Here is a 57,671-nt window from a genome sequence, read left to right as displayed (position 1 = left end):
TCACGTCATCAATACGCTCCGCGTCCAGTTGCGGGTAGCGAGCCAGCAGCGCACGCAGCGGCACGGCACCCAGATCGTCAGCGCGAACGCCGGATAACGCCCCGCCGTAGCGGCCAATTGGCGTACGAACACCATCACAAATAAATGCTTCGCGCATCAGGCTTCTCCTGTGACACTGCCGCCAATGCGGTGAGATTTCCCGCGAAAGAGAGCGACGGTTTTCTGTTGCTGATTCTGAATTTCAATGTCGTATACGCCGGTCAGTTTGCCCTGATGCTTCACCCGCGCGGTGGCGGTCAGCCTGTCTCCGGCAAACCCCGGACGCAGAAAGTCAATTGCGCAGCCGGAGGCCACCGCTGCCAGCCCCTGGCTGTTGCAGGCGTAGGCAAACGCGGTGTCGGCCAGGGAGAACAACTGTCCGCCGTGACAGGTTTTATGCCCGTTCAGCATCTGCGGGGTGATGGTCATGGTGACTTTCGCGTAACCCTCGTCCATCTCGATAATGTCGATCCCCAGCGCCTGTGCGCAGGCGTCCTGTTCATACATAGTGCGGGCGTTGTGCCAGGCGTTATGACTCATAGCTACTCTCCAGAAGCGCACGCTGGCGCAGCAGGGAACAGGGGCGATAGCGTTCCTCGCCGTAATGTCGTTGCAGGTTTTCCAGCAGCGCCAGCAGACGCTGCCAGCCAAGGCGTTCCCCCCAGGCGATTGGGCCGCTCGGGTAATTGACGCCAAGCCGCATGGCGGTATCGATATCTTTCTCGCTGGCGACGCCCTTTTGCAGAGCATCCAGCGCCTCGTTGGCAATCATCGCCACCGTACGCCAGACCAGCAGCCCGGGATAATCGGCAATTTGCACGACCCGATGGCCCTGCTGTTGCAGATAAAAGATCGCTTTTTGCGTGGCAGAGTGCGGATTGCTGGCGGCGACGGCGATAACCGCCACATCCCGTTCGATACGGTCCACCACGACGACCGGGCCGTTATGGCGTACCGCCAGCGACTGCGCGGTTTCGCCCCGGGTTTCAATCAGCAGGACCTCATCAATTTGCGTGACACCGTCACTTTTTCGCTGCACGCTCATCGGGCTGTAGCTGTCGCTCACCGGCGCAAGCCACGGCACGTGTGGTTTATCGCCCTGCCAGTCATATACGCCCTTCCCGCTTTTTTTGCCGAGACGCCCGGCCAGCACCAGCTCCTGCTGCACCAGCGACGGCAGAAAACGGCGCTCCTGCCAGAAGGCGTTGAACACCGAGCAGGTGACCGCGAAGTTAACGTCCTGACCGATCATGTCGGTTAGCTCCAGCGGCCCCATCGGGAAGCCGCCGCCTTCGCGCAGCGCAGCGTCAATCACCTCTGGCGCAGCGACCTGCTCTTCCAGCGCGCGCCAGGCTTCGGAATAGAAGGGTCGCGCCACGCGGTTGACGATAAAGCCCGGCGTCGACTGGCAGCGCACCGGCTGTTTTCCCCAGTTCAGCGCCAGCTCGCACAGGGCGTCAGCCACTTCCGTCGAGGTCGCCAGGCCGCTCACCACCTCCACTAGCTTCATCACCGGCGCGGGGTTGAAGAAGTGCAGCCCTGCCACACGCTCGGGATGCGCGATCTCCGCCGCAATGGCGGTAACGGAAATGGACGACGTGTTGCTGGTCAGTAACGTCTGCGGGGGGCAAATGTCCGCCAGCGTCGCAAACAGCGCCTTTTTCACCTCCAGCCGTTCGGACGCGGCCTCAATCACCAGATCCGCCGCGGCAAGCGCGTTAATGTCGGTGACGGGGGTCAGCCGTGCCAGAATGTTGTCGCAGTCGTCTGCGGACACCTTCCCGCGCGCTACCCGCGAAATCAGGCGCTGGTGAATACCGTCGATAGCGCGTGATATGGCCTCGGCGTTGATATCGTAAATCAGGACCTGATGACCATGGCTCGCCGCCACTTCAGCAATCCCCGCGCCCATGGTGCCGCTGCCAATCACAGCGACGGTGTGAAGCGTCGTCACCATCTTATTTCCCCGTAAAGTTTGGCGTGCGCTTCGCCAGAAACGCGCTGACGCCTTCGCGGTAATCATCGCTGCGCCCGGCCAGGCGCTGGTAATCCCGCTCCAGATCGAGCTGGGCATCGAGGGTGTTGGTTTCGGCGGCGTTCATTGCCTGCTTGATCAGCCCCAGGCCAAAGGTCGGCTGCGAGGCAAAGTGCAGCGCAAGCTGCTGCGCCGTGGCGGAGAGTTGTTCATCGTCGACCACCTGCCAGATCATTCCCCACACCAGCGCCTGTTCGGCGCTGAGTTTGTCACCGAGCAGCGCCAGCCCCATCGCCCGGGCGCGTCCGGCGATACGCGGCAGCAGCCAGGTGCCGCCGCAGTCGGGCACTAAACCGAGCTTACTAAACGCCATCACAAAATTGGCCGAGCGCGCGGCGATCACCATGTCGCAACCGAGTGCCAGCGTAGCGCCCGCCCCGGCCGCCACGCCGTTGACCGCGCAAATTACCGGCTTCGGCAGTTTCGCCAGACGGCGAACCAGCGGGTTATAGAAGGTTTCCACCGACATCCCGAGATCCGGCGCCGGGCCGTTAGGGTCCACGTTACGGTCATTCAGGTCCTGTCCCGCGCAGAAACCGCGTCCTGCCCCGGTGATCAGCAGGCAGCGGATAGTCTCGTCACGCTCGGCCTGCTTCAGGCAGTCGGAAAGCTGCCGGTGCATCACGTCGTTAAAGCTGTTCAACCGCTCCGGACGGTTCAGCGTAATGGTCATCACGCCTTGCTCAATCTGACTTAAAATACATTCCACAATTAACGTCCTTTGAAGTCGGGTGTGCGTTTTTGTAGGAAGGCGTCGATGCCCTCGCGGCGGTCCTCGGTGGCTGAGAGCAGCGTGAACAGCTGCCGCTCCTGCGCCAGTCCGGCCTGCAGCGGCACTTCGTAAGACTGACGCAGCGCCTGCTTCGCTGCCTGCAGGGCTAGCGGTGCGTGGCGCGCCATCAGCGCCGCCTGTTTCAGGGCATACTCCAGCGTCAGCGAGGCCGGGAACACATCGCTGACCAGCCCGGCGCGCTGCGCCTGCTCTGCAGAGAGGCTTTCGCCGGTCAGCACCATTTTGCTGGCGAGGGATTTGCCGACACAGCGAATAAGGCGCTGGGTACCGCCCGCGCCCGGCATGATGCCGAGGGTGATCTCCGGCAGCCCGAAACGGGCGTTATCCCCGGCGATCACCACGTCGCAGAGCAGCGCGAGTTCACATCCCGCCCCCAGCGCAAAGCCGTTAACGGCGGCAATTAGCGGTTTATTGAAGGCGTTAATCCGCGCCCACAGCTGCGGACGGATGTCGTTCAGGGTGGCGGAGAGATCGTTTTCCGCCATTTCGTTGAGATCTGCCCCGGCGGCGAAGCAGCGTTCGTTGCCGGCGATCACGCAGGCGGAGATATCGCCATCAACCGCAGCGCTTTCCAGCGCGTCGGCGATTTGCCTTAACAGGGCGTTATTCAGCGCATTACGCGCCGCCGGGCGGTTCAGCGTCAGCTGGAGCACGCGGCCATGACGGGTGACAATCAGTTCGCTCATGCCATCCCCTTCGCATCAAAATCGACCACCACGTCGGCGGTTAACGGCAGCGCCTGACAGCTCAGTACGTAGCCTGCCGCCAGTTCATCCGGCTCCAGGCTGTAGTTGGTTGCCATGTCCACTTTTCCGCGCAGCACCTTGCATTTACAGGTGGCACAGACGCCGCCCTTGCAGGCGTAGGGCAAATCTGCCCCCTGGCGCAGCGCGGCATCAAGAATGCTCTCATCGTCCGCCGTCAGGGTTATCTCGCGGTCGCGTCCATCCTGACGAACGGTGACTTTCTGGCCTTCCGTCTGCACGCTCAGGGTACGTTTGATCGCGGAGCCCGGCGTATTAAAGCGTTCAAGGTGGATGGATTGCTCCGGCATCCCCAGCGCTTTCAGGGCCGCTTCGGCATCATCCATCATTGACGACGGGCCGCAGATAAAGGCTTCGTCATACTGGCGGAAGTTGATCAGGGTTTTTGCCAGCGCCTGCAGCTTTTCGCCGTCGATGCGCCCGTGCAGCAGATCGCTGTCGAGCGTCTCCTGGCTAAAGATGGACACCAGCTGCAGCCGCTGCGGATATTTGTCCTTCAGGTCTGCCAGGGCGCTGCGGAACATCATGGTCTGGCTGCTGCGGTTGCCGTAAATCAGGGTGAAGTGGCTATTGGGTTCGGTGACAAGGGTGGCGGAGATAATCGCCAGCATTGGGGTAATGCCCGACCCGGCGGCAATCGCCAGATAGTGCCCCTGACGTTCGGCCTGCGGCTGGTAGCCAAATTGCCCCTGGGGCACCATCACCTCCAGCGCCATACCCTGCTTGATTTCGTCGCGGGCATAGCGGGAGAAGCGCCCGCCCTCTATGGCTTTCACCGCCACGCTGATTTCACCCGGCGCGGCATGTAGGCAAATCGAGTAGCAGCGGCGCAGTTCATCGCCGCCAAGGGTTGCCTTCAGCGTCAGATGCTGACCGGGACGAAAGCGATACGCGTCCTGCAACGCGTCCGGCACCGCAAAGGTGATGGTGACCGCGTCGCGGGTTTCAGGTTCTACTTTTGCCACTGTTAAGGAGTGAAACGTTGTCATGGCAGCCTCAAATACATTTGAAATAATCGAAAGGCTCACGGCAGGTATTGCAGCGGTAGAGCGCTTTGCAGGCCGTGGATCCAAATTCACTGATAAGCGAGGTGTCGGTGCTCGCACAGCGCGGGCAGCTCACCTCAGCAGGCGCATGGGCATGGCAGCTGTGGCCGACGGGTGGGCTGATGCCATATTCCCGCAGGCGTTCACGGGCATCCGCCGTCATCCAGTCGGTCGTCCACGCAGGTTCAAGCTGGAGCACGACATGCACCGGGGTAAAGCCGCTCGCGGTCATCGCTTCACGGATCGCCCCCAGCAGGTGTTCCGTTGCCGGGCAGCCCGAATAGGTCGGCGTAAAACCAATGACCCAGCCCTCGCCCTGCGCCTTTACGCTGCGCACCATGCCTAAATCGGTGATGGTGAGCACCGGAACTTCGGGGTCCGGGATCTGGCTTAACAGCGCCCAGATTTGCGGGATTTGTGCCGGTGCGATGTCGACGAGGCGTTGCATAGCGCTCTCCTTTACCACTGCTGACCGGGGTAGACGCGCTGGAGATACTGCATCTCCGCCAGCATCGGCCCCAGATGTTCGGTATGCAGGCCACGTTTGCCCCCCGTGCGGTACGCCGCTTCATCGGGGACGCTCAGGGTGGCTTGCTTTAAACCCGCGAACACTTCACGTTCCCACGGCTCGCGCAGGGTGCGCGGATCAACCGCCACGCCGGAGGCGATCAGCGCCAGCTCAACGTCGTCGGCGTCGAACAGCTCCGCCGTAAAGCGCCACAGGCTGTTCACCGCCTGCTGCATTTTTTGCGAGGAGAGCGCCGTGCCGTCGCCCAGACGCACCAGCCAGCCGCGGCTAAAGCGCAGGTGATAGCGCACTTCTTTGATCGCTTTGGCGGCAATGGCGGCCAGCCGGGCGTCGCTGCTGTGGATCAGGCGTTCGTATAGCGCCACGTTCCACGCGTCCATCAGGTACTGGCGGACAAGGGTGTCAGCGAAGCTGCCGTTCGGCTGCTCCACCAGCAGGAGATTGCAAAACTGGCGTTCATCGCGACCAAACGCCAGCGAATCTTCATCGCCCTGGCCTTCCCGCTCGGCGGCGTAGGTCAGAAAGTTGCGCGCCTGACCCAGCAGGTCGAGGCCGATATTCGCCAGCGCGAGGTCAATTTCCAGCTCCGGCGCGTGACCGCACCAGGCGCCAAGACGCTGGGACAACACCAGACCGTTGTCGCCCAAACGCAGGGCGTATGCAGATACGTTATTCATCCCCAACCTCACATATGCTCGATGCCATCAGGGATGGTGTAAAACGTCGGATGGCGATAGACCTTGCTCTCGGCCGGATCGAAAAATTCACCGCTCTCTTCGGGCTGAGAGGCAATAATTTCGCTGGCCTTCACCACCCAGATGGAGCAGCCTTCGCTCCGGCGGGTATAGGCATCGCGGGCGTTTTCCAGCGCCATGCGCTCATCGGCGGCATGCAGGCTGCCCACGTGACGATGGGATAATCCTTGTTTGCTGCGTACGAACACTTCGTACAGCGGCCAGTAGACATTGCTCATGATGTTTCCTCTTACGCTGCGCTGCGCGCGTGTTGTTTTTCTGCGTGCGCCAGGGCGGCTTCGCGCACCCAGGCGCCGTCGTCCCAGGCTTTACGTTTTGCGGCCAGACGCTCGTGGTTACAGATCCCGCGCCCGTTAATCACCTCGTCAAATTCCTGCCAGTCGATCTCACCAAAGCGGTAGTGGCCGCTCTGTTCATCGAAATGCAGATCGGCGTCCGGCACCGTCATGCCCAGCATCTCCACCTGCGGGACGGTGTTATCCACAAAACGCTGGCGCAGTTCATCGTTGCCGAAACGTTTGATTTTCCAGGCCAGGCTGCGGGCGCTGTTTGGGGAGTTATCATCGTTTGGCCCGAACATCATCAGCGCGGGCCACCAGAACCGGTTAATGGCGTCCTGCAACATCTGGCGCTGCGATTCGCTGCCCTGTGCCAGCGCCATGCAGGCTTCAAAGCCCTGACGCTGGTGGAAGCTCTCTTCTTTACAGATTTTCACCATCGCCCGGGCATACGGCCCGTACGAGGTACGGCAGAGCGCCACCTGGTTGACGATGGCCGCGCCGTCCACCAGCCAGCCAATTACTCCGATGTCGGCCCAGCTCAGGGTGGGGTAGTTGAAGATCGAGGAGTATTTCATCTTGCCATCGAGCATCTTCTGGTAGATGTCCTCCCGCGCACAGCCCAGCGTTTCCGCCGCGCTGTAGAGGTACAGCCCGTGCCCGGCTTCGTCCTGCACCTTCGCCAGCAGAATGGCTTTGCGGCGCAACGTCGGCGCGCGGGTGATCCAGTTCCCCTCCGGCAGCATGCCGACGATTTCGGAGTGCGCGTGCTGACCAATCTGGCGGATCAGCGTTTTGCGGTAGGCGTCAGGCATCCAGTCCTGTGGCTCGATGGCTGTCTCCTGCGCTATGCGCTGCTCAAAGCGTTGTTCTTGCGTCACGTCATCACCTTATGATTCGTAAATTTATTTAAAAAGGCAAAATGATGAATCACTTCGTTTCATAAAAGTTACACAAAGGTTAAATATAACCCCAAGATGTGTTTGTTTATTTTGTGACATGGCTCGCAAGGCTTTTCAAATAAGGCCTGTCAGCGGGCGTTTAAAGCGCCTCCTCTCCTTCTGCCAGATCACAATGTTAACAATTCTTTAAAACTCATCTTGATTTTTATGATTCATGATCAAACTATCTATAGTGAAATTACGAAACACTTGGAGATAAGCGATGCAGCAGTTAGCCAGCTTCTTGTCCGGCATCTGGCAGTCTGGCCGGGGCCGTGAGCGCACGATTCATCACGCCATCAGCGGTGAAGCCTTATGGGAAGTCACCAGCGAAGGGCTGGATATGGCGGCCGCGCGCCGCTACGCCATCGAGCGCGGGGGCGAAGCACTTCGCGCGATGACCTTTATTGAACGCGCCGCCATGCTGAAGGCGGTGGCGAAGCACCTCCTGAGCCAGAAAGAGCAGTTTTATGCGTTGTCCGCCCAGACCGGCGCGACCCGTGCCGATGGTTGGGTGGATATTGAGGGTGGGATCGGCACCCTGTTTACCTATGCAGGCCTCGGCAGCCGCGAGCTGCCGGACGATACGCTGTGGCCGGAAGACGAGCTGATCCCGCTCTCTAAAGAGGGCGGATTTGCCGCCCGCCACGTCTTAACGTCAAAATCCGGCGTGGCGGTGCATATCAACGCCTTTAACTTCCCGTGCTGGGGAATGCTGGAAAAACTGGCCCCCACCTGGCTTGCCGGCATGCCCGCCATCATTAAGCCCGCCACCGCCACCGCGCAGGTGACGCAGGCGATGGTGAAAGCGATCGTCGACAGCGGCCTGGTGCCGGACGGTGCAATCAGCGTGATTTGCGGCGGCGCAGGCGATCTGCTGAGCCACCTGGACAGCCAGGACGTGGTGACGTTCACCGGCTCGGCCTCAACAGGGCAAAGCCTGCGCCTTCATCCTAATATTGTGGCGAACTCGATTCCGTTCACCATGGAAGCAGACTCGCTGAACTGCTGCGTGCTGGGTGAAGACGTCACGCCGGAGCAGCCGGAGTTTGCGCTGTTTATTCGCGAAGTGGTGCGTGAGATGACCACCAAAGCCGGGCAGAAATGTACCGCCATCCGCCGAATACTGGTTCCTCAGCGCCAGACGGAGGCCGTCAGCCAGGCGCTGATTGCGCGGCTGGAAAAGGTGGTGATGGGCGACCCGGCGCAGGAAGGGGTAAAAATGGGCGCGCTGGTCAACAGCGATCAGCGTGCCGACGTGCAGGCCAACGTGGATCGCCTGGTGGCCGCGGGCTGCCAGATTCGCCTTGGCGGAAAAGCCGACCTGAACGCCGCCGGAGCATTCTTCCCGCCGACCCTGCTCTTCTGCCCGCAGCCGGATGAAACCCCGGCGGTCCATGCCATCGAAGCCTTTGGCCCTGTCGCCACGCTGATGCCTTATCGCCATGCCGACCACGCAATGGCGCTTGCCCGAGCGGGCGGCGGAAGCCTGGCGGGCACGCTGGTCACGGCAGAACCCGCCACCGCGCGGCAGTTCATTGCCGGCGCGGCGCGCGCCCACGGACGCATTCAGATCCTCAACGAGGCGTCGTCAAAAGAGTCAACCGGGCACGGTTCACCGCTGCCGCAGCTGGTGCACGGCGGTCCGGGTCGTGCGGGCGGCGGCGAAGAGCTTGGCGGCCTGCGCGCCGTGAAGCATTACCTCCAGCGCACCGCGATCCAGGGCAGCCCTTCTATGCTGGCGGCCATTGGTAAACAGTGGGTGCGCGGCGCACAGGTGCAGGAAGACCGCGTACATCCGTTCCGCAAATACTTCGAGGAGCTTCAGCCTGGCGACAGCCTGCTGACGCCGCGCCGTACGTTGACGGAAACTGACATCGTGAATTTTGCCTGTCTGAGCGGGGATCACTTCTACGCGCACATGGACAAAATCGGCGCTGCCGAGTCCATCTTTGGTGAGCGCGTGGTGCATGGCTACTTCCTGATCTCCGCTGCCGCCGGGCTGTTTGTTGATGCGGGCGTCGGCCCGGTCATCGCCAACTACGGCATGGAGAACCTGCGCTTTATCGAGCCGGTGAAGCCGGGCGACACCATTCAGGTGCGTCTGACCTGTAAGCGCAAAACGCTGAAGAAACAGCGCACCCCCGATGAAAAACCGACCGGCGTGGTGGAGTGGTCAGTGGAAATCTACAACCAGCACCAGCAGGCCGTGGCCCTTTACTCCATTCTGACGCTGGTCGCCCGCCAGCACGGCGACGTCTGATCCCTTTCCTTCACCGTCTTTGCTGCCGGGTAACGCGACGTTTACCCGGCCAACGACGGCCTGCCGGGGTGTGACGTCACCCCGCTCTTTTTTAACCTGGCAAACCTGACAAATAACCTGGCAGATGCAGGCAAACGCTTTTCTCAGGCTGCTGTCAGGATAACGCTGACACAACACAATAAACGCAACAAGATGAGGTCTACGATGGGAAGCAATGCTACTTTTTCTGCCCGTAGAACGGCGCTGGCGATGGCCATTGCGCTGTGTTGCGCGTGGCAATCCCCTGTTTTCGCTCACGGCAGCGAGGCGCACATGGTGCCGATGGAAAAAACGCTGAAAGACTTTGGCGCGGATGTGAAGTGGGATGATTACGCCCAAATGTTCACCCTCTCGAAAGACGGTGCGTTTGTGAAGGTTAAGCCGGGCGCGAAAACCGCCATTGTTAACGGCAAGCCGCTGACGCTGCAGGTACCGGTCGTGATGAAGAATAACCAGGCGTTTATCCCGGAGACCTTTATCAACGATGTGTTTCAGTCAGGCCTTGATCAGACGTTCCAGGTAGAAAAGCGCCCTCATCCCCTCAATGCGCTGACAGCGGAGGAGATCAAACAGGCTGTTGAGATTGTGAAAGCCTCTGCCGACTTCAAACCCAATACCCGTTTCACCCAGATTGCGCTGGCCGAGCCGGAGAAAGCCAAAGTCTGGGACTTTGTGCTCAACGGCACGGCGGTGGACGCTCCCCGCCAGGCGAACCTCACCCTGCTGGACGGGAAACAGATCATCGAAAGCCTGGTGGACCTGAAGGATAAGAAGATCCTGCGCTGGGAAACCATCAAAGACGCCCACGGCATGGTCCTGCTGGACGACTTTGCTACCGTGCAGCAGATTATTAACGACAGCGCAGAGTTTGCTGCGGTGCTGAAAAAACGCGGTATCACCGACACGAAGAAGGTGATCACCACCCCGTTGACCGTGGGCTATTTCGACGGGAAAGATGGCCTGAAACAAGAGGACCGCCTGCTGAAAGTGGTGAGCTACCTTGATGTGGGCGATGGCAACTACTGGGCGCACCCTATTGAAAACCTGGTCGCGGTGGTCGATCTCGAACAGAAGAAAATCCAGAAAATTGAGGAAGGCCCGGTGGTCCCCGTACCGCTCACGCCCCGCCCGTATGATGGCCGCGACCGCATTGAAACAGCCAAAAAACCGCTGGAGATCATCGAGCCAGAGGGGAAGAATTACACCATTACCGGCGATATGGTCCACTGGCAGAACTGGGATTTCCACCTGAGCCTGGATTCGCGCGTCGGGCCGATGCTCTCTACCGTTACGTACAACGATAACGGTAAAAAACGTCAGGTGATGTACCAGGGATCGCTGGGCGGGATGATTGTTCCGTACGGCGACCCGGATGTGGGCTGGTACTTCAAAGCCTATCTTGATTCCGGGGACTACGGTATGGGCACCCTGACCTCACCGCTGGTGCGCGGCAAAGACGTGCCCTCTAACGCCGTACTGCTGAACGAGACAATTCCCGACTACACCGGCGCACCGATGGAGATCCCGCGCGCTATCGCCATTTTTGAACGCTATGCCGGGCCGGAGTATAAACATCAGGAGATGGGCCAGCCGAACGTCAGCGCCGAGCGCCGCGAACTGGTGGTGCGCTGGGTAAGCACCGTGGGAAATTACGACTACATCTTCGACTGGGTATTCCACGAAAACGGCACCATCGGCATTGATGCAGGCGCGACGGGGATCGAGGCGGTTAAAGGCGTGCAGGCGAAAACCATGCATGACGCCACCGCCAAAGATGACACCCGATACGGAACGCTGATCGACCACAACATCGTTGGGACCACGCATCAGCACATCTATAACTTCCGTCTGGATTTGGACGTGGACGGAACCAATAACAAGCTGGTGGCGATGGATCCGGAAGTGAAGCCGAATACCGCAGGCGGTCCCCGCACCAGCACCATGCAGGTCAATCAGTACGATATCGACAGTGAACTGCAGGCCGCGCAAAAATTCGACCCGGGCACCATTCGTCTGCTGAGTAACACAACGAAAGAGAACCGCATGGGCAACCCGGTCTCGTATCAGATTATCCCGTACGCGGGCGGCACGCACCCGGTTGCCACCGGCGCGAAGTTTGCCCAGGACGAGTGGATTTACCACCGTCTGAGCTTTATGGATAAGCAGCTGTGGGTAACGCGTTACCATCCCAACGAGATGTACCCGGAAGGCAAATTCCCGAACCGTTCAACCCACGATACCGGCCTGGGGCAGTACAGCAAGGATAACGAGTCGGTGAACGACCAGGATGACGTGGTCTGGATGACCACCGGCACCACCCACGTTGCCCGCGCGGAGGAGTGGCCGATCATGCCGACAGAATGGGTACATACCCTGCTCAAACCGTGGAACTTCTTCGACGAAACGCCGACGCTGGGTAAGAAAAAAGAGCAACAGCAATAACCATCACGCCGGGCGCAACGCCCGGTTTTTTATGCTCATTGATTTGATGAATAATCGAGGCTGCTTATAGTTAAAGATAAACCTCTGGCATGCACGCCCCCCCGGACGGGATCCCACCTTCATGGAAAAAAGACGCAATACGACGCCTGAACTCGCGACATGGCCCACCCACAAATCGATGGTGCGCCACGGTCTGGCAATGAATCTCCCGTGGCTGGCCTTTGTGAACCTGAGCCTGGCGGTCATGCTTCTGCTGCGTAACACTATCGTGGGCCACATGGATACGCTGCTGGGCGCGTCCAGACCGCTGACAACGATGGTCGACACCGCGATGCTGGGCATCATTTTACTTTCGGCCACGCTGGTGGTGATGGCCTGGCGGCATATTGCCGGTATCGGCATCGTGCTGTTTATCTGCAGCCTGCTGTGGTCGTTGTGCAGCTACTGGCTCATCGCGGTTGCCCAACTCCCTCATGCCTGGCCTGTCTATGTGATCCTGATGCTTGCGGGAATGACGGCGCTCTATTTTTACCCGTCAGGGCTGCTGGCATTTCTCCTGCCGCTGTGGATTGCGCTGCCGGTGGCCAGTATTGCGCTCAACCACGGGATTAACCTGCGCTTTGCCGTTATCTGGGGAGTGTTTACGCTCATCCTCGTCTGCGGGCGGTTTATTCTGCACCGCTGGTTTGAAGAGGCCTGGCGGCGGAACCAGCAGAATCAGCGCCTGATCCTGCGTCTGGACGCGCTCGCACATCTTGATGCGTTAACCCAGACCGCGAATCGCCGGGCGATGGAGACCCTGCTGGAGGATGCGACCGAACGCAAAAAGGCCTTCTCGCTGATCATGCTTGATGTCGATTTTTTCAAGCGTTACAACGACACCTACGGCCATCAGGCGGGGGATGCCTGTTTAACGTCCGTAGCCCAGGTGTTGAAGCAGTCGGTGCGCACGCCGAATGACGTGGTGTCCCGCTACGGCGGCGAAGAGTTCGTGGTGATCCTCTTCGATTGCCCGCTACGGGGAGCTGAGCAGGTTGCCCTGCGCATTCAGGAGAAACTGCGTGCCACCGCAATCCCGCATAGCGCCTCAAACGCCAGCGAATACGTTACCGTGAGTATGGGGATCGCAGAGATGGCCGAGGGGCTGGCCGGAACGGAGCTTCTCGCCCGCGCTGACGCCGCGCTGTACCGGGCAAAGGAGGCCGGGCGGGATCGGTGGTCGCTTTAAATGTCGCTTTAAATGAAGCCGGGTGGCGCTGCGCTTACCCGGACTACAAAACCCGCCACCCGGCTTGTTTTTTAATACCGCACGCACACCGACTTCGTTTCGCACCAGCCGTCCAGCCAGTCCGGGCCAAAGTCACGCCCGGTGCCAGACTGTTTCATGCCGCCGAACGGCAGGTTGGCATCGATCAGGGTATGACTGTTTACCCAGACGGTGCCGGCCTGCAGCCTGTCGGTGTATTCCAGCGCCTTGCTGATGTTTTGCGTCCAGACGCTGGCCGTCAGGCCATATTCGGTGTCGTTAGCCAGCCGTAACGCCTCTTCGCCATCCGCGACCCGCACCAGGTTGACCACCGGGCCGAAAACCTCTTCACGGGTGAGTCGCAGCGACGCGTCCGGGTTAACCACCAGCGTCGGTGAAACATAGTATCCCTTCCCGTCCGGGCCGCGGCTGCCGCTGATAAGCTCGGCCTTTCGGGAGGCGGCTTCATCAAGGAAGGTCTGGACCTTATCGCAGTGGGCGCGGGAGACCAGCGGGTTAATAAACGCCTGCGGCGACATGCCCGGCCCGACGCTGAGGGATTTAACCGCCTGCTCAAACCCGCTCACCAGCGTGTCAAACAGCGGCGCTTCGATATAGATGCGCGAGCTTGCCGCACAAACCTGCCCCTGATTAAGGAAGCTGCCGGTCATCAGCCCTTCAATGACCCATGCCGGATCGGCGTCTTTCAGGACGATAGCCGGGTTTTTACCGCCCAGCTCCAGCGTGACGCCCGTCAGCGTCTCTGCAGCCGTACGCGCAATCTGTTTCCCCGTCGCCGTAGAGCCGGTAAAACTCACCTTGGCTATGCGCGGATGCGACGTCAGGGCTGCACCGCAGGTGGCTCCGCTGCCGGTGATGACGTTGAACACGCCATCCGGAATACCCGCCTCACTCGCCAGTTCCGCCACGCGCAGCAGGGTCAGTGGCGTCGTCTCAGAGGGTTTGATAACGATTGAGCAGCCAGCCGCCAGGGCGGGCATCACTTTCCACATGCCGATCATCAGCGGGAAGTTCCAGGGTACGATCCCCGCCACCACCCCGACCGGCTCTTTACGGGTCCACGCCTGATAACGCGCCCCCTGCGGCAGCGGAATAGAGAGATCGAGCGTTTTGCCCGCAATTTTGGTCGTCAGCCCGGCGGTATAACGCATCCAGTTCAAGGTGCAGCCGACCTCAAAGGCGCGGGAGATGTTGATGGATTTCCCCTGCTCCAGCGTTTCAAGCTGCGCCAGCTCCTCGCCGTGCTGCTCGACCAGGTCGGCAAAGTGCAGCAGAATGCGCTCGCGTTCGGCGGGCAGTTTTCCCGCCCAGCTGCGCGAAACAAAGGCGCGCCAGCCAGACATCACTGCGCGATCCACATCGTCCACGCTGGCATCCGCCGTTGAGGCTATCACCTCGCCCGTCGCCGGGTTATAGACGTTCAGGCGTTTTTCGCCGTCAGACGCCACTTCGCGCCCTTCGATCCACAGGCCATGGTGACGGTCGAGAAACTGTTGCACGCACGGCAGAGCGGCTACCTGTGATTCAGACATCGGGTACTCCTTGGTTATTCTTCTCAGGATGTTAATGCAGTCTAAGAGGGGTTTTGCCATCCCGCTTTTGTCTGTATGACATTCGCTTTGCCACCTGTGACAGGCTCCGCAAAACGTGATAATTACCGCTTATATCGCTGTTCCGCATGAGCGTTCTTTCCTATAGTCAGCCTCGAAGGCCAGACAAAATGCAACACAAATGCAACAATGCGAAAACATTGACGGTGCGGCGAGAGAAACCATGGCGTGTGCGAGCGAACAGGAAAAGTATCAGCAATGGCTGGCGCAAATTAACCAGGCGTGCGGCCGGTTTGATGCGCGTCCTTTAGAGGGAGAGTTTATCGGTGAACTGGAAACCAGCTATGCCCGCAGCCTGAAGTTAAGCACCGTCACCGCAGCCGGGGTTAATCTGTTTCGCACCCGTCGGGAAATTGCCCACGGCAACGATGCGTGGTTCTATACCGTGTTTCAGCTCGACGGCAGCGCGGAGATTGAACAGGACGGGCGGCGCTCACGTCTTAAAACGGGCGATATCACCCTGCTGGACGCCTCGCGCCCCTGCTCGATTTACTGGCAGGACAAATCCCGCCAGATTTCTCTGCTCGTGCCGCGTCAGATCATTGAACAGCAGTGCCGCTTTCAGGAAGTGAGCTGCGCGCTCACGCTTTCCCGCAGCCTGCCGACCGTGCAGTTGAGCCATCGTCTGCTTCAGGAGAGTATGGGCAATACCGGGCTGAGTGAGGTCGAGAGCGAAGCGGCGCTGGAAGCGATGGTTTGCCTGCTGCGCCCGGCATTTCAGCAACGCGACGCAGTGCAGCCGCGCAAGGAACGTCAGTTCCAGAACGTGCTTTCCCTGATAGACGACCATATCCAGTCAGACGCGCTGCGCCCGGAGTGGATCGCCACAGAGAGTGGGATGTCGGTACGCAGTTTGTACCGTATGTTCGCCGAGAAAGGGCTGGTGGTGGCGCAGTACATTAAAAACCGTCGACTCGATCTCTGCGCGCAGATGCTGCGTTCAGCCGGCGACGACGAAAAGCTGGCGGGCATTGGCTACAGCTGGGGTTTTGCCGATCACAGCCATTTTTCTACCGCCTTTAAGCAGCGTTTCGGCGTCTCGCCCGGCGAGTACCGTAAACGCTGCCGCTAGTTTTTTTTAGTTCACTCTTTTTTCAGCCACTTACCGTTAATCCCCTTCACGTACTCGCCCGGCTGCGCACGGGCCACCAGCTTTTGCCCGGCCATTTTCGCCACTTCATCCACCGGCAGGTTGTTGCTGTCGGCCAGCTTTTGGTAGCTCTCGGTGCGTGCGGCATTAATGCTTTTCACCAGCGCCAGCGTGTCTGGATCCTGCTTAACCGGCGCCAGGTAGCCGCTCAGGGTTTCCCCCACCCGGCCCTGGGTGCGTGCTTCGTTTAAGGTCAGCGTCGCGGCCTGCACGTTCATTCCCAGCGCCAGTAAAATCAGTAGTAATCGTTTCATGGCATCCTCAGAACAGATCGCTGCGCGTTTTCAGCAGGGTTTCTACGTCTTTATCGACCTTGATGTGGATCTCATGCTCGATTTTGACGTTCATATTGATGGTGATCGGCTCTTTCGGTGCCGCCACTTCAATACGCGGCGTACAGCCCGAGAGCAGCACGGCAACGGCCACGGTGAGTACACCTGCCATCTTTTTCATTGTTGTTCCTCACTTTCCTTGCCGGTCGAACTGCGGATACCCGGTATGGCCGCATGTTGCTCAAACCATGTTTGCAGATTATCCCCGAAGCGCAGGCTGCGCCAGAGGGTAAAAACGTTCTCTTCGTGGGTGTAGTTCAGATTGACCGAACCGCTTTTGCCATCCACCCGGCTGGTTCCCTTGATCGCCGCCTGCAGGGTTAAGACCCCCAGATTATCGACATTGATCTTTGTCCACGACCGGGTGATTTCCATGTAGCGCAGCCAGTTGATGGCGGCCCCTGCGGCCATATTGTCTTTCACAATGGCGTCGGCCGTATCTTTGTCAATACGCAGCGTCATAGGCCCCGGATTGGTCAGCCAGCCGTCTTTGATAATCCAGCGTTCGTTGTCGAGCCAGAATGGCAGCGCTCCGCTGACCGGGCCAGACATCGTAAACTGTTTGGGATTCACCGCGCTAATCAGCTCGCTGGAGGAGATATTGTCCACGCGCAGCAGGGCCGCATCATGTTGCGGCATACGCAGCTGCTGAAGGGTGATTTTGCCGCCGAGCGTTTCTATCTTCACGTTGGTGAGCAGCAGCGGGTTGTCGTCGGTCCAGGGGTAGTCACCCTGTAAATCGGCGGTAATGTTGTGTGCGGACACCAGATTTTGCACTTCGCCAATGCGCAACGTCACCGGCCCCCTCGTGCCCAGCGACCAGGTCCCCTCGCTAAAGCGAAACGGCAGAACAAAATCGACGCCGTTGATCTGGTTGTCGGGCATCCACAGGCTACCGGCTTTTACCACCCCGTGGCCGCCCGCCTCAAAGCCCTGGTCCGCCGCCGCCGAGAAGGCCACCTGCGCGTAAAGTTCGCCGTCGCGCAGCGTCATCTTCCAGTCTGGCGGAAGCAGCGGCTGGAATACCGTGAGGGACTGCTTCGGCCACCAGGCCTGACCGCGCAGACGCTCACCGTCCCAGCGGCCATTGACCTGCACCGGCCCAATGGCGTCGGCGTGAAGATCCCCTTTGAACTGGAACAGGGTCGGGTCAGTCCCGTCGACGCTAAAATTCAGTACCGAGGGCGGCAGCAGGCTTCCGCCTGAAAAGGTGGTTTGTCCCGCTTTCAGCGACAGCGCCCCGCTGAAGGCCGGATGGGCAGGATCGCGCTGCCAGCGCACCGGTTTTTCCAGCACCAGACGCGGCTTGCTGACCAGCATCGTGCCGTACTGGAGCTTATCGAAACCGGTGGAGAGATCGGTCAGCGCAATCACCCGATCGCGCCATTCTCCTTTCCCTGCAACGTCCCATCGTGCGTTCATCGGCGTGAAGTTACCGTTGCCCCAGTAGCGCCACTGCCACAGCCCGCTGTCGGGTAAAAAATCTTGCGCCTGGCCGTCCAGGTGCAGGGTAAAATCGCCCATCTCGTTTTCATGAGCGCGTAATATCGCCTGCAGGCGGCCATCCACGCCCTTTTGCGTCAGCTTAACGCCCGCGAGCGGCCAGCGTATTTCGTCGATATCCAGCGAATCAATCAGGCGTCCGCGCGAGCGAAGCAGCGCGCCGGGGGCGAATTCCAGGATGGGATCTGCCAGGCTTCCGGTCAGTGTCGCCGGAAGTTTGGCGTAGAGGATCAGATCGTTTTGTTTCGCCTCGCCGCTCAGATGCAGCGGCATGTGGCTGTTATCCATGCTAAGCGTGCCGGGACCGAGAGTCAGTACGGCGTTGCCCTTCCCGGCATCACCCTTCGTCAGCACGTTCAGGCGTCCGGTGAAGGTCGCTTTTTCCAGCCCCTGCTGCCAGTTATCAATCTTCAGCCCAACGCGTCCGCTCAGCGGCAGACCTGGCTGTTGCCAGTTCCAACGACCGTCGCTGATGGTCAATTCCCGGGCGGTGACCTGCCAAGGCAGGTCGAGCAGCGGGTCGGGGTTATCCCTCGCCATGACCACCAGTTGCCCCTGATTGTCCGCCCACTCCAGATCGGCATCGACCAGAGACGATAAGTGTGGCACGTTGAAGGTGGCCTGCGCGTGCCCTTTAACCGGTGCGCCGTCCGGCACCAGCGGCAGGGTAAATTCACCCACCAGCGTCACGGGCTGCGGTTGGTCCGGCAGGTGAATGTCGAATTGCTTGATGGTCAGATTCTGGCCGCGAAGCTGCCCCTGAATACTCACCTGCTCGCCTTTATAGGTGAGAGTCTGGCTGGCCGGGGTTAAGGACGCGCGAAGCTCACCCTGCCACTGCTGCCAGGGGGAAAGCGTCAGGCGGTGGATCGTCAGCCAGGTGTTCGGCAGGATCGCCTGCCACTGGGCCAGGGTTTTTGGCGCGACGGTGGACGGGGCGGACTCGGGCAGTTTACTCAGACACGCAGAGTTCAGTTCAAGCGCGCCGACGTCCAGCGCCCAGCGGCTGGGGTGCGACAGCGTGACGTTTTCGATACGGGCAATTTCGCAGTCTTCTACCAGATAGCGGAGATCCGGTATAACGAGGGCGTTGCGGGTCAGACGAGGACTTTTTTCAAAGGCGATGCGCGTCCCTACCGGCAGCCAGATCCCGGCAAGGGTCGGTACCCATTGGGCGAGCGTCATCAGCAGCGTCAGCGGCAAAACGATCAACAGCAGTAGGAGCGCGATCGCGGCTTTGTATTTACCCCTCATGGGCAGTTAATATCCTGATTTAGCGAAAGAATTAAGCCGACATTGCCGATCATTGTCGCATGATTAGCCAGTCAGTTGAAGAGACTGTCATTTTTAAGGATAGATGCTCTATCATTATTCATAGAACTTATTGAATTCAATAAATTTTTATAAATTGTAAGATTATTTTAATCATGCTAACGTGAATGTAAAATCACTGGAGAAAGTCTTATGAAACTCGCGGTATATAGCACAAAGCAGTACGACAAAAAGTATCTGCAACATGTTAACGAGGCTTACGGATTCGATCTTGAATTTTTCGACTTTCTGCTGACTGAGAAAACTGCCAAAACCGCCCACGGCTGTGAAGGCGTCTGTATCTTCGTCAACGATGATGGCAGCCGTCCGGTGCTGGAAGAGCTGAAAAAACAGGGGGTGAAATATATCGCCCTGCGCTGCGCCGGGTTCAATAACGTGGATCTGGATGCGGCGAAAGAGCTGGGTCTGAAGGTCGTTCGCGTACCGGCCTATTCACCGGAAGCGGTGGCGGAACATGCCATCGGCATGATGATGTCGCTGAACCGTCGTATTCACCGTGCTTATCAACGTACCCGTGATGCGAACTTTTCTCTCGAAGGGCTGACCGGTTTTACCATGTACGGCAAAACCGCCGGGATCATCGGCACCGGTAAGATTGGCGTAGCCGCCCTGCGCATTCTGAAAGGCTTTGGTATGCGCCTGCTGGCCTTTGACCCGTACCCAAGCGCTGCCGCACTGGAGCTGGGCGTGGAGTATGTTGATATTCAGACGCTGTTCTCCCAGTCTGACGTGATCTCCCTGCACTGCCCGCTGACGCCAGAAAACTATCACCTGCTAAACCAGACGGCTTTCGACCAGATGAAGGACGGGGTGATGATCATCAACACCAGCCGCGGCGGTTTGATTGATTCACAGGCGGCAATTGAAGCGCTGAAAACCCAGAAGATTGGTGCCTTGGGTATGGACGTCTATGAGAACGAACGTGACCTGTTCTTTGAAGACAAATCCAATGACGTGATTCAGGATGACGTGTTCCGCCGTCTGTCGGCCTGCCATAACGTGCTGTTCACCGGGCATCAGGCCTTCCTTACCGCCGAGGCGCTGATAAGCATTTCAGAAACGACGCTGGGGAATTTGCAGCAGCTGGAGAAAGGCGAAGCCTGTCCGAATGAGATTGCCTGACTTTTCTCTCTAAATATAGATAATAAAAAACCCGCTGATGGCGGGTTTTTTAATGAATAAAGGCGTTATTTAAAGACTTCTGCTACTGCTTCAAAGTTAGGACCATGCTCACGCGCAGCGATAATAACGTAGTATTTTCCACCCTTCTCTTCAGCCAGTGTAGAAAGCTTTTTATGCAGATCGGAAGGTGATGAAATCTGACCGCCGGTTGCGCCCACGGTAACATTCCCTATGTATTGCAGTTTGAAGTGGTGTGCTTCATCTTTAGAAATCAGATCGGCAGCGGATGCACCGAAGCTTGCCATTGTGAAGGCCAGAACAGTCCCTAATAGTGCTTTTTTCATATCATTCCTCCTGTTGATTACTCTACATATTCAACTTATGAATAATCCATGTAAATGATCCGTATCAATAATGTAGATTAGATGGGATTTTTTTCCAGTGTTACAGAATCTCCATTAAGAGCGACATTGCGTTTTTGCTGATCGTCTTTAACGCTGCAACGCGTCGTTTTACCCGCAACCCTTTGTCCTGATACTTTCGACAATCTGCGACTACACATCAACCGTGCGGCCTGTTCCTGCGTGCGCGCAGGATTCTAATGCCTCTGAGGATTGCACCCAATGCTAACTAACTCCATCAAAATATAGATAAGAGACGAGATGAACAGAAGTGAGGATAAGACAATCGCGGCCAGAAAAATCACGGGAAACTCCATGTAATAAATTTCAATCCGTAAGAAATTCTAGATCCTTTTTTTAGTTTGTCACGGAAGTGCAATAAATTATGCTGCACATCGCTGAGATCGGCATGGGTAAATCCATAATTATAACTGGGATTACTCATGACCGTACGTCAACGTGTTATAACATACTGTCAATTTCTCAGGTTTTAAAAAAAGTTATGCAATAACGCACGGTTAACAATTCTCATGCTATTTTAGAAGAAACTCCTTAGACACGTTCACTATGCTAACAACGCTTATTTATCGAAGCCACCTCCAGTCGGGCGCATCATTTCAATCAATAAAAGATATGGTCAGCACGGCCAATACTCACAACGAGAAAGTGGGGATTACTGGCGTTTTGCTTTTCAACGGCACGCATTTTTTGCAGCTTCTGGAAGGTGAAGAGGTTGCAGTGATGCAACTGTACGAAAAGATTCGCCGCGATGTCCTTCATTCTAACATTGTCGAACTTTTACGCGATTATGCCCCTTATCGTCGTTTCGGTGGAGCAGGCATGGAATTAATCGACATCAGGCTGTATGACAAAGATGAGTGTCTTGACAGAGTTCTTCAACATGGAACCACTCAACATAAGTTACTCTATAATGATAGGGCTTTGCGATTTTTTCGCACTTTTATCGATTCAGTGGAAACTGACAGTTACTATCAATTGCCGGATAGTTTCAGCTGGTACTTTTCGCCGCAACATATTGAGATTGAAGAAATTGATAGGGTTTCCATTGATAATATCCAGGTGGTGATAGATCCTCTCGCAGGCCAAATACATTCATTCGTATTAAGTGCCAAAAATGAAAGCCCACTTAGTGAAGCAGATCATTTATCTTTTGATTTGGAATCGAAACATGAATTGTTAAAAACTGCTGGAAAGATAACTACTGCTTCGCAAAGGGTGTCAGTTTCACTCCTGCCCTTGACCTTGACCAGAGTGCCCGGTGCAATTGATATACTCCTTGGTTATATTAAAGAAAGTAGCATTTATCCAGAGCAAATTATTGTCGAATTTTCTGAAAGCGAAATAATTCCAGAGATTGATGAGTTCGCTGACGCCATCAGGAAATTGAAGAGTTGTGGTGTAAGCGTTGCCGTCAAAGACTTTGGAGCAGGCAACGCAGGATTATTACTCCTTTCTAAATTTCAACCTGAAAAACTTAAGATTCATCCTCAATTGATAAAGCATATTCATGAAGATGGTTCTAAACAAGCGATTCTTCAAAGCTTAATCCGCTGCTGCGAGCTATTAGAAATAAGAATTTGCGCGACTGGAATAGAACTTGCCGAAGAGTGGATGTGGCTTGAGTCAGCGGGAATATTTTGTTTTCAGGGGGGGCTTTTTTCACACTACAGCAGACATGAACATTTAACAATTCATTGGCCTGAACTCGTCGAACAGCATATATCTTCGTAGAATTATTGAAATTATCGCTGTAAGCGATCAGATATCTTAAGCAGAGATTATAATGGTTAACTTATCCACAGATTCTGTGGGTAAGTTCTGTACTAAATCGACTAAAAGAGTGTCATCCCTGACAGTTTCTCCGGCCGATAAACGTTTTCACGTTACCGATGAGGTTGCTTCGTCGTGATTACCGGCCAGAGCCGGTCTGCGTCCTATCCTGCTAATTCTAGTCTTCGTTAAGGCCCACAAGGGTTTGAAGATATGGCATCCTTAACTCATCGTCGCGATTGAGTGTCTTGAATCTCATGAGCCAGGTGTTGGCCTCCGAGAGTTCCTTCAATCTACCTTCATCATCAACGTCTTGAGTCATTCGATTCAACATGCTAATGAGAGAGGCGACATTAATCTCCTTTCTCACAAGAGCAAGTCTAAGTGCCGCTTCACCAATGATGGCATAGCCTTTTTCGTCGTCTTGAAATATCACAGTTAAGCCTCCTTGGTACGATTTCATAAACCTCAGAATTAACTCTAGATGCAGAAGGCATTGAATTTAGAAAATTAGTCCTATTCTTATGTTTTGATTCCTTATAACGACAAAATTGAAATCATATATTGCAGCACTGAAAAAGCCCTGGCAGCACAGCTTTACATCTGTTCATACACATTGCTTAAGATTAGAGTAACGTTGAAATTAATATACCCGCATGCTACCCTGTACATCCATACACTATCAGGAGGTGCTTTGGAACAAGATGAAATAGATGGAACTGAAGAATTTAATGCCCTTATAGGCGTTGTTGTTGCGGGGTTACTCGAAAAAAATGATGCCGTTACCTTACAGCTATTAATTGAAGCGCTTTATCAAGTTTGTATGGATTGTGAAGACGAAAAAATCATGATGCAATGTCTTGAAGCGATTCTGACCCTCAAAAAGACATTACATTAGGTTGCATTAGTCAGTAGACATAAATGATACATGACATTGCACTATACTGGTAGGCAATTGCCATTATTACGACTCTTGCTGTTACAATCTGGTCAACGTGATGATGAGTTCTCTCCCGTTGTAATTGAAAGTTTGGTTCAGATTGCTGGACACATTTATACTACGTTGCAGAGCGCTTCGCTTAATCTCATTTAATATTATTTCGTTTACAGAATAAATATTCAAAAACCCCGATACGAAATACATTCCTTGTATGATCCTTGATTGCTCGAAACCCATAGCAAAAAGCACTAAGGCATTTGCGATTCCCTGGGCTTCTTCAAGCGAATTGATTACGATCCTTTCTCCGTCCACTACCCTGACTCCATTATGTTTTTTCCTCTAACAATATAGACTGCCTCGGGAAAAATGTGAGGGCACTATGCTAAGTTTGTATCAAACCCTCATCTGCAGACTATCTTTCGTTCACGTAATGACAGATTGAAGGGAAAGAACCGGGCATTATGCCCGGTTCACTTACGTTAAATTATACCTAATCACTCAATCCACGATTTTCCAGCATCGGCTCTATTCTCGGATCGTGCCCGCGCCACTGACGATAAAGTTCAGCTAAATCCGTACTATTGCCGCGCGACAAAATCGCCTCGCGGAATTTTTGCCCGTTCTCGCGCGTCAAACCCCCCTGCTCGACAAACCACTGATAACCGTCGTCCGCCAGCATTTGCGTCCAGAGATAGGCGTAATACCCCGCCGCATAGCCGCCGCCGAAGATATGGGCGAAATAACTGCTGCGATAGCGTGGCGGGATGGCGGGAAGATCCAGCCCTTCCTTTTTCAGCGCCTCGGCTTCAAACGATTCTACGTTATCAACGGTGTCGCGAATGCTGTGCCAGTTCATGTCCAGCAAGGCAGCGCTGAGCAACTCCGTCATGTCGTAGCCCTTGTTGAACTGGGTGGCGTTCAGCATTTTATCCCGCAGGGCATCCGGCATGGGTTCCTGGGTCTGATAATGACGGGCATAGTGCGCAAACACGCGCGGGTGGCTGGCCCAGTGTTCGTTGATTTGCGACGGAAACTCAACAAAGTCTCGCGGCGTATTGGTGCCAGAAAGCGTAGCGTAGCGCTGGCTGGCAAACAGGCCGTGTAGCGTATGACCAAACTCGTGAAACAGCGTGATGACATCATCCCAGGAGAGAAGTGCCGTCTGGCCGGTAGCGGGTTTTTGGTAGTTGCACACGTTGTAGATCACCGGGCGGGCGGAAGACTCAAAGGATTGTTCGACAAAATTGCCCATCCACGCCCCGCCGCTTTTTGAGTCGCGGGCGAAGAAGTCACCGTAGAACAGCGCCATCCCCTCGCCGGTGTGGTCAAAAATTTCCCATACGCGCACGTCCGGGTGATACACCGGGATGTCAAAACGCTCAACAAAACGAATGCCAAACAGCTCGCTGGCAGCCCAGAACACGCCGTCGTGCAGGACGGTATTGAGCGCAAAGTAAGGTTTGATTTGCGACTCATCGAGCGCGTATTTTGCCGAGCGCACGCGCTCGGCGTAGTAGGCCCAGTCCCATGCTTCAACGGTAAAACCGCCCTGCTCGTCGTCAATCACCTTCTGGATATCAGCCTGTTCACGCGCCGCCCGCCCTCGCGCCGCAGGCACGATCCCCCGCATAAAGGCCAGCGCGGCGGCAGACGTTTTCGCCATCTGGTCAGCGGTGCTCCAGCTTGCGTAATCCTCAAATCCGAGCAGCTGAGCCTGCCGCGCGCGCAGCGACGCAAGACGGCGGATCAGCTCGCGGGTATCGTTTTCATCGCCTTTTTGGGTGCGATCCCATCCGGCCTTGAACAGACGTTCACGCGTCTGGCGATTGCGCAGCGCGGCGAGGGCGGGCTGTTGCGTGGTATTAAGCAGCGGGATCAGCCAGCGATCGCGAAGACCTTTTTCCGTTGCGGCCTGCGCGGCGGTGCCAATCTGGTCCGCGCTCAGGCCATCGAGTTGTTGAACATCGTCCACCACCAGCCCGCCCGCGTTGTCTGCGGCGAGTAAACGCTGGTTAAAGCGGCTGGTCAGCGAGGCGGATTCCGTATTCAGCGTTTTGAGCTCCGCTTTTTCGGCAGCGTTAAGGCGTGCGCCCGCAAGGACAAAGTGCTGCCAGGTCTCTTCCACCAGACGACGGGATTCCGCATCCAGCGCGGCGCGATCCTGCCAGACGCGCTCGACGCGGGAGAAAAGCGTGTCGTTAAGCCAGATATCGTTTGCCAGCTCCGCCAGCTCGGTTGAGAACTGCTCATCCAGCGCCTGCAGATCATCGTTGGTGTGCGCGGAGGTCATGGCAAAAAAGACGCTGCTGACGCGTGATAGCATCGCGCCGCTTTTCTCCAGCGCCAGCACGGTGTTGTCAAAATCCGGTGGGGACGTTTGGGCGATAATAGCGTCGATGTCAGCACGCTTCTGGCGCAGGGCTTCGTCGAATGCCGGGCGATAGTGGCTGTCTTCAATAAGATCGAATCGCGGTGCCTGATACGGCAGCAGGCTGATGTCAAAAAAAGGATTGTTGACCGACATTTTTCACTCCTCAGAACAGTGTATTCCCCCAGAGTAGGCCAGGCCGTCAGCGCCTGCAATGCCATCATACAAATGTAGCCTTAACGGGCCGCCCGCGAGCGTGCTATGGTAGTACAACACAAAAAGCGTTGAGGAACAGTGAGATGATAATTTTAGTTACCGGGGCGACCGCGGGTTTTGGTGAATGCATCACGCGTCGCTTCGTCGCCAACGGCCATAAAGTGATTGCAACAGGCCGCCGTCAGGAGCGCCTGCAGGAGCTAAAGGATGAGCTGGGCGACAGCATCCTGACCGCGCAGCTGGACGTACGTAACCGCGCGGCCATTGAAGAGATGATCGCGAACCTGCCGGCCGAGTGGCGTGCCATTGATGTTCTGGTCAACAATGCCGGTCTGGCGCTGGGCATGGAGCCCGCCCATAAAGCCAGCGTGGAAGACTGGGAAAACATGATCGACACCAACAACAAGGGCCTGGTGTACATGACCCGCGCCGTGCTGCCCGGCATGGTGGAACGCAACAGCGGCCACATTATCAACATCGGCTCTACCGCCGGTAGCTGGCCTTACGCAGGCGGCAACGTCTACGGCGCAACCAAAGCTTTCGTGCGCCAGTTCAGCCTGAACCTGCGCACCGACCTGCACGGCACGGCTATCCGCGTGACGGACGTTGAACCAGGCCTGGTGGGCGGGACGGAATTCTCTAACGTCCGCTTCAAAGGCGATGACGCGAAAGCGGGTAAAACCTACGAAAACGCGAATGCGCTGACCCCGGAAGACGTCACCGAGACGGTCTGGTGGGTGGCGACGCTGCCTAAACACGTCAATATCAACACCGTTGAAATGATGCCGGTCAGCCAGAGTTTTGCCGGACTGAGCGTCCATCGCGGCTAGTTTGCCCTGCCCGGCCTGCGGGCCGGGTCTGTGATGGCGGGCAAAAGAATGGTAGTCTAGTCAGGTTAACTCTCTGAGAAATCACAACACATGGCCGCTGAATCGCAACTCAACCCTACCCAGCCTGTTAACCAGCAAATTTATCGCATTTTACGACGTGATATCGTCCATTGCCTGATCCCGCCTGGCACTCCGCTGTCTGAAAAAGAGGTGTCGGTGCGTTTTGACGTTTCCCGTCAGCCGGTGCGTGAGGCGTTTATCAAGCTGGCTGAAAACGGCCTGATTCAGATCCGCCCCCAGCGCGGCAGCTATGTGAACAAAATTTCGCTTTCGCAGGTCCGTAACGGTTGTTTCGTCCGTCAGGCGATTGAGTGCGCGGTTGTGCGACGGGCGGCAACGCTGATCAACGAAAACCAGTGCTACCTGCTGGAGCAAAACCTGCATCAGCAGCGCATTGCGATTGATCGTAAACAGCTCAATGACTTTTTCCAGCTGGATGACGAGTTTCATCAGAAGCTGGCGCAAATCGCCGACTGTCAGCTGGCGTGGGATACCATCGAAAACATCAAAGCCACCATTGACCGCGTGCGTTACATGAGCCTTGACCATGTTTCGCCGCCGGAAATGCTGCTCCGACAGCACCATGATATTTTTAATGCGCTGGAAAAACGGGATTTGGACGGCGTGGAAAATGCGATGACTCTGCACCTGCAGGAAATAAGTGAATCCGTGCAGCTTATTCGTCAGGAAAATAGCGACTGGTTCAGCGAAGAGTAATATTCGCCGCCCCCTTGCGGTTGCGGCGAGGTCGTTAGCGGACAACTAATACCGGGATGCTGGCGTAGCGCAGAATAGACTCTGCGTTGGAGCCGAGTAAATGGGTTGTGATGCTCGGGTTTTTCGAACCGATAACGATCACGTCATAATCCCCTTCTTTACTCATTTTAATAATTTCATCGCGCACGCTGCCAAAGCGCACTTTGCACTCAATTTTGTCCGGGTCGATATCAAACAAGCGCTTTAACGCCGTCATTTTTTTATCAGACTCGGTGGTCATGTACTCTTCAAACTTTTTAATATCCGCATTGAACCCGCGTAGTAACGAGCGGCCGCTGACGGGCAGGATATTAACCAGGGTGATTGAGGCGCCTTCCGCTTTGGCGAGATTAGCCGCATGACGCACCGCTTTGTCACTCAAATCCATTTCAAACACATCAACAGGCATCAAAATCTTTTTGTACATAAGCCTGACTCCTTAATTCAGATGAAAGGGGTATTTCCTGTAACCAGAGTGCCATTCGCACTATAAACAAACCCTCAACGTTAACGCGGGTAAACTATCAGTTCATGAAAACATTTGTCCGTTTTGTAAATAGCGGTTCAGAAGCGTCAACGCGGGCCGTAACAAAGAAAAAAGTGTGAGTTTGATCAAAAACAAAAACAATCGTTAAAGAGAGGCGTATTTATAGTGCCCGTGAATGGCGCGGTCAGAATAGCGCCGTAACGGATAGGTTAGAGAGGAGAAATTACCATGATGACATATGACCGTAACCGCAACGCAATCACCACCGGCAGCCGCGTAATGATTAACGGCACGGGCCGCACCGGGATTATTAAAGCGATCCACAGCACCGGGCTGGATGCCGCACAGGTGCGTCGCAGCAAAACGGTGGAAGTCGAAGGTTGTGACGGTAAATTTGAACCGATTGAACTGATTCGCCTGGGAATGCACTAACAGGCACAAAGCCATGCCGCCGCGAACGGCGGCATGTAAAGCATTAACCCTGCGCCGCGTATTGCGCCACCGTGGCCTTCGCCCCCTTCTGTAGCAGCATCTGGTACGCGTTCATTACCGCATCGACAAAAACAGCTTCCTGCGGCAGTTCTTTGCCAAAGATCGCCTCGATACCCAACAGCGCTTTCACGCGGCTCTCGCCTTCTGCGCTGCTGTTTACCGCTGACTGGATCGCCGCCAGCTGCGGATCGCTTACCTCGATGGCATTACCCTGCTCGTCCACGCCGCCGACATAGCGCATCCAGCCCGCCACGCCCAATGCAAGCAGCGGGAAAGGCTGCTGATGGACCAGGTGCCAGCGCACGGAATCAAGCATACGCTGCGGGAGTTTCTGACTGCCGTCCATCGCAATTTGCCACGTGCGGTGACGCAGCGCCGGGTTGCTGTAACGCGCGATCAGCAGATCGGCGTAATGGCTTAAATCCACACCCTGCACTTTCAGCGTTGGGGCCTGCTCTTTCAGCATCAGCGCGTGAGCGGCTTTGCGGTAGTTCGCATCTGCCATGCAGTCGTTAATGTGCTGGTAACCCGCCAGATAGCCTAGATAGGCCAGGAACGAGTGGCTGCCGTTAAGCATACGCAGCTTCATCTCTTCAAAAGGAATAACGTCTGATACCAGCTCAGCGCCGGCCTTTTCCCACTGTGGACGCCCGGCGACAAAGTTATCTTCCACCACCCACTGACGGAACGGCTCGCAGGCCACCCCAGCCGGATCGCGAACGCCGGTCAATTGTTCAATTTTATCCAGCGTCTCGGCCGTGACCGCCGGGACGATACGGTCGACCATGGTTGACGGGAAGGTCACATTGGCATCGATCCAGTCTGCCAGTTCAGCGTCCACGGCACGCGCGTAGGCGCAGGTAACGTTGCGCATCACATGACCATTTTCCGGCATGTTATCGCAGGACATGACGCTAAAGGCCGGCAGGCCGGCTGCCTTACGCCGCGCCAGCGCTTCAACCACAACGCCCGGTGCAGATTTTGGCTGATGAGGATTTTGCAGGTCCGCTACGATAAACGGATGATCGAGCATCAGTTGCCCGGTGGCAGGCGAATGGCAGTACCCTTTCTCGGTAATGGTGAGCGAAACAATCGCCACCTGCGGTTCGCACATCGTCGACAGGACAGCTTCCAGCCCATCAACCTGGGCATGCAGCGCCTTTTTCACCACCCCCACGACGCGGGAGGTCCAGGCGTCGGCAGACATTTCCGCCACGGTGTAGAGATGGTCCTGCGCGTTCAGATCGGCGATCTGCTGTTCACCGCCGATCAGGTTCACTTCACAGTATCCCCAGTCGCTGTCGTGTTCTGCGGCAAGAATGTCGGCGTAGACCGCCTGATGTGCGCGATGAAATGCGCCAAAGCCCAGGTGAACAATACGCGCGTTGAGGCGTTCACGATCGTACTGAGGCAGCGTGGCCTTCGCCTGTAATAACCGATTTTCCATGATTGTGACTCGTTAAATTAGAAAGCTAAGAACCGCTGCCGCTCCGGCAAGAGCGACAGCGCCTGCTGACTACACCAACTAGAATGGCAGTAGCGAGAAAAAAAGGACTGCCATCAACCATACTGATACGTCGATTTCAGATATTGATTTATATTAACTTTTTGCCATGTGGTGTGACATGAACAATAAGTTGTGTGACATATCCCATAACATATAAACCATTAACGCCGGGTGGAGAGTGCCCCGTATGCCGCACGCTCTTTCTGAGGCACTTCGGCAGCATCTTCAGCGTCGCTCAAATCACGGTCGCGCACTTCAGGCATCAGGAGTGCAGAGACCAGCCCAATCAGCGAGTAAACCACCAGCATCGCCACAATAGGCCACCATGAGCCGGTCATGTTGCAGAAGATCCCTGCCAGCACCGGACCAAAGCCCACCGCGACCAGGCCGCCGGCTTCCTTCGAAATCGCCATGCGAGTAAAGCGGTTTCGCGAGCCAAACATTTCCGCCATGGTGATGTTCTCCAGGGCAAACAGCCCCAGCACCGCCACGTTGTGAATCACGATGATGGAGAGCATCAGCACGCCCGGGGCATAACTCTTGTCAACGATGATCGACAGCATCGGGTACGCCAGAACGATCGCCGAGATGTTGAGAATGATGTAAGGCAACCGGCGTCCCACCTTGTCCGATAGCCAGCCCAGCAGCGGAATGGAGATAAACCCGAGGATTGAACTGATCATCAGCGCATCGGTTGGAATGGCTTTATCAAACAGCAGCGTCTGCACCAGATAGCCCGCAAGGAACGTCTGGATCAGGCCTGAGTTGCCCGCCTGACCGAAACGCAGCCCGGTGGCCAGCCAGAACGATTTACTTCTGAACATCGCGCCCAGAGAGGTGTCCTGTACGGCCTGCGGTGCGGCAGCTTCTGCATCGTTCACTTTCTCGAATACCGGGCTTTCCTTGAGGTTCATTCGCAGCCAGATGGCAAAGATCATCACCACGACGCTGGCAAGGAACGGCACGCGCCAGCCCCAGGCAACCAGCTCTTCGCGGTCAAGCGCAAAGAACATCACCGCCCAAATCGCCGTCGCGCTCAGCGTGCCGCAGTTTGTGCCCATGGCCACCAGGGAGGAGATAATGCCGCGCTTTCCTTTCGGCGCGTACTCCGCCAGCATGGTCCCTGCCCCGGAGATTTCCGCCCCGGCGCCCAGGCCCTGAATGATACGCAGCGTGACCAGCAGCACCGGCGCGAAAATGCCAATCTGCGCGTAGGTCGGTAATACGCCAATTAAGGTGGTACAGATCCCCATCATGGTGATGGTGATAAACAGCACCTTTTTACGTCCGATGCTGTCGCCCATTCTGCCGAAGATAAAGGCGCCGACGATACGCGCGATATAGCCCGCGCCGTAGGTGCCCATTGCGAGGATCAGCGCCATCGCGGCGGACTGTTCCGGGAAGAAGATTTCATGGAACACCAGTGCGGCGCCAAGCGAGTAGAGCTGGAAATCCATAAACTCCAGCGCGGTGCCCAGCCAGCCGGAGACGGCGGCTTTTACCAGGTCGGACGTGGATCGTTGAGGTTGTGCTTGAGTCATAATGGCTATCTCTAAAAGGTAAGATGCGTACCACTCAGAGCCTGTCTGCGCAGGCTCTTAACCGCGTGAATTATTATTGGCCGAACGTGAGCAAGACTTTGCAGCACTGCCGCTGGTCTTTTTCAAACAGTTCGATTGCGTCTGTAACGTGGTGATAGTCAAAGGTATGGGTAACCAGTTTTTCAGGGTCAATGAGCCCTCTTTCCAGCCAGTCGATCACGACCGGGAATTTATTGGCATTCAGGCGCGAGGAAAATATCGACAGCTCTTTGCCGGTGATGCCCTGCTGAACAATCTGGCTCGGGTCGCTGGAAAAGCCCATCAGGACAATACGCGCCGCCGGAGAGGCCAGCGTAATGGCCTCCTGTAAAATCGACGGATGGCAGGCGGCATCAATAATTAACGTAGGTTTAATGCCCTTCTCTTCCAGCACAGCCTCCAGAGACTGTTCGCCATTATTGATGACCCAGTCCGCGCCGCTGCGTTGCGCCATCGCCAGCCGCTCGTCAATACGATCGACCACGATGATCTGTTTCACCTTATACACGCCCTTCAGCGCCTGAACGGTGACCAGCCCCATCGGACCTGCGCCGTAGATCAGCGCCACGTCCTGCTCACCAGGGTTTGCCTGCCCGGTGACGTTGGCCGCGATGGTAAACGGCTCGACCATCACCGCATGTTTATCAGGGATGGCATCCGGGATTGGCCATGCGTTTTTGGCGGGCACCACGGCATATTCGCTAAAGCCGCCGTCGCGGTGAACGCCCAGCACCACCAGCGAGGTGCAGACGTTAGGTTTGCCCACCGAGCACGGGTAGCAGTGGCCGCAGCTGATAACCGGGTCAACCGACACGCGCTGGCCAAGACGGGACGCTTCCACGTGCTCGCCGATGGCGTCGATCACGCCAAAAAACTCGTGACCAATCACGCGCGGATATTTGGCGAACGGGTTATGCCCACGGTAGATGTGGCTGTCTGAGCCGCAAATGCCCGCCAGGGAGATTTTGACGCGCACTTCGCCTGCGGCAGGTACCGGGATCGGGCGCTCTTCAATCACCAGCGCGTCGGGCTGTTGGATCACTATGCTTTTCATCGTTCGCTCCTCGTTTACCAGTTCCACAGCGTGCCGTCTTCAAGACGCGCAACCGGCAGGTACGCCGGATCGTACGGGTATTTCGCTGCCAGCTTCTCGTCGAACTCAATGCCCAGCCCCGGCTTGTCGCCCGGATGCATGTAGCCGTTATCGAAGCGCCAGCTGTGCGGGAAGACTTCCAGCATCTGCTCGGAGTAGCCCATATATTCCTGTACGCCGAAGTTTGGCACCCACAGGTCGAAATGCAGCGCTGCGGCGTGACAAATCGGCGAGAGATCCGACGGGCCGTGCGAGCCGGTACGCACCTGGTAGAGCGAAGCAAAGTCCGCAATGCGACGCATCCCGGTGATCCCGCCCGCATGGGTAATGGTGGTCCGGATGTAGTCGATCAGCTGCTCTTCGATAAGCTGCTTGCAGTCCCAGATGCTGTTAAACACTTCGCCCACCGCAATCGGCGTGACCGTGTGCTGGCGGATCAGGCGGAAGCACTCCTGGTTCTCGGCAGGCGTCGGGTCTTCCATCCAGAACATGCGGTACGCTTCAATGCTTTTGCCAAAACGCGCCGCTTCAATCGGTGTGAGGCGGTGATGCATGTCGTGCAACAGATGCTCATTGAAGCCAAACCGGTTGCGCACGGCGTCAAACAGCTTCGGCGTGAAGTCGAGGTATTTCTCCGTGGACCACAGCTGCTCTTCCGGCCAGTCGCCTTTGGTGGCGGGTTCGTACGCCAGCCCCTTTCCTTTAGACATACCGTAGGTGGTTTTCATTCCCGGCACGCCGCACTGCACGCGGATCGCCTTGAAGCCCATCTCTTTATGTCGGGCGTAATCTTCCAGCACGTCGTCGATGGTATGGCCCGTGGTGTGGCAGTAAACCATTACCCCTTCGCGCGATGCGCCGCCAAGAAGCTGGTACAACGGCATGTTGGCCGCTTTGGCTTTGATATCCCACAGCGCCATATCCACGGCCGAGATGGCAGACATGGTGACCGGCCCCCGACGCCAGTAAGCGCCTTTATAGAAGAACTGCCAGATATCTTCGATGCGGTGCGCATCGCGGCCAATCAGCTGGGGGCAAAGATGATCTTTCAGGTAAGAGGCAACGGACAGCTCGCGTCCATTCAGCGTGGCATCGCCCAGGCCAACGATCCCCTCATCGGTGGTAATTTTTAGGGTGACGAAATTACGCCCTGGGCAGGTAACAAAAACTTCAGCCCCGACAATCTTCATAATCCGGTTCCTTACATCGTTCGTTGTGATGCAGGAAATTTACGCAACTACACTACTACCATACAAGTATAATGATCATAAAATCAGCGAGCGATCACAAAAACAGGGCGCTAGCTGCGCCCCCAACCGGCGACGATGATCAGCATGCCGCACAGGGCAATCAGCGCGCCTGACCAGTCATACAGGCTTAATTTAACGCCATCCACCACGCGCAGCCACAACAGCGCGGTACACACGTAGACCCCACCGTAAGCGGCATACACGCGCCCGCTGGCGGCGGGATGCAGGGTGAGCAGCCAGACAAACAGCGCCAGCGCAATGCCCGCCGGGATCAACAGCGCTATCGATCCCCCCTTCTTCAGCCAAAGCCAGGGCAAGAAGCAGCCGATGATTTCACACAGCGCGGTGGCAAAAAAAAGCAGTGTCGTTTTGAGCATTTTTATCGTTCTGTGATGTTTGATTTAACCATCATACGCGATAATTAAATGACGTTTTCCATACCTGCTGTGCGGGTATGTCGCCATTTTGGTTTGGTGTAGAATTCGAACGGGTTATACTGCCTGTCTGCACCGCTATTCAAGGAACACGCTATGACTACTTTAAGCAAACGCCTTTGTCTGACCGCCCTGCTGGCGCTGTCAACGTGCGCAATGATCAACACAGCCTCCGCTGAAACCAGCAAACTCATCATTGAGTCTGGTGATAGCGCACAAAGCCGTCAGAACGCCGCCATGGACAAGGAACAATGGAATGACACCCGCAGTCTTCGTCAGAAGGTGAATAAACGCGCCGAGAAAGAGTGGGATAAAGAAGATGTTGCGTTTGATGCGCGTGATAAATGCCAGCAAAGCGCCAACACCAACGCCTACTGGGAGCCAAACACCCTGCGCTGTCTGGATCGCCGCACTGGCCGTGTGGTTGCACCCTAATGGCGGCAAGATATGACATCACGCTCCGCCCGCTGGAGCGTGAAGATCTGCGCTTTGTCCATCAGCTCGATAACAACGCGAGCGTGATGCGTTACTGGTTTGAAGAGCCTTACGAGGCGTTTGTCGAGCTGTCGGATCTGTACGACAAGCACATCCACGATCAAAGCGAGCGCCGTTTTGTCGTTGAGTGCGAAGGCGAGAAAGCCGGGCTGGTCGAGCTGGTTGAGATTAACCACGTTCACCGCCGGGCGGAATTTCAGATCATCATTTCCCCTGAACATCAGGGAAAAGGTCTCGCCTCCCGGGCGGCAAAGCTGGCCATGGATTACGGATTTAACGTCCTTAACCTCTACAAGCTGTATCTCATTGTTGATAAAGAGAACGAAAAGGCGATCCACATCTACCGCAAGCTTGGCTTTATGGTGGAAGGCGAGCTGATTCATGAGTTCTTTATTAACGGTGAATACCGCAACACCATCCGCATGTGTATCTTCCAGCATCAGCATCTGGCGGAACATAAAGCTTCAGGCTCGACCCTTCTGAAACCGACCGCGCAGTAGCCTGCGCGGTTGTTCACTCAGTAATACTCAATCGTGTTTTTGATGGTGTATTTGTGCTCAACGGCGTTTTTTCCGCTGTCATTGGCAATCACCAGCTCGCAACTCACCGGATTATTGCGGCTGTCGTAGTCGCAGCTCTGCGTTACTTTACCCAGCGGCTTGTCATTGAGCAGGCTTACCGCCGTATAATCCATTCTTTTGCGCAGATCCTTCGACGGCGTCGACTGCACCGACAGATGTTGATCGCCCGATACGGTCGTTTTGCCCAGCGGGTAGCCATCCGCATCGTAACGATACTTCACTTCCATCTCTTTGCCGTGGGCCGCGACAACAAATCCGTTATCGTCGGTGTCCCAGGTCACGCCTGCGGAAGGCAGCTCCGCCAGCTGGCATTTTCCCTGCAGCTTGACCTTCTGCTGCTGGGTCTCGGCATCGACGTAATAGTTTGCATCGAGCACCAGCGCCACGCCGGTATTGGCCTCCAGATCGTGCAGCTCCAGGGTATCGAAGCAGCCTTCTTCCGACATCGTTCCGGTGACCCTTTTCGTCACCTCACCCTTGTCGTTGAACAAGGTCTGGGTAAAGTCTTTCACCGGGCCGCGCAGGGGATCAAAATCAAATTCATTTGAAAAACTCGCCATCTCCGGCGTAAAACTGAGCGGTGCGGAGTGGTCGTCACACCCTGCCAGCGCTGTCGCCAGAAGGGTTATCGCTACATATTTCTTCACATCATTTACCGATACAGAGAGATTATTCCCAATCATATTAGCAAATACAGTTGTTTACACGATCCCTGCTAAAATTAATCTACACACAGAGAAAAGGAGCTACAGATGAAACGGTTAACCTGGACTACCGCCCTGCTGCTGTTAAGTGCTTCACCGGCCGTACTGGCTGCACCGGATTCTTGCGAGCGCGTGAAAAGCGATATTCAGCAGAAAATCATTAACAACGGCGTGCCGGAATCAGGCTTTACGCTCAACATCGTTCCGAACGATCAGGCCGACCAGCCCGATGCACAGGTTGTTGGGCATTGTGCCAACGATACCTTTAAAATTTTGTACACCCGCACAAGCAGCGGTAACTATCCCGTAAGTGGCGCGGGTACGCAGGAAAATGCACCGAGCGAGCCTCAGTAATTTTCTGCTTATCAATACCCTTTCCCTTGACGAGGATTAATATTTAATACCCCCAAATAAGTAACATTCACCCCATCATTAGCCCGGTTGTAATCACGGGTGAAAATAATAGTTAATTACAATGATGGGGTGAGTCATGTCTGATGTTGAACATCACGGCGGAATTAGCCGCCGAACTCTGGTGAAATCTACGGCAATAGGATCGCTGGCGCTTGCCGCCGGTGGGCTATCGCTGCCATTTGGTCTGAAGCGTGCCGCCGCCGCGGTACAAAACGCCGTCACGCCTGCTGACGATAAGGTCGTCTGGGGGGCCTGCTCGGTTAACTGCGGAAGCCGCTGCGCTCTGCGCCTGCACGTTCGCGACGACGAAGTGTACTGGGTCGAAACGGATAACACCGGCGACGACGTGTATGGTAATCACCAGGTTCGCGCCTGTCTGCGCGGGCGTTCGATCCGTCGTCGAATCAATCACCCCGATCGTCTGAATTACCCGATGAAGCGCGTCGGTAAGCGCGGTGAAGGCAAGTTTGAGCGCATCAGCTGGGACGAAGCGCTGAATACCATCACCGACAGCCTCAAACACGTCGTGGAAAAGTACGGCAACGAAGCGGTCTACATTAACTACTCCTCCGGGATTGTCGGCGGCAATATTACCCGCTCCTCCCCTTACGCCTCGCTGGTGGCGCGCTTGATGAACTGCTACGGCGGTTTTCTCAGCCACTATGGCACGTACAGCACGGCGCAAATCGCCTGCGCGATGCCGTACACCTACGGCAGTAACGACGGCAACAGCACCTCGGACATTGAGAACACCAAACTGGTGGTCATGTTCGGCAACAATCCGGCCGAAACGCGCATGAGCGGCGGCGGGATCACGTACTATCTTGAGCAGGCCCGCGAGCGTTCAAACGCCCGCATGATCGTGATTGACCCGCGTTACACCGACACCGCCGCCGGACGCGAAGATGAGTGGATCCCCATTCGTCCAGGTACCGACGCCGCGCTGGTGGCCGGTCTTGCGTGGGTATTAATTAATGAAAACCTCGTCGACCAGCCCTTCCTCGATAACTATTGCGTCGGCTACGATGAAAAAACGCTGCCGGAAGGCGCGCCTGCCAACGGCCATTACAAAGCCTATATTCTCGGTCAGGGCGACGATAAAACGGCGAAAACGCCTGAGTGGGCGTCGCGCATTACCGGCATTCCTGCGGACCGTATCATTAAGCTTGCCCGGGAAATTGGCGCGGCGAAACCAGCCTATATTTGCCAGGGCTGGGGGCCACAGCGTCAGGCTAACGGCGAGCTGACGTCACGCGCGATCGCGATGCTGCCGATTTTGACCGGTAACGTCGGCATTAACGGCGGCAACAGCGGTGCCCGTGAATCAACTTACACCATCACCATCGAACGTATGCCGTTGCCGGATAACCCGGTAAAGACGCAGATCTCCTGCTTTAGCTGGACGGATGCGATTGCCCGAGGCCCGGAGATGACCGCCCTGCGCGACGGCGTGCGCGGCAAAGATAAGCTGGATGTTCCGATCAAATTCATCTGGAACTATGCCGGCAATACCATCATCAACCAGCACTCGGACATCAACAAAACCCACGACATTTTGCAGGATGAAAGTAAATGCGAAACGATCGTGGTCATCGACAACTTTATGACCTCGTCCGCGAAGTACGCGGATATTCTCCTCCCCGACCTGATGACCGTAGAGCAGGAAGATATTATTCCTAACGACTATGCAGGCAACATGGGGTATCTGATTTTCCTTCAGCCCGTCACCGCACCGAAGTTTGAGCGCAAGCCTATCTACTGGATCATGAGTGAAGTGGCGAAACGCCTCGGGCCGGATATTCATCAACGCTTTACCGAAGGCCGCACCCAGGAGCAGTGGCTGCAGTATCTGTATGCGAAAATGCTCGAAAAAGATCCGCTGCTGCCGTCCTACGACGCGCTGAAAAATATGGGGATCTACAAACGCAAAGATCCGGCGGGACACTTTGTGGCCTATAAAAAATTCCGCGAAGATCCGCAGGCAAACCCGCTCAAAACGCCGTCAGGAAAAATCGAAATTTACTCCAGCGCGCTGGCAACTATCGCCAGTACATGGGAGCTGGGCAAGGATGAAACCATCAGCCCGCTTCCGGTGTATGCCTCGACGTTTGAGGGGTGGGACGCCCCTGAGCGCAGCACCTACCCGCTTCAGCTGTTCGGCTTCCACTTCAAGGCGCGCACCCACTCCAGCTACGGCAACGTGGATATCCTGCAGGCCGCCTGCCGTCAGGAGGTGTGGCTGAACCCTGTCGATGCCCGCCAGCGCGGCATTAAGAACGGCGACATGGTTCGCGTGTTCAACGCGCGCGGCGAGTTGCGCATTCCGGCCAAGGTCACGCCAAGGATCATGCCGGGCGTGAGCGCTATGGGCCAGGGGGCCTGGCATGATGCCAACATGAACGGCGATCGCGTTGACCATGGTTCGTGCATCAACACCTTGACCACGCACCGCCCGTCGCCGCTGGCAAAAGGCAACCCGCAGCACACCAATCTGGTGCAGATCGAGAAGGCGTAAGGAGTAACCGATGACAACCCAGTATGGATTTTTTATTGATTCGAGTCGGTGCACCGGGTGCAAAACCTGCGAGCTGGCCTGTAAGGACTACAAAAACCTCACCCCGGACGTCAGCTTCCGCCGTATCTACGAATACGCGGGCGGCGACTGGCAGGAGGATAACGGCGTCTGGCACCAGAATGTGTTTGCCTACTATCTGTCGATTGCCTGTAACCACTGCGAAGATCCGGCCTGTACCAAGGTCTGCCCGAGCGGCGCGATGCACAAGCGTGAGGACGGTTTTGTGGTGGTGGACGAAGATGTCTGTATCGGCTGCCGCTACTGCCACATGGCCTGCCCGTACGGCGCACCGCAGTACAACGCTGCCAGAGGGCACATGACCAAGTGCGACGGTTGCCATACCCGCGTGGCGGACGGCAAAAAGCCGATCTGCGTTGAATCCTGCCCGCTGCGCGCGCTGGACTTTGGCCCGATTGAGGAGCTGCGTAAAAAGCACGGCCAGCTGGCGGCGGTTGCGCCGCTGCCGTCCGCGCACTTCACGAAGCCGAGCATTGTGATAAAACCTAACGCCAACAGCCGCCCGACCGGGGATACCACGGGCTATCTGGCAAACCCGAAGGAGGTGTGAGATGGGAAGTGGATGGCATGAATGGCCGCTGGTGATCTTCACCGTGTTCGGGCAGTGCGTGGTCGGGGCGTTGATCGTCTGCGGTTTGACCTGGTTTATGGAAAAAGACGAGGCGGTGAAGGCGCGGATTGTCCGCAGCATGTTCTTTCTCTGGGTGGTGATGGGGATCGGCTTTATAGCCTCAGTGCTCCATCTTGGCTCCCCCCTTCGCGCTTTTAACTCTTTGAACCGCATCGGTGCCTCGGGTCTGAGCAACGAGATTGCCGCCGGTTCAGTATTCTTTGCGGTGGGCGGTTTCTGGTGGCTGATATCGGTGACAGGTAAAATGCCGCCTGCGCTCGGCAAGGTATGGATGATCGTGAGTCAGATCCTGGGCGTGGTGTTCGTCTGGGCGATGACCCGCGTCTATCAGATTGAAACTGTCCCCACCTGGTACACGAGCTACACCACGCTGGCCTTTTTCCTGACCGCTGCGCTGGGTGGCCCTCTGCTGGCGGCGCTGTTACTACGCGCTGCCGGAGCACCGTTTAAAGGCACTGTTTTCGCCTCGGTGAGCGTGCTCGCGCTGGTGGCGAGCGTCGCGGTTATCGTCATGCAGACCGCTGATGTAGCGATGATTCACAGCTCCGTTCAGCAGGCAAGCGCCCTGCTGCCGGACTATGGTTTGCTGCAAACCACACGTATTGTGCTGGTCGCAGCCGGGTTAGGCTGCTGGCTCTGCCCGCTGGTTCGTCGTCAGACGCCGCGAACCTTCGGTCTTTTTGCAGGCGTCATCCTGGTTGTTCTCGGCGAGTTGCTGGGTCGTGGGTTATTCTATGGTCTGCACATGACCGTCGGTATGGCGATTGCGGGTTAATAAGCGTGCGGGGCAACCCGCACGAGAAAGGAATGCTGTAATGAATGAAGTTTCTGAGAACGACGCGTTCGCGTTTAGCGCCCGAGTATTAGGCGCACTGTTTTATTTTGCTCCGAACAGCGAGCAGATTGCGCCGCTGGTGGAGGCCATCGCTGCAGGTGACTGGTACCAGGCCTGGCCGCTGGATCAGGAGACCCTGCTGCCCATCGCCGACGCGTTTAATACGCCTGCGGATGAGTCACTCCCTGAAGCCTGGCAACGCCTGTTCGTCGGCCCGTACGCACTGCCCGCGCCACCGTGGGGCTCCGTCTGGCTGGATCGTGAATCTGTGCTGTTTGGCGATTCCACTCTCGTGCTGCGCCAGTGGATGCGCGATAACAACATCCATTTTGAGATGCAGCAAAACGAACCGGAAGACCACTTCGGCACGTTGCTGCTGCTGGCCGCATGGCTTGTTGAAAATGGCCGCGAGGCGGAACGCGATCAGCTTCTCGCCTGGCACCTGCTGCCGTGGAGCTCGCGCTTTTTGTCCGAGTTTGTTGAAAATGCAGGACATCCTTTCTATATCGCGCTGGGTAAACTCGCGCAGCTGACCCTGGCAGACTGGCAGTCAAGGTTGCTTATTCCGGTGGCGGATAAGCCGCTTTACCGCTAATAAACACCAGGCTTGCTTGATGTGGAGTAAGCCTGGTTCATCATAGCGTCGCTGACATTTCTACGCTTGTCATACACTGAGTTACAGATCTTTTCAGTCAGGTTAAACGCCGTATCAGACGTTCCTGATACTTATCGCGTTTCTTCCAACACCCTTTTAAATGCTACAATTTTCGCAAGTATCCTTTGCTGAAAAAATGACTTATGGCTCTTGATAAATTTGAACGACCAAAACTACAACTCCCTGACGGTGCAGATAAATTGTTGTTGCACTCGTGCTGCGCCCCCTGTTCCGGGGAGGTCATGGAGGCCATTCAGGCGTCGGGCATTGATTACACCATTTACTTCTACAATCCGAATATACATCCGCAGAAAGAGTATCTCATCCGAAAGGAGGAGAATATTCGCTTCGCCGAGAAACATGGCGTCCCTTTTGTCGATGCAGATTATGACACTGACAACTGGTTTGAACGCGCGAAAGGCATGGAGTGGGAGCCGGAGCGCGGCGTTCGATGCACCATGTGTTTTGATATGCGTTTTGAGCGCACGGCTCTCTATGCGGCGGAACATGGTTTCAGCGTAATAAGTAGCTCGCTTGGGATTTCCCGCTGGAAGAATATGCAACAGATCAATGACTGCGGACAACGTGCTGCTGCCCGTTACCCGGGAATGGTGTACTGGGATTATAACTGGCGTAAGCAAGGCGGATCATCGCGCATGATTGAGATCAGCAAGCGCGAACAGTTTTACCAGCAGGAGTATTGTGGTTGCGTCTATTCACTGCGTGATACCAACATGCACCGTAAATCGCAGGGCAGACCATTGATTAAACTCGGACAACTCTATTACGGAAAAGAGGACGAAGGGAAATAAGCTCTGCCCACACTAAGCTGAAAAAGCCCCTTTTTTCAGCTTTACGTTCTGTTGCTGTATGAACTCCTCTCAAAACCAAAAAAAAGATGAAAAACAAAATCCTCGTAAGTGCCTGCCTGATGGGTTTCCGGGTTCGTTATAACGGAAGTGATAAAGCAAGGGTGATCGCTCAGTTATCTCAGTGGCAACAGGAACAACGCTTAGTGATCCACTGTCCTGAACTGGCCGCCGGGCTGCCTGTTCCTCGTCCACCAGCTGAAATTCAGTTAGCGGACGGTCACGATGTCATGCACGGCCACGGCAGAATAGTTGAGAATACCGGACAGGATGTTACCGAACACTATCAGCTCGCTGCGTGGCTGGCCCTGCGGGCAGCCCAGGAATCAGGATGTTGCGCCGCATTGTTAACTGACGGCAGTCCGACGTGCGGGAGCCAGACTATCTATGACGGTTCGTTTAACAATACCCGCAAACCCGGTATGGGAGTCGCGGCATCACTGCTTTCCGAACACGGTATCGCGGTATTCTCTGAAGCTCAGGTGGCAGAGCTGGTGCAGTGGATTGAAGAAAGAGACGGACACACCTCCTGAATTGAGCTATTCCGCTTCGTGCCGGAAGCGGACATTTTTGAAGCCAGCCGTGTCATTACGCGTATGCTTTATTTATTACTCCTCTCGCTTCAATTTTCAGAATAATATCCTCAGCGTTTCGCCCTGCCCGGAAAATGGTTAACGCCACGCATAAGCTAAGTCTTAAAAAGTTTTTACAGGCGCGCATAACAAAAGGCGTAACTGCCCGCTCAGGATATTCACTGTCATTATTAGACAGAGTTAAGTAATCAGAATTTTACATGAAGCGCCTATATTTATTATTGTTTGTTGCGATCCTGATGACGATGGTTTATACATAATCCCCGTAAGCCTGCATTGGGTTTACGCGAGGCAAATGAACGCCTTGCGGCAGGCGGGCAACCTATCAGCACACATAGCTTTTCCTTTACTATTTATAGGGTTACATCTTTATAAGCTTGTAATTCACTCAATGTGGTCATTTATCCCGCGCAATGTAGGTATGGCCTGATATTAATTGTTAATTTTTTGTTTTTCTTTTTAATGACGCGCATATTCATCCCCGGGTCGTGCCGGAACAACGCCAGAGTCTAAAAAATGAATGAACCCTTGGGGATATTTAAGAATTTTACACATCAGCGCACGCGGATATTCCTCACCGTTGCTTTTTTCTCATCAGTAATAAATATTCTGATGCTTACGCCTTCCATCTATATGTTGCAGGTATACGATCGGGCATTGCCCTCCGGGAATACGGCAACCCTGTTTATGCTGACGCTGCTGGTGGTATTTATGTTTGCCATTATGGCACTCATGGATTATGTCAGGGGCATCGTCATTATCAGGTTAGGTAATCAGTTTGATAACGCCCTTTCGCCAGCACTCTACACCGCTGCATGCGAAAAAAATCGGGTGAAGCGCAGCCCGAACGCCGGCCAGGCCATCAGCGATCTGACGACCTTACGCCAGTTTATTACCGGCCCGGCGCTATTTGCGATTTTTGATTCAGTCTGGTTTCCCGTCTATGTCGGCGTCATTTTTCTGTTTAACACCTGGCTTGGCCTGTTTTCGCTTGCAGGGGCTTTTCTTCTGTTGGGCCTGGCGTTTATTAACGAAAAAATGACCCGTACGCTGTTAAACGAAGCGGGTAGCCATGCGCTATTTTCTAACCATCAGGCAAACAGCACCCTACAAAATGCCGAGATCCTGCTGGCGCTGGGGATGACGGATAACGTTAAAACCCGCTGGTGGCGGGCGCATCAACAGTTCCTGTATTGCCAGGGCGCAGCGAGCGAACGGGCTGCGCTGATGTCTGCCATCACCAAAACGGTGCGCATGGCGCTGCAGTCCCTGATGCTGGGACTGGGCTGCTGGCTGGCGATTCTGGGTGACATTTCACCGGGAATGATGATTGCAGGCTCCATTTTACTGGGTAGAGCGCTGGCTCCGGTTGAACAACTCATCGGCGTGGCGCGGGGATATCGGTCTGCCCGACAGGCCTGGGAACGCGTGTCTTGTCTGATCCGCGACTACCCTCCGGTGCAGGAGAGTGTGTGCCTGCCTGCGGCCCAGGGCGTTCTTACGGTGGAGAACCTGACCGTCAGCGCACCCGGAAATGCGCAGCAACCCCTTCTGCACGCTATCAATCTACAGGTACAACCCGGAGAAGTGCTGGGTATTGTGGGGGCCAGTGCATCGGGAAAATCCTGTCTTGCCAGAGTGTTATGCGGCGTCTGGCCTGCCGGTGAAGGCGATGTCAGGCTGGATGGCGCTGATATTTACCACTGGCAGAAGCAACACGCCGGGCCGGGGATAGGCTATCTGCCGCAGGACGTGTCGCTGTTCACCGGCACCATCGCCGAGAATATTGCGCGTTTTGGCGAGATCGATTCACCTCTGCTCATCGCCACCGCAAAGCTGGCAGGTGTACATGAGATGATTTTGCGCATGCCCGACGGCTACAACACCCTGATTGGCGAACAGGGTACGACCCTTTCGGGCGGGCAAAAGCAGCGCATTGGCCTGGCGCGGGCGCTCTATGGCAATCCCGCGCTGGTGATACTGGATGAGCCTAACGCCAGCCTTGATGAACAGGGTGAGCTGGCCTTGCAGCAGGTCATCCGCCAGCTCAGTCAGCAGAAAAAAACGGTGGTGATCATCTCGCATCGGCCTGGGATCCTCCCCCTCACCAGCCACCTTCTGGTTCTGGAAGGCGGAAAGCAAAAGCTTTACGGCCCGACATCACAGCTCTTACAGCACGCAGCCCGACCGGCGAATCAGCCGAAAACCGCGCCCGCAGGACAAGGAAAAGCCCATGCATAACCGCGAAGCGCTGTTGACGCCAGCCGTTAACGTTAACCCGTTTGTCCGCCTTGGCTGGACAGTATTACTGGCCGGTCTGGGCACTTTCCTGCTCTGGGCTGCCCTGGCACCGCTGGACAAAGGCGTGGTTGCCTCCGGAACGGTGATGGTTGACGGATACCGTAAGGCCATTCAGGCCCCTACTGGCGGCGTGGTGAAGCACATTGCCGTCAAAGAGGGCCAGACGGTACACAAGGGCGATCTTCTGGTGCTGCTGAGCCAGCGATCGACGCTTGCGCAACTGAGCGCCGCCCGCCTGCAATACCTGACGGCCCTTATCGCGCAAAGCCGCCTCCAGGCAGAACTGGCCGGTGTCAGCGAGCTGCAACTACCGCCTGAAGCGCAACAAGAGGCGCTGAAAGAGGTCATCCGACCCATTATTGTTCAGCAACGCCAGCTCATGGCGGCAAGGAAGGAGGCGCTGGAAAGCGCGCAGCAAAACGACGCGCAGGCCATCGCCGGGCTGGAGCGCCAGCGCGATGCGCTTGTCCGAACTGCCGAGACCAAAGCAAGCGGGCTCGCGCTGCTTAATCGTCAACTGAAAGACCTGAAGCCGCTGATGGCCGAGGGCTATTTCCCCCGTAACCGCTATCTCGACATTCAGGTGCAATCTGCATCGCGGGCAGGCGATTTGGGCGAAACCCGCAGCCGAATCGTGGAGTCAGGCAATCAGATCGCACAGCTTCAACGCAGCATGCAGCAGCGCCTGGCCGACAACCGGAAAGAGATTGAAACCCAGCTTGACCAGCTGCGCCTGCAAATCAGCGAAAGTAAAAAACAGCTGACGCTGTCGGATGTCGATCTCTCGCAGACCCGGGTCGTTGCCCCGCAGGATGGGGTTGTCATGAACCTCGCGCTTGCCAGCGAAAGCGCCGTTGTGAGCGCCGGGGAGCAGCTGCTGGAGCTGGTGCCGCAATCCTCTTCTCTGATTGTCGACTCACAGCTCGATGTCTCGCTCATCGATAAAGTCCACCAGGGTATGCCCGTCTCCCTGATGTTCACCGCTTTTAATCAGCAAAAGACGCCTAAAATTCCGGCCCAGGTGTCGCTGGTATCAGCGGACCGTCAGACCGACCCCGCCACACAAAAACCTTATTACAAAATTCAGATTACGGTTTCACCCGATGGCATGAAAACACTGGAAAAAGAAGACGTTAAACCCGGCATGCCCGTCGAGGTATTTATCAAAGCCGGGGAACGCTCGCTGTTGAGCTATCTGATGAAACCGATCCTGGATCGTGCGTCACAGTCTTTTATAGAGGAATAATGGTGTTCACTGGCAAATTAAAACGCGCTTTAGCGCTTATCGCGCTGCTTACGCCGTTTTCAACAGGCGCGTTAACCCTTTCGCAGGGCTGGTTTATGGCGCTGGACAACGATCCCCAGTATCTGGCTGCGGTTAAGGATCAGCTTGCCGGAGAAGAGTACATCCCCATAGGCCGGGCAGGTTTGCTGCCAAAACTGAGCGTCAGCTACCAGCGCGCGCCGCGTAACTGGCAACGACAGCAGTATCAGCAGTCAAATTTTTTGGGCGAGCGCACAGAGGTGGTTCAACACCAACAGTACGACAGCTATTCCGGATCGCTGACCCTGGTTCAGCCGTTATTTGATTACGACGCTTATGCCAGCTATCGCATCGGCATCATCAAAAAAATGCAGTCTGACGAACGCTACCGAAGCAGTCTGGTTGATCTGCAAAACCGTTACATCACGGCCTGGCTGGACGTTGCCGAGGCGTCCCAGCGGTTGCAGCTTGCGGCGTTGCATCGTCAGGGACTCGAAGAGCAGCAAAAGCAGACACAGCGCCAGTTTGAGTCCGGTGAAGGTTCAATTACCGACGTCACCGAGACCCGGTCGGCGCTCAGTCTGGCGGTTGCTGATGAGGTAGAAGCGCGCGATGCGCTGGATACAGCCACCGTTGCGCTTTCGGCGATCGTGGGTATCAGCCTGCCTGACACCGCCGCGCTGCCCACCCTCAGCGAAAAGCCGCTGGAGCTGCCGCTGGCATCCACCCGCTATCAGTACTGGGAGCAAAAGGCCGCCCTGCATAATCCCGAGATCCTATCTGCCGGGCAGAGTGTCGAGGAAAAACGCTATGAGATCGAGCGTAGCCGAGCGGGTGCCCTGCCCCGGGTTCAGCTTTACGCGTTGCATTCGGAGAATGACTCAAGCAACGACAACACCATTAATCAAAAATACCGTACCGACAGCGTTGGCCTGCGCGTCAGCATGGATCTGTTTTCCGGTGGAGGCGTGTCAGCGTCTGTCCGGCAGGCTGCTGCCCGCTATGAGCAGGCCAAATACCTTCACGACGCGCAGCGCCTGAAAACCTACAGCGAAATTAAAAAATCCTTGAATAAATGCCTGCATGCGCCAGAACGGATTGCGGCCTATACCTCGGCGGTGGAGGCCGCAAGACGACAGATTGACGCCACTAAAAAAAGTATTCAGGCGGGCCAGCGCATGAATATCGATTTACTTAACGCCGAACAGGCGTTCTATAAAACCAACGTTGAGCTTACTGCTGAAAAACATGCTGTCATAAAAGCATGGGTCAGTTTGCTCGCGCAGTCGGGCGAAATAAACAATGACAACGTCATGTTACTGGACACCTATTTCGCTCAATAATTGTAAAATAAAACAGAGGGACAGACCATGCCTGTATTTGATTATCAGGGTGAGAAAAACACGCAGCTTATTAAGGATGCGCTGACCATAGAGAGTATTAATTTTGGTGCGGCGACGTATCCTGATTATACCTATAGCGAAGAGAATGGCTGGAAAGTGTTAGACGGTAAAACGCTCAACTATTCAGGTTGTGCTAACCCTTATGGCGCGTTTTATGGCGAAAGCCTTCTGGAATCCAGCGCCGAGTGCAACATGATGGGGAAATATGATGCCAACGGTAAGCTCGTCAATATCGGTATCAGCTTCTGGGGAACGGGCACCTATGCCAGCGCACCGTCGATTCTGCATACGATTAACACAGTGATGGATACCGTAAGCGATGGCTTATCGGCGGTGATCGACGGCTATGCGGATAACTATGTGCTCAACGCCTATAAAAACCTCATGAGTTCAGTGGCCGCATTTGCGACAGCGAATGGACTGACGGGTGACGACGTAATTATTACCGGGCATAGCCTTGGCGGACTGGCGGTTAACAGCATGGCAACCCTTTCCGCACAGGGTCAATGGGGCGGTTTTTATGAGGAGTCGAGCTACGTCGCTTTCGCTTCTCCTACCCAAAACCTGGCCGATGATAAAGTCCTGAATATCGGCTACGAGAACGACCCGGTATTTCGCGTTTTAACAGGCCACAGTTTATCCCTGGACAGCTTGTTTAATCATGACACCCCGCTTGAGACCTGTACCAATAATATTGTTTCATTCAATGATTATTATGCAGGCCTGACCGATGATTTACAGATCTTCTCCATCGCAAATATGGCGGCATGGGCCGGACATTCCGGTCAGGGGTATACCGACGGCGCGTTACGCATTATGAATTCTGAAATCTATGATTTAACGCATCAGAATTCAAATATCATCGTATCCAATCTTTCTGAGGAATACCGCTCGACAACCTGGGTGTCCGATTTGAATAAATCCACCACGCATGTTGGGTCAACCTTTATTGTTGGCACGGAAACAAACGATTTATTACAAGGGGGTAAAGGTAACGACTATCTCTGCGGTGGCGGTGGTGATGATAGCTTAAAAGATCACAGTGGCTATAACGTTATTTATGGCGGCGCGGGCAGCAATTCCTACGTCACGGAATGTAATGTCGCCGATTTCACCTTCAGCCACGACGCTGAGGGAACGCTGTACTTTAAGTATTCTACCGGGGATATTACCCGAGCAGAAGATATCCAGTACGTTAATGCTGACTACACCTTATTCAGCCTGTTTGGTATTCACTTCAATCAGAACGCGACATGGGAAGTAACGGATTATGGGTTAGAAGGCAACAGCGGCTCCCTCGCCTATGCCAACAGCTATTATGCTGACACGCAGAACAGTTTCACCGTTTCTACCGCCAGCAATGATAGCTGGTTCTATTCAGGGGCCAATGACAGCGATATCAGCGTTATCGGTAACAATAACAACGTGGTTTCAGGCTATGCCGACGACGCGATTCACCTGAACGGCAGCGATAATACGCTTCTTTTCTATGGTGATTTCGGCCACGACACTGTCTACAACCTCTCAACCACCGACAGCCTGGTCTTCATGGCTAACGAAAGTATTGCCGATAATGACAGCTATCTTAACCACCTTTCGTTTGAAGGCGATAGCGCCCTGCTGACGTATGGTGACAGCAGCGTCACGCTGGTAGGGGTTAATAGCGATATGCTTTCACAGATGCATATTGCTGTGGCATAAGTCCCATCCCCACGGGATCGCCTGTGGGGATATTTCCCTTTCTGTTCATCCTGCTTTTTGTCTCCATCCTTATCTGTTCATGTAACTGACCGATTTTTAAAACGTCAACCGCCTCACGTCCCGGCATTAGTTGAGGTGACATTCTCAGGGTACGAATTAAGCACTATCCTGGTCAGCCCGTGATGCCGCTTTGCTAGTCTGACTGTTGAGGCAGGTCGCAAACCGGAGGTATTCCTTGCTGATTAAATTTAAAAAAGCGCGCACGCACCGGGAGGATCGGCGGCTTGCACTGTGGCTGGCGACCTCTGCAGGGGTGCTGAACGCCATTGCGCTGGGGGCGTTTGGCTTTTTTCCGTCACATATGACCGGCAACACGTCACAGCTCTCCAGCGAAGTCTCCTCGACGGATCTGGACGATATCCTTTTCTTCGGCACGCTGATTCTGGCGTTTGTCACGGGCGCGATAGTGGCGCGCATGATTGTCCTGTGGGGCGTTATCCATAATGTCAGGCTGGTATTTAGCCAGGTTCTGCTGGTGGAAGGGATATTACTGACCGGGGTAGCCTTATATGAAATCTATTTTCACGCCTTCTCCACCAACCGGGAAATTATTATTTTCCTCTGCGGGTTAATGGGGATTCATAATTCCACCTCTACTCAGCTTTCCGGTGGACGCGTCCGATCCACGCACATTACCGGGACGCTGACCGATGCGGGGATATCGCTGGCCTCAGTGGTGGTCGCCATGATGCGTCGGGATTATTCCAAAGATACGGCGGCGCAGAAAAGCCAGCTGAAAACCCATTTAACTACCCTTTTCTCCTTTATCACGGGCGGTATTGCAGGGCTGATCCTGTTCCGCTGGTTAGGATTTACCGCAATGCTGGCGCTGGGGCTGATGCTGGTGCTCATTGCTGCTTTTTCCATCGTTAGCACCTCCCTTCGCGTACGTCGGGTGCGTGCCAATATACGTAGGGCGAGGCAATAAAGTTACAGCGTCACTTTTATAAGATCGCTTTCAGATAATTCTGCCCGCCGCATACGAACCCTTACCCCGTAAGGCTTAACCCATGATCTCACTAGTTTCATAGGGTTACTGATTTTCCCCCTTCGCTGGAACCCGTCCCAAACGCTTGCTATAGCTCTTATACCCCTGCCGAAACATGGCATAACAACAGGCAACCCAGGTTGCTATAACGCATGCGCACAGGGAGACACACCGCAATGCACCCATTACTTAAACGTTCGCTGCTTTTTGTCGGCGCGATTATCGTGGTTCTCGCCCTCCTCACATGGGGTATTGGGCTGGAGACGATCAAGGCGCGGCAGGTTGACCTGGTCTATCTCGGGCAACAACATCTCATTTTAGTGTTCTCGTCCATGTTCTTTGCCCTGCTGGTCGGTATTCCCAGTGGGATCTTGCTCAGCCGCCCGGCTGCGCGAGGCGTGGCGGAATACGTGATGCAAATATTTAACGTCGGTAACACGCTGCCACCGCTGGCGGTTCTCGCGCTGGCAATGGTCGTGATTGGTATCGGCGATACCCCCGCGATCATCGCGCTGTTTCTCGCGTCGCTGCTGCCCATTGTCCGCAATACCTATGCCGGGCTGTGCTCCGTTCCGGCGTCATTGCTGGAAGCCGCCAACGGGATCGGGATGACCAAATGGCAGCGTTTGCGCCAGGTTGAAATCCCTAACGCCTGGCCCGTGATGCTCTCCGGCATCCGCATCGCCACCGCTATTAACGTCGGTACGGCACCGCTGGCCTTCCTGATTGGTGCCAGCAGCTACGGCGAGCTGATTTTTCCGGGGATCTACCTCAACGACTTCCCGACGCTGATTCTGGGTGCCGCGGCCACCGCCCTGTTCGCCCTGATTCTGGATACGTTGCTGGCGGCGCTGGGCCGCCTGATGAGCCCGCATCTCGCTCGATAATTATAACAAGGAGCTTTTATGAGACTGTATTCCGGCCTGACGGCGTTTTGCGCCGCCGCGCTCTTTACCAGCCAGACGTTCGCCGCCCCGCTAATCCTGGCGACCAAGAGCTTTACCGAGCAGCACATTTTGTCGGCCATGACCGTGCAGTATCTGCAAAAGAAGGGTTTTCAGGTTCAGCCGCAAACCAATATCGCCACGGTGATCTCCCGCAATGCGATGATCAATAAACAGATTGATATGACCTGGGAATATACCGGTACGTCGTTGATCATCTTTAACCACATCAATAAACGTATGTCGCCGCAGGAGTCTTACGAAACGGTAAAACGCCTGGATGCGAAGCACGGTCTGGTGTGGCTCAAGCCTGCTGATATGAACAACACCTATGCTTTCGCGATGCAGCGCAAACGCGCCGAGGCGGAACATATCACCACCATGTCACAGATGGTGGCGAAGATTGAGCACATCCGCAAAACCGATCCTGATAATAACTGGCTGCTGGGTCTCGACCTTGAATTTGCCGGGCGCAGCGACGGCATGAAACCGCTGCAGGCGGCGTACAACATGCCGCTGGATCGCCCGCAAATCCGCCAGATGGACCCCGGTCTGGTCTATAACGCGGTGCGCGATGGCTTTGTCGATGCCGGGCTGATTTACACCACCGACGGGCGCGTAAAAGGCTTCGATCTCAAAGTGCTGGAAGATGATAAAGGCTTCTTCCCAAGCTACGCGGTTACACCGGTCGTGCGCAAAGACACGCTGGACGCTAACCCTGGTCTGGAAGAGGCGCTGGACACCCTCTCGGCCCAGCTCAATAACGACGTTATCACCGAGTTGAATAAAAAGGTCGATATCGATCATCAGTCACCGCAGCAGGTCGCCCGTGATTTCCTGCGTAGCAAGAATCTGCTGTAAGGAGACGCTATGGATACGGTTCACTATATTTTAGACAACTGGGATTACCTGTTAATGCTGACGCTGCAGCACCTGTGGCTGGTCGCGCTGGCCGTCGGCCTTGCCATTATTATCGGCGTTCCGCTGGGGATTTTGATTGTTCGCCACAAATGGCTGGCAACGCCGGTGCTGGGCATTGCCACCATTGTGCTCACCATCCCGTCCATTGCCCTCTTCGGCCTGATGATCCCCCTCTTCTCGCTTGTCGGCCAGGGTATCGGCGCGCTGCCCGCCGTTACAGCGGTATTCCTCTACTCCCTGCTGCCGATTGTGCGAAATACCCATACGGCGCTCGACAGCCTGCCGCCGGGCCTGCGTGAGGCGGGTCGCGGAATTGGCATGACCTTCGGGCAGCGCCTGCGCTGGGTGGAAATCCCGATGGCGTTACCGGTGATTTTTGGCGGGATCCGTACCGCCGTCGTAATGAACATCGGCGTGATGGCCATCGCCGCGGTGATTGGCGCGGGCGGTCTGGGTCTGCTGCTGCTTAACGGCATTGGCGGGAGCGATATTCGTATGCTGATTGCCGGCGCATTGATGATTTGTCTTTTAGCGATTGTGCTCGACTGGTTACTCCATCGACTGCAGATCGTCCTGACTCCGAAGGGGATTCGATAATGATAAAACTGGAAAACCTCACCAAACAATTTTCACAGAAGCACGGCCAGACCGTTAAAGCCGTGGATAACGTTAATCTGAACGTCCCGGAAGGGGAAATGTGCGTCCTGCTCGGCCCGTCTGGCTGCGGTAAAACCACCACGCTCAAGATGATTAACCGCCTTATCACCCCGAGCAGCGGTAAAATCCTGGTAAACGGCAAGGACACCAGCGAGATGGATACCGTGACCCTGCGTCGCAATATTGGCTATGTTATTCAGCAGATTGGCCTGTTCCCGAACATGACCATCGAAGAGAACATCACCGTTGTGCCGCGCATGCTGGGCTGGGACAAAGCACGCTGCAAATCGCGCGCTGCAGAGCTGATGGACATGGTTGCCATGGATCCGCACAAGTTCCTTAACCGCTACCCGCGTGAAATGTCGGGCGGCCAGCAGCAGCGTATCGGCGTGATCCGCGCCCTGGCAGCCGATCCTCCGGTACTGCTGATGGATGAACCTTTCGGTGCGGTCGACCCGATTAACCGCGAAGTGATCCAGAACCAGTTCCTCGAGATGCAGCGTAAGCTGAAAAAGACGGTCATGCTGGTCAGCCACGACATTGACGAGGCGCTGAAGCTTGGCGACCGTATTGCCGTGTTCCGCCAGGGACGCATTGTTCAGTGCGCCAGCCCTGACGAACTGCTGGCGAAACCGGCGAATGAATTTGTCGGCTCGTTTGTCGGGCAGGACCGTACCCTGAAGCGCCTGCTGCTGGTGTCAGCCGGGGATGTTACCGACCAGCAACCGACACTCACCGTGCGTCCGTCTACCTCGCTTTCGGAGGCGTTTGCCACCATGGATGACAACGATATCCGTGCCATTACCGTTGTCGACGAGCTGGGCAAGCCGCTGGGGTTCGTTAAGCGCCGTGAAGCCCGTAACGCCAGCGGTGCCTGCGGCGATATCATCCATCCGTTCCGCATGACCGGTAAAGCGGAAGATAACCTGCGCGTGGTGCTGTCCCGTCTGTATGAAAGTAACACCAGCTGGATGCCTATCGTCGACGAAGAGGGGCGCTATAACGGCGAGATTTCGCAAGATTACATCGCGGAATACCTCAGTTCAGGGCGCACGCGCCGGGCCTTGAATATCCATAGCGACAGTTAACCTTTCTGGCCGGGCGTTGCCCGGCTTTTTCGCACGCATACCTTTTGCTAACCCCGCGATTTCCCGCCACAATATTGTATCTTTCCCGTTTACGCGTGACCCATGCAACGTCTACATGCCTATCCCGACATCCGCGCGATGTTTCGCCGCCTGCTGATCGCCACCCTGACAGGCGTACTGGCCGCGCTGGCCGTGGCCCTGTTTCGGCATTCTATGTATCTGCTGGAGTGGCTGTTTCTCAGTAACAACAGCGGCAGCCTGGTGAACGCCGCCGCCGCATTATCGCCCTGGCGACGGGCATTAACGCCTGCACTCGGCGGGCTGGCCGCCGGACTATTGCTGTGGGGATGGCAACGCTTTACGGCACAGCGCCCGCACGCGCCCACGGATTATATGGAAGCGCTGGAGACCGGCGATGGGCAGTTTGACTATGGGGCCAGCCTGGTGAAGTCGCTCGCCTCGCTGCTGGTGGTTGCCAGCGGCAGCGCCATTGGCCGGGAAGGTGCGATGATCCTGCTCGCCGCCCTCGCCGCCTCCTTCTTTGCCCAGCGCTTCACGCCAAAATCAGAGTGGAAGCTGTGGATCGCCTGCGGAGCCGCCGCCGGGATGGCAAGTGCCTACCACGCGCCGTTGGCGGGCAGTCTGTTTATTGCAGAAATCCTCTTCGGGACGCTGATGCTGGCCTCCCTCGGGCCGGTGGTCATCGCCGCCGTGGTGGCATTGCTCACCACTCGTCTGTTAAGCCCCGGAGCCAACACGCTCTATGAGGTGCATCTTAGCCAGGCGCTCAGCGCAGCGGATTACTCTCTGATTGTCGGGATGGGGCTGATCGCGGGCGTCTGCGGTCCGCTGCTGATGTGGCTCATGACCTACAGCCACGCCCTGTTTCTGCGGCTGAAGCTGACGCCACCGTTACAGCTGGCGCTTGGCGGGCTGATCGTCGGGTTATTGTCGATTATCACGCCTAAAGTGTGGGGCAATGGTTACAGCGTGGTGCAGGCTTTTCTTCTCGCGCCGCCGCTGCTGTCGGTGATTGCGGGGGTGTTTCTCTGCAAGCTGCTGGCGGTGCTGGCCAGTAGCGGCTCAGGCGCGCCGGGCGGGGTATTTACGCCCACGCTGTTTATCGGCATGGGGACGGGCATGCTGTTTGCGCAGATTTTTGCGCTGTGGTTACCGGGCTCAGAAACGGCGATTTTACTGGGGCTGGCGGGAATGGCGACCTTGCTCGCGGCGACCACGCATGCGCCAATCATGTCGGCATTAATGGTATGCGAAATGACCGGGCAGTATGTCTTACTGCCCGGCCTGCTGGTTGCGTGCGTGGTCGCGTCGGTGCTTTCGCGGACGTTACGCCACGACTCTATCTACGGACAACATACCGCCGAGAGCAGAGAGGTCGACGTATTGCGCTAACTCGCGCTGCTCGGCACGCGGCAGGTAAGGCAGTTCGCCCACCAGCGGCCCGGGTAATTTTTTGCTGAGCACGTCAATGATTTCAGCGTAATGCGCCAGCCCCGGGTTAATGCGGTTCGCCACCCAGCCAATCAGCGGCAGGCCGTCGTTAGCGATAGCCTGCGCCGTGAGCAGCGCATGGTTGATGCACCCTTCCTGGATCCCCACCACCATCACCACCGGCAGTTGTTCCTGCACCACCCACTCCGAGAGCGGACGCAAATCGTTCATCAGGCTGCGCCAGCCGCCGGTGCCTTCAACCACCACGTGATCCACTTGCGCGCTGAGGTTCGCCAGCCCATCGGATAACAACGTGTAATTGATCAGGCCACTGTGCGCCACGCTGCTTTCATCTTCGCTTAACGCAATCGGATTGACCGCATGATAAGGCAGCTCCAGGGATGAGACGCTTTGCAGGACCAGAGCATCTTTATTGCGCAGCCCCTCTGGCGTCTCTTTACTGCCTTTTGCGACCGGCTTGTAGCCTGCAACGCGTTTATTGCTCGCCGCCAGGGCCTGCAATAGCGCGCGGGATACAACAGTCTTCCCGACAGAAGTATCAGTACCAGTTACAAAGAAACGCTTAAGCATGACTCACTCCACCCCTTGGGTATGCTTTGAAAATATAAACCAGGTAAATAATTCAGTGCAGGAAGTCTACGGGATGCCTGCGCTACCCGGCTTGAGATAGCGCAATTTTTCGTACATCTCTGGAAAAGAGTTAACCCTGAAGCAAACGGATCAGTAAAGAACCGTTATACATTGCATCTTTGACCAGCGCCGCGCCGGCCATAGTGCCCTGGTTAGAAAACTGGGTGCTTTCAACCACGATATTCTTGCTGTACGCGGGCAGAGATTGCTGATTGATGCAGGCGGATATCGTCGGAAAGAGAATATCGGGTGCCTGGCTCAGCGGCGAACCAATCAGAATTTTTTGTGGATTAAAGAGATTGACCATGATGGCGAGGATCCGGCCCACGTTATTCCCCACGCCGGTAATGATGTCCTTCGCCAGCAGATCGCCCTGCTGCGCGGCGGCGCACAGGGAATCGACGGTTAAGGGCTGGCCGTGAAGCGAGGAACTCATCGACTGGCTCAGACGCACCTGCGCCAGCTCCAGCACGCTTTCTACGCTGGCAATGGTTTCCAGGCAGCCGTGGTTGCCGCAATAGCAGCGCTTACCGTACGGGTCGACCTGAGTATGACCAATTTCAACCAGGCTACTGCTTCCGGCATGCAGCAAGCGTCCGTCGGTAATCACGCCGGCCCCGACGTTATGATCGATAACCACCTGAATCACGTCCCGCGCGCCGCGCGAGGCACCAAACAAGGCCTCCGCCATCGTCCAGGCGCTGATGTCGTGCTGAATATAGACGGGCACCCCGGTATGGCTCTCCAGCACATCGCCAAGGGGCATCTCTTTCACGCCGTCGTAAAACGGCATGCGATGCACAATGCCATTTTCCGTATCAATGATGCCGGGCAGAGTGATGGCGATCGCCGTCAGGCGCTCGAGGCGCTGCTGATGGCGTATAAAAAATTGGTCGATATGAGTGAGAATGGCGTCAAGGAGCGGCTGTTCGGCATCAAGCGGCAGATCCAGACGGTCTTCCACCACCAGCTTGCTGCTTAAATCGCGCAGGGCAAGGAAGATTTCACCGCGGCTTATGCGCATCGAGAGGTAATGCCAGGCCTCGGTTTCGACAATCAGCCCTACCGCCGGACGTCCACGGCTGCCCGGCTCCTGGATTTCTGTCTCCTGAACAAGATGGGCTTCCAGCATTTCGCGAACAATTTTCGTGATACTGGCAGGCGCCAGTTGAGCCAGGCGCGAAAGATCGATGCGCGAAACCGGTCCGAGCTGATCAATCAGGCGATACACCGCGCCAGCGTTGGTCTGCTTAATCTGATCAATATGCCCTGGCTGACTATCAGCAACCACCTCGTACTCCCTTATTTTCGAGCTTCGAAATAAACTGTGGGCTATGGTGAAGCACTTCAATGGCCGCCGTCAAATTTTTACTTAGCCATGTGATTTACAGCACATTTCTGCCCACTTTTCCCTGTATTTATCGCC

56 protein-coding genes (2 of these 56 running past the window's edge) are annotated in these 57,671 nt (G+C 55.9%); 29 read left to right on the top strand and 27 right to left on the bottom strand.

What is annotated here, in order from left to right:
* The 10 genes in view from pcaF to paaA are tightly spaced (at most 11 nt apart) and all read right to left on the bottom strand, a layout consistent with a single transcriptional unit that may run on beyond the window.
* Positions 1-157: the start of a 3-oxoadipyl-CoA thiolase gene (gene pcaF, locus FFS28_RS01415; RefSeq protein ID WP_088207338.1), read on the bottom strand. It extends 1,049 nt beyond the left edge of the window; 157 of the gene's 1,206 nt are visible here — the first part of the coding sequence; its start codon is at positions 155-157; its stop codon lies off the left edge, out of view.
* Positions 157-579, bottom strand: a complete 423-nt coding sequence (paaI, locus tag FFS28_RS01410) for a hydroxyphenylacetyl-CoA thioesterase PaaI (protein ID WP_006175071.1) — start codon at positions 577-579, stop codon at positions 157-159. The genes pcaF and paaI overlap by 1 nt, the downstream gene beginning before the upstream one ends.
* Entirely contained in the window at positions 569-1,996 is a 1,428-nt protein-coding gene (gene paaH, locus FFS28_RS01405; protein ID WP_137848538.1) for a 3-hydroxyacyl-CoA dehydrogenase PaaH, read from the bottom strand. The genes paaI and paaH overlap by 11 nt, the downstream gene beginning before the upstream one ends.
* 1 nt (position 1,997) lies before the next feature.
* Complete coding sequence (gene paaG, locus FFS28_RS01400; RefSeq protein WP_137848537.1) at positions 1,998-2,786, bottom strand: 2-(1,2-epoxy-1,2-dihydrophenyl)acetyl-CoA isomerase PaaG; 789 nt, start codon at positions 2,784-2,786, stop codon at positions 1,998-2,000.
* The gene (gene paaF / locus FFS28_RS01395; RefSeq protein ID WP_006175068.1) at positions 2,786-3,553 is read right to left on the bottom strand and encodes a 2,3-dehydroadipyl-CoA hydratase PaaF; all 768 of its coding nucleotides are present in this window, start codon (positions 3,551-3,553) and stop codon (positions 2,786-2,788) included. Before paaF ends, paaG begins: the two co-directional genes overlap by 1 nt.
* Entirely contained in the window at positions 3,550-4,620 is a 1,071-nt protein-coding gene (gene paaE / locus FFS28_RS01390; protein ID WP_137848536.1) for a 1,2-phenylacetyl-CoA epoxidase subunit PaaE, read from the bottom strand. The genes paaF and paaE overlap by 4 nt, the downstream gene beginning before the upstream one ends.
* Positions 4,621-4,627: 7 nt before the next feature.
* Positions 4,628-5,125 carry a 1,2-phenylacetyl-CoA epoxidase subunit PaaD gene (gene paaD, locus FFS28_RS01385; RefSeq protein WP_137848535.1) on the bottom strand — a complete coding sequence of 166 codons (498 nt, stop codon included), beginning with the start codon at positions 5,123-5,125 and terminating at the stop codon, positions 4,628-4,630.
* 11 nt (positions 5,126-5,136) lie between these two features.
* Positions 5,137-5,883, bottom strand: a complete 747-nt coding sequence (gene paaC / locus FFS28_RS01380; RefSeq protein ID WP_102890804.1) for a 1,2-phenylacetyl-CoA epoxidase subunit PaaC — start codon at positions 5,881-5,883, stop codon at positions 5,137-5,139.
* Positions 5,884-5,891: 8 nt separating this feature from the next.
* A complete protein-coding gene (gene paaB / locus FFS28_RS01375; protein ID WP_137848534.1) occupies positions 5,892-6,179 on the bottom strand; it encodes a 1,2-phenylacetyl-CoA epoxidase subunit PaaB in 288 nt (95 codons plus the stop codon).
* A gap of 11 nt (positions 6,180-6,190) precedes the next feature.
* The gene (gene paaA / locus FFS28_RS01370) at positions 6,191-7,120 is read right to left on the bottom strand and encodes a 1,2-phenylacetyl-CoA epoxidase subunit PaaA (RefSeq protein WP_006175063.1); all 930 of its coding nucleotides are present in this window, start codon (positions 7,118-7,120) and stop codon (positions 6,191-6,193) included.
* Positions 7,121-7,403: 283 nt separating this feature from the next.
* Here paaA and paaZ point away from each other — a divergent pair, with 283 nt between their 5' ends.
* The 3 genes from paaZ to FFS28_RS01355 all read left to right on the top strand — a co-directional run bounded on the left by paaZ (position 7,404) and on the right by FFS28_RS01355 (position 13,152).
* A complete protein-coding gene (paaZ, locus tag FFS28_RS01365) occupies positions 7,404-9,443 on the top strand; it encodes a phenylacetic acid degradation bifunctional protein PaaZ (RefSeq protein ID WP_137848533.1) in 2,040 nt (679 codons plus the stop codon).
* Between the two features lie 204 nt (positions 9,444-9,647).
* The gene (gene tynA / locus FFS28_RS01360) at positions 9,648-11,924 is read left to right on the top strand and encodes a primary-amine oxidase (protein WP_137848532.1); all 2,277 of its coding nucleotides are present in this window, start codon (positions 9,648-9,650) and stop codon (positions 11,922-11,924) included.
* Between the two features lie 121 nt (positions 11,925-12,045).
* Positions 12,046-13,152: a GGDEF domain-containing protein gene (locus FFS28_RS01355; RefSeq protein WP_137848531.1), complete on the top strand. Its 1,107-nt coding sequence runs from the start codon at positions 12,046-12,048 to the stop codon at positions 13,150-13,152.
* Between the two features lie 71 nt (positions 13,153-13,223).
* Here the strand turns inward: FFS28_RS01355 and FFS28_RS01350 are convergent, their stop codons facing one another.
* Entirely contained in the window at positions 13,224-14,723 is a 1,500-nt protein-coding gene (locus tag FFS28_RS01350) for an aldehyde dehydrogenase family protein (protein WP_137848530.1), read from the bottom strand.
* 241 nt (positions 14,724-14,964) lie between these two features.
* On the opposite strand from FFS28_RS01350, the gene feaR reads away from it, so the two are divergent.
* Positions 14,965-15,873 (top strand): transcriptional regulator FeaR, encoded by a 909-nt coding sequence (gene feaR / locus FFS28_RS01345; RefSeq protein ID WP_042320537.1) that lies wholly within the window; start codon positions 14,965-14,967, stop codon positions 15,871-15,873.
* An 11-nt stretch (positions 15,874-15,884) separates the two neighbouring features.
* On the opposite strand, the gene FFS28_RS01340 is transcribed toward feaR, so the two are convergent.
* The 3 genes from FFS28_RS01340 to FFS28_RS01330 are packed head-to-tail and all read right to left on the bottom strand — an operon-like array spanning position 15,885 to position 19,040.
* Complete coding sequence (locus FFS28_RS01340) at positions 15,885-16,205, bottom strand: YdbL family probable chaperone protein (RefSeq protein ID WP_006175057.1); 321 nt, start codon at positions 16,203-16,205, stop codon at positions 15,885-15,887.
* Between the two features lie 7 nt (positions 16,206-16,212).
* Positions 16,213-16,404, bottom strand: coding sequence for a YnbE family lipoprotein (locus FFS28_RS01335; RefSeq protein WP_006175056.1), 192 nt, complete (start codon positions 16,402-16,404; stop codon positions 16,213-16,215).
* Complete coding sequence (locus FFS28_RS01330) at positions 16,401-19,040, bottom strand: YdbH family protein (protein ID WP_137848529.1); 2,640 nt, start codon at positions 19,038-19,040, stop codon at positions 16,401-16,403. Before FFS28_RS01330 ends, FFS28_RS01335 begins: the two co-directional genes overlap by 4 nt.
* A gap of 210 nt (positions 19,041-19,250) precedes the next feature.
* On the opposite strand from FFS28_RS01330, the gene FFS28_RS01325 reads away from it, so the two are divergent.
* The gene (locus FFS28_RS01325) at positions 19,251-20,240 is read left to right on the top strand and encodes a 2-hydroxyacid dehydrogenase (protein ID WP_006175054.1); all 990 of its coding nucleotides are present in this window, start codon (positions 19,251-19,253) and stop codon (positions 20,238-20,240) included.
* Positions 20,241-20,305: 65 nt separating this feature from the next.
* On the opposite strand, the gene FFS28_RS01320 is transcribed toward FFS28_RS01325, so the two are convergent.
* Positions 20,306-20,584, bottom strand: coding sequence for a YdgH/BhsA/McbA family protein (locus tag FFS28_RS01320; protein WP_137848528.1), 279 nt, complete (start codon positions 20,582-20,584; stop codon positions 20,306-20,308).
* Positions 20,585-21,208: 624 nt separating this feature from the next.
* Between FFS28_RS01320 and FFS28_RS01315 the strand changes: the two genes are divergently transcribed.
* Entirely contained in the window at positions 21,209-22,393 is a 1,185-nt protein-coding gene (locus tag FFS28_RS01315) for a diguanylate phosphodiesterase (protein WP_137848527.1), read from the top strand.
* 217 nt (positions 22,394-22,610) lie between these two features.
* Here the strand turns inward: FFS28_RS01315 and FFS28_RS01310 are convergent, their stop codons facing one another.
* Complete coding sequence (locus tag FFS28_RS01310) at positions 22,611-22,868, bottom strand: hypothetical protein (protein ID WP_137848526.1); 258 nt, start codon at positions 22,866-22,868, stop codon at positions 22,611-22,613.
* A gap of 258 nt (positions 22,869-23,126) precedes the next feature.
* On the opposite strand from FFS28_RS01310, the gene FFS28_RS01305 reads away from it, so the two are divergent.
* Positions 23,127-23,330, top strand: a complete 204-nt coding sequence (locus tag FFS28_RS01305; RefSeq protein ID WP_137848525.1) for a hypothetical protein — start codon at positions 23,127-23,129, stop codon at positions 23,328-23,330.
* 532 nt (positions 23,331-23,862) lie between these two features.
* Here the strand turns inward: FFS28_RS01305 and dcp are convergent.
* The gene (gene dcp, locus FFS28_RS01300; RefSeq protein WP_137848524.1) at positions 23,863-25,896 is read right to left on the bottom strand and encodes a peptidyl-dipeptidase Dcp; all 2,034 of its coding nucleotides are present in this window, start codon (positions 25,894-25,896) and stop codon (positions 23,863-23,865) included.
* A gap of 143 nt (positions 25,897-26,039) precedes the next feature.
* Between dcp and ydfG the strand changes: the two genes are divergently transcribed.
* Together ydfG and FFS28_RS01290 are read left to right on the top strand one after the other, a co-directional pair.
* Entirely contained in the window at positions 26,040-26,786 is a 747-nt protein-coding gene (ydfG, locus tag FFS28_RS01295) for a bifunctional NADP-dependent 3-hydroxy acid dehydrogenase/3-hydroxypropionate dehydrogenase YdfG (RefSeq protein ID WP_006175045.1), read from the top strand.
* Between the two features lie 90 nt (positions 26,787-26,876).
* Entirely contained in the window at positions 26,877-27,563 is a 687-nt protein-coding gene (locus FFS28_RS01290; protein ID WP_006175044.1) for a GntR family transcriptional regulator, read from the top strand.
* Positions 27,564-27,597: 34 nt separating this feature from the next.
* Here FFS28_RS01290 and FFS28_RS01285 read toward each other — a convergent pair whose 3' ends face one another.
* Positions 27,598-28,029, bottom strand: coding sequence for a universal stress protein (locus FFS28_RS01285; RefSeq protein WP_088207368.1), 432 nt, complete (start codon positions 28,027-28,029; stop codon positions 27,598-27,600).
* Between the two features lie 288 nt (positions 28,030-28,317).
* On the opposite strand from FFS28_RS01285, the gene ydfZ reads away from it, so the two are divergent.
* Positions 28,318-28,521: a putative selenium delivery protein YdfZ gene (ydfZ, locus tag FFS28_RS01280; RefSeq protein WP_006175042.1), complete on the top strand. Its 204-nt coding sequence runs from the start codon at positions 28,318-28,320 to the stop codon at positions 28,519-28,521.
* Positions 28,522-28,564: 43 nt separating this feature from the next.
* Here the strand turns inward: ydfZ and FFS28_RS01275 are convergent, their stop codons facing one another.
* The 5 genes from FFS28_RS01275 to FFS28_RS01255 form a co-directional block, all read right to left on the bottom strand.
* Entirely contained in the window at positions 28,565-30,028 is a 1,464-nt protein-coding gene (locus FFS28_RS01275) for a mannitol dehydrogenase family protein (RefSeq protein WP_088207369.1), read from the bottom strand.
* A gap of 221 nt (positions 30,029-30,249) precedes the next feature.
* The gene (locus FFS28_RS01270) at positions 30,250-31,629 is read right to left on the bottom strand and encodes an MFS transporter (protein WP_006175040.1); all 1,380 of its coding nucleotides are present in this window, start codon (positions 31,627-31,629) and stop codon (positions 30,250-30,252) included.
* A gap of 73 nt (positions 31,630-31,702) precedes the next feature.
* Positions 31,703-32,722 (bottom strand): Zn-dependent oxidoreductase, encoded by a 1,020-nt coding sequence (locus FFS28_RS01265; RefSeq protein ID WP_137848523.1) that lies wholly within the window; start codon positions 32,720-32,722, stop codon positions 31,703-31,705.
* 14 nt (positions 32,723-32,736) lie between these two features.
* Positions 32,737-33,951 (bottom strand): starvation-sensing protein RspA, encoded by a 1,215-nt coding sequence (gene rspA, locus FFS28_RS01260; RefSeq protein ID WP_006175038.1) that lies wholly within the window; start codon positions 33,949-33,951, stop codon positions 32,737-32,739.
* A 110-nt stretch (positions 33,952-34,061) separates the two neighbouring features.
* Complete coding sequence (locus FFS28_RS01255) at positions 34,062-34,388, bottom strand: YnfA family protein (RefSeq protein ID WP_088207371.1); 327 nt, start codon at positions 34,386-34,388, stop codon at positions 34,062-34,064.
* Between the two features lie 153 nt (positions 34,389-34,541).
* Between FFS28_RS01255 and FFS28_RS01250 the strand changes: the two genes are divergently transcribed.
* Entirely contained in the window at positions 34,542-34,880 is a 339-nt protein-coding gene (locus FFS28_RS01250) for a DUF1283 family protein (RefSeq protein ID WP_006175036.1), read from the top strand.
* Positions 34,880-35,440, top strand: a complete 561-nt coding sequence (speG, locus tag FFS28_RS01245; RefSeq protein WP_006175035.1) for a spermidine N1-acetyltransferase — start codon at positions 34,880-34,882, stop codon at positions 35,438-35,440. Before FFS28_RS01250 ends, speG begins: the two co-directional genes overlap by 1 nt.
* A gap of 17 nt (positions 35,441-35,457) precedes the next feature.
* On the opposite strand, the gene FFS28_RS01240 is transcribed toward speG, so the two are convergent.
* Positions 35,458-36,204: a YnfC family lipoprotein gene (locus tag FFS28_RS01240; RefSeq protein ID WP_474210599.1), complete on the bottom strand. Its 747-nt coding sequence runs from the start codon at positions 36,202-36,204 to the stop codon at positions 35,458-35,460.
* Between the two features lie 69 nt (positions 36,205-36,273).
* Here FFS28_RS01240 and FFS28_RS01235 point away from each other — a divergent pair, with 69 nt between their 5' ends.
* The 17 genes from FFS28_RS01235 to clcB all read left to right on the top strand — a co-directional run bounded on the left by FFS28_RS01235 (position 36,274) and on the right by clcB (position 55,555).
* Positions 36,274-36,579, top strand: coding sequence for a DUF1161 domain-containing protein (locus FFS28_RS01235; protein WP_058608885.1), 306 nt, complete (start codon positions 36,274-36,276; stop codon positions 36,577-36,579).
* A gap of 136 nt (positions 36,580-36,715) precedes the next feature.
* Positions 36,716-39,154 (top strand): selenate/tellurate reductase subunit YnfE, encoded by a 2,439-nt coding sequence (gene ynfE, locus FFS28_RS01230; protein ID WP_137848521.1) that lies wholly within the window; start codon positions 36,716-36,718, stop codon positions 39,152-39,154.
* Between the two features lie 10 nt (positions 39,155-39,164).
* Complete coding sequence (locus FFS28_RS01225) at positions 39,165-39,782, top strand: DMSO/selenate family reductase complex B subunit (RefSeq protein ID WP_137848520.1); 618 nt, start codon at positions 39,165-39,167, stop codon at positions 39,780-39,782.
* Position 39,783: 1 nt separating this feature from the next.
* The gene (locus tag FFS28_RS01220) at positions 39,784-40,638 is read left to right on the top strand and encodes a dimethyl sulfoxide reductase anchor subunit family protein (RefSeq protein ID WP_137848519.1); all 855 of its coding nucleotides are present in this window, start codon (positions 39,784-39,786) and stop codon (positions 40,636-40,638) included.
* A 40-nt stretch (positions 40,639-40,678) separates the two neighbouring features.
* On the top strand, positions 40,679-41,293 hold the full coding sequence (gene dmsD, locus FFS28_RS01215; RefSeq protein WP_137848518.1) for a Tat proofreading chaperone DmsD: 615 nt from the start codon (positions 40,679-40,681) through the stop codon (positions 41,291-41,293).
* A gap of 203 nt (positions 41,294-41,496) precedes the next feature.
* The gene (locus FFS28_RS01210; protein ID WP_006175027.1) at positions 41,497-42,165 is read left to right on the top strand and encodes an epoxyqueuosine reductase QueH; all 669 of its coding nucleotides are present in this window, start codon (positions 41,497-41,499) and stop codon (positions 42,163-42,165) included.
* Between the two features lie 86 nt (positions 42,166-42,251).
* On the top strand, positions 42,252-42,755 hold the full coding sequence (locus FFS28_RS01205) for a 2-thiouracil desulfurase family protein (RefSeq protein WP_058608889.1): 504 nt from the start codon (positions 42,252-42,254) through the stop codon (positions 42,753-42,755).
* Positions 42,756-43,331: 576 nt separating this feature from the next.
* A complete protein-coding gene (locus tag FFS28_RS01200; RefSeq protein WP_137848517.1) occupies positions 43,332-45,056 on the top strand; it encodes a type I secretion system permease/ATPase in 1,725 nt (574 codons plus the stop codon).
* A complete protein-coding gene (locus FFS28_RS01195; protein ID WP_137848516.1) occupies positions 45,049-46,362 on the top strand; it encodes an HlyD family type I secretion periplasmic adaptor subunit in 1,314 nt (437 codons plus the stop codon). Before FFS28_RS01200 ends, FFS28_RS01195 begins: the two co-directional genes overlap by 8 nt.
* Entirely contained in the window at positions 46,362-47,723 is a 1,362-nt protein-coding gene (locus FFS28_RS01190) for a TolC family outer membrane protein (RefSeq protein WP_101737796.1), read from the top strand. The genes FFS28_RS01195 and FFS28_RS01190 overlap by 1 nt, the downstream gene beginning before the upstream one ends.
* A gap of 27 nt (positions 47,724-47,750) precedes the next feature.
* A complete protein-coding gene (locus tag FFS28_RS01185; RefSeq protein ID WP_137848515.1) occupies positions 47,751-49,484 on the top strand; it encodes a polyurethane esterase in 1,734 nt (577 codons plus the stop codon).
* Between the two features lie 235 nt (positions 49,485-49,719).
* The gene (locus FFS28_RS01180; protein WP_137848514.1) at positions 49,720-50,472 is read left to right on the top strand and encodes a YoaK family protein; all 753 of its coding nucleotides are present in this window, start codon (positions 49,720-49,722) and stop codon (positions 50,470-50,472) included.
* Positions 50,473-50,708: 236 nt separating this feature from the next.
* Complete coding sequence (gene osmY, locus FFS28_RS01175; RefSeq protein WP_006175019.1) at positions 50,709-51,419, top strand: osmoprotectant ABC transporter permease OsmY; 711 nt, start codon at positions 50,709-50,711, stop codon at positions 51,417-51,419.
* Positions 51,420-51,437: 18 nt separating this feature from the next.
* Positions 51,438-52,337, top strand: coding sequence for an osmoprotectant ABC transporter substrate-binding protein OsmX (gene osmX / locus FFS28_RS01170; protein ID WP_137848513.1), 900 nt, complete (start codon positions 51,438-51,440; stop codon positions 52,335-52,337).
* A 9-nt stretch (positions 52,338-52,346) separates the two neighbouring features.
* A complete protein-coding gene (gene osmW, locus FFS28_RS01165) occupies positions 52,347-52,994 on the top strand; it encodes an osmoprotectant ABC transporter permease OsmW (protein WP_137848512.1) in 648 nt (215 codons plus the stop codon).
* Complete coding sequence (osmV, locus tag FFS28_RS01160; protein WP_006175016.1) at positions 52,994-54,142, top strand: osmoprotectant ABC transporter ATP-binding protein OsmV; 1,149 nt, start codon at positions 52,994-52,996, stop codon at positions 54,140-54,142. Before osmW ends, osmV begins: the two co-directional genes overlap by 1 nt.
* Before the next feature lie 102 nt (positions 54,143-54,244).
* Positions 54,245-55,555 carry a voltage-gated ClC-type chloride channel ClcB gene (clcB, locus tag FFS28_RS01155; protein ID WP_058608896.1) on the top strand — a complete coding sequence of 437 codons (1,311 nt, stop codon included), beginning with the start codon at positions 54,245-54,247 and terminating at the stop codon, positions 55,553-55,555.
* Here clcB and bioD read toward each other — a convergent pair.
* From bioD to ynfL, 3 genes are all read right to left on the bottom strand, one after another.
* On the bottom strand, positions 55,490-56,185 hold the full coding sequence (gene bioD / locus FFS28_RS01150; RefSeq protein ID WP_006175014.1) for a dethiobiotin synthase: 696 nt from the start codon (positions 56,183-56,185) through the stop codon (positions 55,490-55,492). The genes clcB and bioD overlap by 66 nt on opposite strands.
* A gap of 130 nt (positions 56,186-56,315) precedes the next feature.
* On the bottom strand, positions 56,316-57,536 hold the full coding sequence (gene mlc, locus FFS28_RS01145) for a sugar metabolism global transcriptional regulator Mlc (RefSeq protein WP_042319713.1): 1,221 nt from the start codon (positions 57,534-57,536) through the stop codon (positions 56,316-56,318).
* A 127-nt stretch (positions 57,537-57,663) separates the two neighbouring features.
* Positions 57,664-57,671, bottom strand: the 3' end of a protein-coding gene (ynfL, locus tag FFS28_RS01140) for a multidrug efflux transcriptional activator YnfL/SxtR(Kp) (protein WP_137848511.1). The gene runs 892 nt beyond the window's last position; only the last 8 of its 900 coding nucleotides appear in the window; its start codon lies off the right edge, out of view; it ends in the stop codon at positions 57,664-57,666.

It is taken from the genome of Enterobacter sp. 2VL (genome assembly GCF_005503595.1).
GTDB classification, from domain to species: domain Bacteria; phylum Pseudomonadota; class Gammaproteobacteria; order Enterobacterales; family Enterobacteriaceae; genus Enterobacter; species Enterobacter cancerogenus.
This window is presented reverse-complemented; position numbering and strand designations above follow the sequence as displayed.

Coding starts and splice junctions, on each gene's coding strand:
- paaI (WP_006175071.1), bottom strand. CDS start 579: ATGAGTCATAACGCCTGGCACAACGCCCGCACTATGTATGAACAGGAC.
- paaH (WP_137848538.1), bottom strand. CDS start 1,996: ATGGTGACGACGCTTCACACCGTCGCTGTGATTGGCAGCGGCACCATG.
- paaF (WP_006175068.1), bottom strand. CDS start 3,553: ATGAGCGAACTGATTGTCACCCGTCATGGCCGCGTGCTCCAGCTGACG.
- paaE (WP_137848536.1), bottom strand. CDS start 4,620: ATGACAACGTTTCACTCCTTAACAGTGGCAAAAGTAGAACCTGAAACC.
- paaD (WP_137848535.1), bottom strand. CDS start 5,125: ATGCAACGCCTCGTCGACATCGCACCGGCACAAATCCCGCAAATCTGG.
- paaC (WP_102890804.1), bottom strand. CDS start 5,883: ATGAATAACGTATCTGCATACGCCCTGCGTTTGGGCGACAACGGTCTG.
- paaB (WP_137848534.1), bottom strand. CDS start 6,179: ATGAGCAATGTCTACTGGCCGCTGTACGAAGTGTTCGTACGCAGCAAA.
- paaZ (WP_137848533.1), top strand. CDS start 7,404: ATGCAGCAGTTAGCCAGCTTCTTGTCCGGCATCTGGCAGTCTGGCCGG.
- tynA (WP_137848532.1), top strand. CDS start 9,648: ATGGGAAGCAATGCTACTTTTTCTGCCCGTAGAACGGCGCTGGCGATG.
- FFS28_RS01355 (WP_137848531.1), top strand. CDS start 12,046: ATGGAAAAAAGACGCAATACGACGCCTGAACTCGCGACATGGCCCACC.
- FFS28_RS01350 (WP_137848530.1), bottom strand. CDS start 14,723: ATGTCTGAATCACAGGTAGCCGCTCTGCCGTGCGTGCAACAGTTTCTC.
- feaR (WP_042320537.1), top strand. CDS start 14,965: ATGGCGTGTGCGAGCGAACAGGAAAAGTATCAGCAATGGCTGGCGCAA.
- FFS28_RS01340 (WP_006175057.1), bottom strand. CDS start 16,205: ATGAAACGATTACTACTGATTTTACTGGCGCTGGGAATGAACGTGCAG.
- FFS28_RS01335 (WP_006175056.1), bottom strand. CDS start 16,404: ATGAAAAAGATGGCAGGTGTACTCACCGTGGCCGTTGCCGTGCTGCTC.
- FFS28_RS01330 (WP_137848529.1), bottom strand. CDS start 19,040: ATGAGGGGTAAATACAAAGCCGCGATCGCGCTCCTACTGCTGTTGATC.
- FFS28_RS01325 (WP_006175054.1), top strand. CDS start 19,251: ATGAAACTCGCGGTATATAGCACAAAGCAGTACGACAAAAAGTATCTG.
- FFS28_RS01320 (WP_137848528.1), bottom strand. CDS start 20,584: ATGAAAAAAGCACTATTAGGGACTGTTCTGGCCTTCACAATGGCAAGC.
- FFS28_RS01315 (WP_137848527.1), top strand. CDS start 21,209: ATGCTAACAACGCTTATTTATCGAAGCCACCTCCAGTCGGGCGCATCA.
- dcp (WP_137848524.1), bottom strand. CDS start 25,896: ATGTCGGTCAACAATCCTTTTTTTGACATCAGCCTGCTGCCGTATCAG.
- ydfG (WP_006175045.1), top strand. CDS start 26,040: ATGATAATTTTAGTTACCGGGGCGACCGCGGGTTTTGGTGAATGCATC.
- FFS28_RS01290 (WP_006175044.1), top strand. CDS start 26,877: ATGGCCGCTGAATCGCAACTCAACCCTACCCAGCCTGTTAACCAGCAA.
- FFS28_RS01285 (WP_088207368.1), bottom strand. CDS start 28,029: ATGTACAAAAAGATTTTGATGCCTGTTGATGTGTTTGAAATGGATTTG.
- ydfZ (WP_006175042.1), top strand. CDS start 28,318: ATGATGACATATGACCGTAACCGCAACGCAATCACCACCGGCAGCCGC.
- FFS28_RS01275 (WP_088207369.1), bottom strand. CDS start 30,028: ATGGAAAATCGGTTATTACAGGCGAAGGCCACGCTGCCTCAGTACGAT.
- FFS28_RS01270 (WP_006175040.1), bottom strand. CDS start 31,629: ATGACTCAAGCACAACCTCAACGATCCACGTCCGACCTGGTAAAAGCC.
- FFS28_RS01265 (WP_137848523.1), bottom strand. CDS start 32,722: ATGAAAAGCATAGTGATCCAACAGCCCGACGCGCTGGTGATTGAAGAG.
- rspA (WP_006175038.1), bottom strand. CDS start 33,951: ATGAAGATTGTCGGGGCTGAAGTTTTTGTTACCTGCCCAGGGCGTAAT.
- FFS28_RS01255 (WP_088207371.1), bottom strand. CDS start 34,388: ATGCTCAAAACGACACTGCTTTTTTTTGCCACCGCGCTGTGTGAAATC.
- FFS28_RS01250 (WP_006175036.1), top strand. CDS start 34,542: ATGACTACTTTAAGCAAACGCCTTTGTCTGACCGCCCTGCTGGCGCTG.
- speG (WP_006175035.1), top strand. CDS start 34,880: ATGGCGGCAAGATATGACATCACGCTCCGCCCGCTGGAGCGTGAAGAT.
- FFS28_RS01240 (WP_474210599.1), bottom strand. CDS start 36,204: ATGATTGGGAATAATCTCTCTGTATCGGTAAATGATGTGAAGAAATAT.
- FFS28_RS01235 (WP_058608885.1), top strand. CDS start 36,274: ATGAAACGGTTAACCTGGACTACCGCCCTGCTGCTGTTAAGTGCTTCA.
- ynfE (WP_137848521.1), top strand. CDS start 36,716: ATGTCTGATGTTGAACATCACGGCGGAATTAGCCGCCGAACTCTGGTG.
- FFS28_RS01225 (WP_137848520.1), top strand. CDS start 39,165: ATGACAACCCAGTATGGATTTTTTATTGATTCGAGTCGGTGCACCGGG.
- FFS28_RS01220 (WP_137848519.1), top strand. CDS start 39,784: ATGGGAAGTGGATGGCATGAATGGCCGCTGGTGATCTTCACCGTGTTC.
- dmsD (WP_137848518.1), top strand. CDS start 40,679: ATGAATGAAGTTTCTGAGAACGACGCGTTCGCGTTTAGCGCCCGAGTA.
- FFS28_RS01210 (WP_006175027.1), top strand. CDS start 41,497: ATGGCTCTTGATAAATTTGAACGACCAAAACTACAACTCCCTGACGGT.
- FFS28_RS01205 (WP_058608889.1), top strand. CDS start 42,252: ATGAAAAACAAAATCCTCGTAAGTGCCTGCCTGATGGGTTTCCGGGTT.
- FFS28_RS01200 (WP_137848517.1), top strand. CDS start 43,332: ATGAATGAACCCTTGGGGATATTTAAGAATTTTACACATCAGCGCACG.
- FFS28_RS01195 (WP_137848516.1), top strand. CDS start 45,049: ATGCATAACCGCGAAGCGCTGTTGACGCCAGCCGTTAACGTTAACCCG.
- FFS28_RS01190 (WP_101737796.1), top strand. CDS start 46,362: ATGGTGTTCACTGGCAAATTAAAACGCGCTTTAGCGCTTATCGCGCTG.
- FFS28_RS01185 (WP_137848515.1), top strand. CDS start 47,751: ATGCCTGTATTTGATTATCAGGGTGAGAAAAACACGCAGCTTATTAAG.
- osmY (WP_006175019.1), top strand. CDS start 50,709: ATGCACCCATTACTTAAACGTTCGCTGCTTTTTGTCGGCGCGATTATC.
- osmX (WP_137848513.1), top strand. CDS start 51,438: ATGAGACTGTATTCCGGCCTGACGGCGTTTTGCGCCGCCGCGCTCTTT.
- osmW (WP_137848512.1), top strand. CDS start 52,347: ATGGATACGGTTCACTATATTTTAGACAACTGGGATTACCTGTTAATG.
- osmV (WP_006175016.1), top strand. CDS start 52,994: ATGATAAAACTGGAAAACCTCACCAAACAATTTTCACAGAAGCACGGC.
- clcB (WP_058608896.1), top strand. CDS start 54,245: ATGCAACGTCTACATGCCTATCCCGACATCCGCGCGATGTTTCGCCGC.
- bioD (WP_006175014.1), bottom strand. CDS start 56,185: ATGCTTAAGCGTTTCTTTGTAACTGGTACTGATACTTCTGTCGGGAAG.